This is a genomic window from Bradyrhizobium sp. BWA-3-5 (assembly GCF_032917985.1).
In the GTDB taxonomy this organism is placed as follows: domain Bacteria; phylum Pseudomonadota; class Alphaproteobacteria; order Rhizobiales; family Xanthobacteraceae; genus Bradyrhizobium.
This window is the reverse complement of record NZ_CP136626.1, coordinates 5,480,721-5,538,391: the sequence shown is the minus strand read 5'-3', so window position 1 is coordinate 5,538,391 and position 57,671 is coordinate 5,480,721. Positions and strand designations below refer to the sequence as shown.

At 60.1% G+C, this 57,671-nt stretch carries 45 protein-coding genes, 11 pseudogenes and 3 riboswitches (2 of these 59 cut by a window edge); of the genes and pseudogenes, 40 read left to right on the top strand and 16 right to left on the bottom strand.

The features are described from left to right. Positions 1-606: pseudogene (gene cobS, locus RX331_RS26645) on the bottom strand (adenosylcobinamide-GDP ribazoletransferase); it reaches 182 nt to the left of the window's first position. 64 nt (positions 607-670) lie between these two features. After that, on the bottom strand, positions 671-1,174 hold the full coding sequence (gene cobU, locus RX331_RS26640; RefSeq protein ID WP_317252740.1) for a bifunctional adenosylcobinamide kinase/adenosylcobinamide-phosphate guanylyltransferase: 504 nt from the start codon (positions 1,172-1,174) through the stop codon (positions 671-673). A gap of 125 nt (positions 1,175-1,299) precedes the next feature. On the opposite strand from cobU, the gene cbiB reads away from it, so the two are divergent. Beyond that, positions 1,300-2,241, top strand: coding sequence for an adenosylcobinamide-phosphate synthase CbiB (gene cbiB, locus RX331_RS26635; RefSeq protein ID WP_317252739.1), 942 nt, complete (start codon positions 1,300-1,302; stop codon positions 2,239-2,241). A gap of 11 nt (positions 2,242-2,252) precedes the next feature. Continuing rightward, a complete protein-coding gene (cobD, locus tag RX331_RS26630) occupies positions 2,253-3,218 on the top strand; it encodes a threonine-phosphate decarboxylase CobD (protein WP_317252738.1) in 966 nt (321 codons plus the stop codon). Positions 3,219-3,228: 10 nt separating this feature from the next. Here cobD and RX331_RS26625 read toward each other — a convergent pair. Beyond that, positions 3,229-4,678: pseudogene (locus tag RX331_RS26625) on the bottom strand (cobyric acid synthase). Positions 4,679-4,701: 23 nt separating this feature from the next. Beyond that, positions 4,702-5,367: a cob(I)yrinic acid a,c-diamide adenosyltransferase gene (gene cobO, locus RX331_RS26620; RefSeq protein WP_317252737.1), complete on the bottom strand. Its 666-nt coding sequence runs from the start codon at positions 5,365-5,367 to the stop codon at positions 4,702-4,704. 39 nt (positions 5,368-5,406) lie between these two features. Further along, a riboswitch (cobalamin riboswitch) is annotated at positions 5,407-5,623 on the top strand. Positions 5,624-5,717: 94 nt separating this feature from the next. Here cobO and RX331_RS26615 point away from each other — a divergent pair. The 7 genes from RX331_RS26615 to cobJ are packed head-to-tail and all read left to right on the top strand — an operon-like array spanning position 5,718 to position 13,622. Beyond that, complete coding sequence (locus RX331_RS26615; RefSeq protein WP_317252736.1) at positions 5,718-6,092, top strand: DUF1636 domain-containing protein; 375 nt, start codon at positions 5,718-5,720, stop codon at positions 6,090-6,092. Then, positions 6,089-7,123, top strand: coding sequence for a cobalamin biosynthesis protein CobW (cobW, locus tag RX331_RS26610; protein ID WP_317252735.1), 1,035 nt, complete (start codon positions 6,089-6,091; stop codon positions 7,121-7,123). The genes RX331_RS26615 and cobW overlap by 4 nt, the downstream gene beginning before the upstream one ends. Then, a complete protein-coding gene (gene cobN / locus RX331_RS26605) occupies positions 7,123-10,368 on the top strand; it encodes a cobaltochelatase subunit CobN (protein WP_317252734.1) in 3,246 nt (1,081 codons plus the stop codon). Before cobW ends, cobN begins: the two co-directional genes overlap by 1 nt. Then, positions 10,365-11,528, top strand: a complete 1,164-nt coding sequence (gene cobG, locus RX331_RS26600) for a precorrin-3B synthase (RefSeq protein WP_317252733.1) — start codon at positions 10,365-10,367, stop codon at positions 11,526-11,528. Before cobN ends, cobG begins: the two co-directional genes overlap by 4 nt. Continuing rightward, entirely contained in the window at positions 11,528-12,157 is a 630-nt protein-coding gene (locus RX331_RS26595) for a precorrin-8X methylmutase (RefSeq protein WP_317252732.1), read from the top strand. The genes cobG and RX331_RS26595 overlap by 1 nt, the downstream gene beginning before the upstream one ends. Before the next feature lie 2 nt (positions 12,158-12,159). Next, positions 12,160-12,891 (top strand): precorrin-2 C(20)-methyltransferase, encoded by a 732-nt coding sequence (locus tag RX331_RS26590; RefSeq protein ID WP_317252731.1) that lies wholly within the window; start codon positions 12,160-12,162, stop codon positions 12,889-12,891. Next, positions 12,888-13,622: a precorrin-3B C(17)-methyltransferase gene (cobJ, locus tag RX331_RS26585; protein WP_317252730.1), complete on the top strand. Its 735-nt coding sequence runs from the start codon at positions 12,888-12,890 to the stop codon at positions 13,620-13,622. The genes RX331_RS26590 and cobJ overlap by 4 nt, the downstream gene beginning before the upstream one ends. Here the strand turns inward: cobJ and RX331_RS26580 are convergent. Continuing rightward, entirely contained in the window at positions 13,598-14,347 is a 750-nt protein-coding gene (locus RX331_RS26580) for a cobalt-precorrin-6A reductase (protein ID WP_317252729.1), read from the bottom strand. The two genes, cobJ and RX331_RS26580, sit on opposite strands and share 25 nt — an antisense overlap. Between RX331_RS26580 and cbiE the strand changes: the two genes are divergently transcribed. From cbiE to cobT, 8 genes and pseudogenes are all read left to right on the top strand, one after another. Further along, entirely contained in the window at positions 14,346-15,527 is a 1,182-nt protein-coding gene (gene cbiE / locus RX331_RS26575; RefSeq protein WP_317252728.1) for a precorrin-6y C5,15-methyltransferase (decarboxylating) subunit CbiE, read from the top strand. The genes RX331_RS26580 and cbiE overlap by 2 nt on opposite strands. Next, positions 15,524-15,892: a cobalamin biosynthesis protein gene (locus RX331_RS26570; RefSeq protein WP_317252727.1), complete on the top strand. Its 369-nt coding sequence runs from the start codon at positions 15,524-15,526 to the stop codon at positions 15,890-15,892. The genes cbiE and RX331_RS26570 overlap by 4 nt, the downstream gene beginning before the upstream one ends. Beyond that, positions 15,889-16,671 (top strand): precorrin-4 C(11)-methyltransferase, encoded by a 783-nt coding sequence (gene cobM, locus RX331_RS26565; protein ID WP_317252726.1) that lies wholly within the window; start codon positions 15,889-15,891, stop codon positions 16,669-16,671. Before RX331_RS26570 ends, cobM begins: the two co-directional genes overlap by 4 nt. Further along, on the top strand, positions 16,671-17,981 hold the full coding sequence (locus RX331_RS26560; protein WP_317252725.1) for a cobyrinate a,c-diamide synthase: 1,311 nt from the start codon (positions 16,671-16,673) through the stop codon (positions 17,979-17,981). Before cobM ends, RX331_RS26560 begins: the two co-directional genes overlap by 1 nt. Continuing rightward, positions 17,978-18,538 (top strand): annotated as a pseudogene (locus tag RX331_RS26555) (uroporphyrinogen-III C-methyltransferase); the annotation flags it as partial. The gene RX331_RS26560 and the pseudogene RX331_RS26555, both read left to right, overlap by 4 nt. Positions 18,539-18,753: 215 nt before the next feature. Further along, a riboswitch (cobalamin riboswitch) is annotated at positions 18,754-18,972 on the top strand. Between the two features lie 36 nt (positions 18,973-19,008). Beyond that, on the top strand, positions 19,009-19,686 hold the full coding sequence (locus RX331_RS26550) for an energy-coupling factor ABC transporter permease (protein ID WP_317252724.1): 678 nt from the start codon (positions 19,009-19,011) through the stop codon (positions 19,684-19,686). 47 nt (positions 19,687-19,733) lie between these two features. Beyond that, positions 19,734-20,483: a precorrin-6A synthase (deacetylating) gene (gene cobF / locus RX331_RS26545; RefSeq protein ID WP_317252723.1), complete on the top strand. Its 750-nt coding sequence runs from the start codon at positions 19,734-19,736 to the stop codon at positions 20,481-20,483. Between the two features lie 53 nt (positions 20,484-20,536). Then, positions 20,537-21,592: a nicotinate-nucleotide--dimethylbenzimidazole phosphoribosyltransferase gene (gene cobT / locus RX331_RS26540; RefSeq protein ID WP_317258255.1), complete on the top strand. Its 1,056-nt coding sequence runs from the start codon at positions 20,537-20,539 to the stop codon at positions 21,590-21,592. Here the strand turns inward: cobT and RX331_RS26535 are convergent. Next, the gene (locus RX331_RS26535) at positions 21,587-22,159 is read right to left on the bottom strand and encodes a histidine phosphatase family protein (RefSeq protein WP_317252722.1); all 573 of its coding nucleotides are present in this window, start codon (positions 22,157-22,159) and stop codon (positions 21,587-21,589) included. The two genes, cobT and RX331_RS26535, sit on opposite strands and share 6 nt — an antisense overlap. A 177-nt stretch (positions 22,160-22,336) precedes the next feature. Beyond that, positions 22,337-22,524, top strand: a riboswitch (cobalamin riboswitch). Between the two features lie 93 nt (positions 22,525-22,617). After that, the gene (locus RX331_RS26530; protein ID WP_317252721.1) at positions 22,618-22,902 is read right to left on the bottom strand and encodes a hypothetical protein; all 285 of its coding nucleotides are present in this window, start codon (positions 22,900-22,902) and stop codon (positions 22,618-22,620) included. 780 nt (positions 22,903-23,682) lie between these two features. Between RX331_RS26530 and RX331_RS26525 the strand changes: the two genes are divergently transcribed. The 3 genes from RX331_RS26525 to RX331_RS26515 all read left to right on the top strand — a co-directional run bounded on the left by RX331_RS26525 (position 23,683) and on the right by RX331_RS26515 (position 27,129). After that, positions 23,683-23,898, top strand: coding sequence for a hypothetical protein (locus tag RX331_RS26525; protein WP_317252720.1), 216 nt, complete (start codon positions 23,683-23,685; stop codon positions 23,896-23,898). Positions 23,899-24,530: 632 nt separating this feature from the next. Beyond that, the gene (locus RX331_RS26520; protein ID WP_410708323.1) at positions 24,531-25,934 is read left to right on the top strand and encodes a dicarboxylate/amino acid:cation symporter; all 1,404 of its coding nucleotides are present in this window, start codon (positions 24,531-24,533) and stop codon (positions 25,932-25,934) included. A gap of 895 nt (positions 25,935-26,829) precedes the next feature. Next, on the top strand, positions 26,830-27,129 hold the full coding sequence (locus RX331_RS26515) for a hypothetical protein (protein WP_317252719.1): 300 nt from the start codon (positions 26,830-26,832) through the stop codon (positions 27,127-27,129). 287 nt (positions 27,130-27,416) lie between these two features. Here RX331_RS26515 and RX331_RS26510 read toward each other — a convergent pair whose 3' ends face one another. The 3 genes from RX331_RS26510 to RX331_RS26500 form a co-directional block, all read right to left on the bottom strand. Beyond that, complete coding sequence (locus RX331_RS26510; protein ID WP_317252718.1) at positions 27,417-27,653, bottom strand: DUF2188 domain-containing protein; 237 nt, start codon at positions 27,651-27,653, stop codon at positions 27,417-27,419. 72 nt (positions 27,654-27,725) lie between these two features. Further along, positions 27,726-28,076 (bottom strand): hypothetical protein, encoded by a 351-nt coding sequence (locus RX331_RS26505; protein WP_317252717.1) that lies wholly within the window; start codon positions 28,074-28,076, stop codon positions 27,726-27,728. 514 nt (positions 28,077-28,590) lie between these two features. Next, a complete protein-coding gene (locus RX331_RS26500) occupies positions 28,591-28,743 on the bottom strand; it encodes a hypothetical protein (RefSeq protein ID WP_317252716.1) in 153 nt (50 codons plus the stop codon). Between the two features lie 318 nt (positions 28,744-29,061). Between RX331_RS26500 and RX331_RS26495 the strand changes: the two genes are divergently transcribed. After that, on the top strand, positions 29,062-29,313 hold the full coding sequence (locus tag RX331_RS26495) for a hypothetical protein (protein WP_317252715.1): 252 nt from the start codon (positions 29,062-29,064) through the stop codon (positions 29,311-29,313). A gap of 166 nt (positions 29,314-29,479) precedes the next feature. Further along, a pseudogene (locus tag RX331_RS26490) lies at positions 29,480-29,716 on the top strand (transposase domain-containing protein); the annotation flags it as partial. Between the two features lie 727 nt (positions 29,717-30,443). On the opposite strand, the gene nolL reads toward RX331_RS26490, so the two are convergent. Further along, entirely contained in the window at positions 30,444-31,532 is a 1,089-nt protein-coding gene (gene nolL, locus RX331_RS26485; protein WP_317252714.1) for a nodulation factor fucose acetyltransferase NolL, read from the bottom strand. Between the two features lie 1,093 nt (positions 31,533-32,625). Between nolL and RX331_RS26480 the strand changes: the two genes are divergently transcribed. Both RX331_RS26480 and RX331_RS26475 read left to right on the top strand, forming a co-directional pair. Next, positions 32,626-32,850, top strand: a complete 225-nt coding sequence (locus RX331_RS26480) for a hypothetical protein (protein WP_317252713.1) — start codon at positions 32,626-32,628, stop codon at positions 32,848-32,850. Positions 32,851-33,049: 199 nt separating this feature from the next. Further along, a pseudogene (locus RX331_RS26475) lies at positions 33,050-34,309 on the top strand (LPS-assembly protein LptD); the annotation flags it as partial. A gap of 400 nt (positions 34,310-34,709) precedes the next feature. Here RX331_RS26475 and RX331_RS26470 read toward each other — a convergent pair. Further along, on the bottom strand, positions 34,710-35,735 hold the full coding sequence (locus tag RX331_RS26470; protein WP_317252712.1) for an IS110 family transposase: 1,026 nt from the start codon (positions 35,733-35,735) through the stop codon (positions 34,710-34,712). A gap of 301 nt (positions 35,736-36,036) precedes the next feature. On the opposite strand from RX331_RS26470, the pseudogene RX331_RS26465 reads away from it, so the two are divergent. From RX331_RS26465 to RX331_RS26425, 9 genes and pseudogenes are all read left to right on the top strand, one after another. Continuing rightward, positions 36,037-36,382, top strand: a pseudogene (locus tag RX331_RS26465) (phage integrase N-terminal SAM-like domain-containing protein); the annotation flags it as partial. 1,303 nt (positions 36,383-37,685) lie between these two features. Next, entirely contained in the window at positions 37,686-37,925 is a 240-nt protein-coding gene (locus RX331_RS26460; RefSeq protein WP_317252711.1) for a hypothetical protein, read from the top strand. A gap of 18 nt (positions 37,926-37,943) precedes the next feature. Next, positions 37,944-38,372, top strand: a complete 429-nt coding sequence (locus tag RX331_RS26455; protein WP_317252710.1) for a hypothetical protein — start codon at positions 37,944-37,946, stop codon at positions 38,370-38,372. Between the two features lie 727 nt (positions 38,373-39,099). Continuing rightward, a complete protein-coding gene (locus tag RX331_RS26450) occupies positions 39,100-39,741 on the top strand; it encodes an FkbM family methyltransferase (RefSeq protein ID WP_317252709.1) in 642 nt (213 codons plus the stop codon). A gap of 8 nt (positions 39,742-39,749) precedes the next feature. After that, a complete protein-coding gene (locus RX331_RS26445) occupies positions 39,750-40,172 on the top strand; it encodes a hypothetical protein (RefSeq protein WP_317252708.1) in 423 nt (140 codons plus the stop codon). Between the two features lie 57 nt (positions 40,173-40,229). Beyond that, complete coding sequence (locus RX331_RS26440; protein ID WP_317252707.1) at positions 40,230-41,294, top strand: sulfotransferase; 1,065 nt, start codon at positions 40,230-40,232, stop codon at positions 41,292-41,294. 321 nt (positions 41,295-41,615) lie between these two features. Then, a pseudogene (gene cysD / locus RX331_RS26435) lies at positions 41,616-42,516 on the top strand (sulfate adenylyltransferase subunit CysD). Then, positions 42,517-44,421 carry a sulfate adenylyltransferase subunit CysN gene (cysN, locus tag RX331_RS26430; protein WP_317252706.1) on the top strand — a complete coding sequence of 635 codons (1,905 nt, stop codon included), beginning with the start codon at positions 42,517-42,519 and terminating at the stop codon, positions 44,419-44,421. A gap of 449 nt (positions 44,422-44,870) precedes the next feature. Then, positions 44,871-45,751: pseudogene (locus RX331_RS26425) on the top strand (IS3 family transposase); the annotation flags it as partial. 40 nt (positions 45,752-45,791) lie between these two features. On the opposite strand, the gene RX331_RS26420 reads toward RX331_RS26425, so the two are convergent. Next, a complete protein-coding gene (locus tag RX331_RS26420) occupies positions 45,792-47,165 on the bottom strand; it encodes an IS30 family transposase (protein ID WP_317252705.1) in 1,374 nt (457 codons plus the stop codon). 43 nt (positions 47,166-47,208) lie between these two features. Between RX331_RS26420 and RX331_RS26415 the strand changes: the two are divergent. From RX331_RS26415 to RX331_RS26405, 3 genes and pseudogenes are all read left to right on the top strand, one after another. Continuing rightward, positions 47,209-47,487, top strand: a pseudogene (locus RX331_RS26415) (IS3 family transposase); the annotation flags it as partial. Positions 47,488-47,717: 230 nt separating this feature from the next. After that, a complete protein-coding gene (locus RX331_RS26410) occupies positions 47,718-49,004 on the top strand; it encodes a glycoside hydrolase family 28 protein (RefSeq protein ID WP_317252704.1) in 1,287 nt (428 codons plus the stop codon). 391 nt (positions 49,005-49,395) lie between these two features. Next, positions 49,396-50,001 (top strand): hypothetical protein, encoded by a 606-nt coding sequence (locus tag RX331_RS26405; protein WP_317252703.1) that lies wholly within the window; start codon positions 49,396-49,398, stop codon positions 49,999-50,001. Positions 50,002-51,796: 1,795 nt separating this feature from the next. Here the strand turns inward: RX331_RS26405 and RX331_RS26400 are convergent. Further along, positions 51,797-52,830: pseudogene (locus tag RX331_RS26400) on the bottom strand (IS110 family transposase). A gap of 772 nt (positions 52,831-53,602) precedes the next feature. On the opposite strand from RX331_RS26400, the pseudogene RX331_RS26395 reads away from it, so the two are divergent. Then, a pseudogene (locus tag RX331_RS26395) lies at positions 53,603-54,734 on the top strand (IS481 family transposase). Here the strand turns inward: RX331_RS26395 and RX331_RS26390 are convergent. Then, positions 54,723-55,706, bottom strand: coding sequence for a pectinesterase family protein (locus tag RX331_RS26390; RefSeq protein WP_317252702.1), 984 nt, complete (start codon positions 55,704-55,706; stop codon positions 54,723-54,725). The pseudogene RX331_RS26395 and the gene RX331_RS26390 overlap by 12 nt on opposite strands. Before the next feature lie 466 nt (positions 55,707-56,172). Here RX331_RS26390 and RX331_RS26385 point away from each other — a divergent pair, with 466 nt between their 5' ends. Then, positions 56,173-56,367 (top strand): 4Fe-4S dicluster domain-containing protein, encoded by a 195-nt coding sequence (locus tag RX331_RS26385; RefSeq protein ID WP_317252701.1) that lies wholly within the window; start codon positions 56,173-56,175, stop codon positions 56,365-56,367. 559 nt (positions 56,368-56,926) lie between these two features. Here the strand turns inward: RX331_RS26385 and RX331_RS26380 are convergent. Next, complete coding sequence (locus tag RX331_RS26380) at positions 56,927-57,076, bottom strand: hypothetical protein (RefSeq protein WP_317252700.1); 150 nt, start codon at positions 57,074-57,076, stop codon at positions 56,927-56,929. Between the two features lie 128 nt (positions 57,077-57,204). Between RX331_RS26380 and RX331_RS26375 the strand changes: the two genes are divergently transcribed. Both RX331_RS26375 and nifD read left to right on the top strand, forming a co-directional pair. Next, positions 57,205-57,396, top strand: coding sequence for a hypothetical protein (locus RX331_RS26375; RefSeq protein WP_317252699.1), 192 nt, complete (start codon positions 57,205-57,207; stop codon positions 57,394-57,396). A 39-nt stretch (positions 57,397-57,435) separates the two neighbouring features. After that, a protein-coding gene (nifD, locus tag RX331_RS26370) for a nitrogenase molybdenum-iron protein alpha chain (protein ID WP_317252698.1) crosses the window boundary here: on the top strand, positions 57,436-57,671 show its beginning. 1,258 nt of this gene lie beyond the right edge of the window; only the first 236 of its 1,494 coding nucleotides appear in the window; it begins with the start codon at positions 57,436-57,438; its stop codon lies off the right edge, out of view.

The window sequence follows — 57,671 nt, the reverse complement described above, 5'->3', positions numbered from 1 at the left end:
CGAAACCGAAAAGCAGGCAAAGAGCCCCGAGAGCAAATGCAATGGCCGCGCTTTGTCCCGGCGGTCGTCCGGCTCCGGCCGAAAGCCCGTCCGATCGCGCCGGCGGGATCAGCCACATGAAGGCGGGCAAGCCGGCGCGTGCAGCCGCATGTGCAACGGATAGCGCAGCCGCAATCGACTTTGGCTCTGCGATCGTTTCGAGCGCACTCCATCGCAAGGTAAGCGATGCAATCAGCGCGCACGCGCCATAGGTGCCAATCCGGCTGTCGCGCATGATCTCGAGCTTCCGCTCGCGCGTCCGGCCGCCGCCGAGCCCGTCGGCGGTATCGGCAAGACCGTCCTCGTGCATCGCGCCGGTGACAAGGACCGTGGCCGCCAGCGCCAGCATGGCGGCGGGGCCTGGCATCAAACCGACCTCGCGCGCGATCGAATAGATCGCTGCTCCGGCAAGGCCCACCAGAAGTCCGGCCATCGGCAACGACCAGCCCGCGCGGGCAACATCGGCATCGGTGACCGGCTTCGCCGGCCCGAAAGGCAGAATCGTGGAGACCAAATGGCGTTTCTCAGGTCAGTGACGATGCCCTTGAGAAGTTCGAAACGATACATTTGTCTTCAGCCCTCGAACCGTCAGCTCGCTCACTGGACAACGTTGCAATTCCAAAGCGCGGCGCTACTTCAGCTTCATCGGCAATCCTGCGACGACGAATTCGACCTCGTCCGCGACGGAGGCAATCGTCTGGTTCATGATACCAGCCGCGTCCCGGAATGCGCGCGCCAACGCATTGTCCGGCACGATACCGAGCCCAACTTCGTTCGTGACTATGATGACCGGGCTGCGTTGGCGGGCGAGCACGTCAGCGAGCAGCGAAGCCTCATGCGACCAGTTGCGCTTCACATGGAGCAGGTTCGACAACCAGAGCGTGAGACAATCGACCAGCCTTGCAGCGCCGCCATCGGTTTCGACCAGCGCCTGCACAAGATCGAGCGGAACCTCGCGCTCGAGCCATTCCTTTCCTCGTCGCATTCGATGCTTTGATATTCGCTCGATCATTTCTTCATCGAGCGCCTCTGCCGTGGCAATATAGACGGGTTGCCCCGGAAAGGCGCGGGCGCGGACTTCTGCGCGCCGGCTTTTGCCCGATCGGGCGCCGCCCGTGATGAGTATGATGGCCATGACGTCCTCCGCTTAAGGCCAGTTTTAATCACCAATCTCCGGCAAAGACAAAGGCGAAATCAGGCGAAATAGGCTTGCCTTGATCCAGAATTCTTGTGCATCAGGACTCATGACGGAGACGATGCATGGGCTTTGCGGGAGCGATGGCTGTGGCGATGATGGTGGACGGCGTGTTGGGATGGCCCGATGGACTGTTCGCCCGCGTTGGTCATCCCGTCGCCTGGCTGGGCAGGCTGATCAACATCCTCGATATCAGCTTCAACAGGACGATCGACACGCCTGCAGTCCGGCGGATCGCCGGCGCAGCCGTCGCTGTTTTCGTGATTGGGCTTTCGGCCGGCATTGGATGGGTGGTCCAAGTCGCGCTTGCCTTTGAATGGAGCCGCATCGTGCTCCTGGGAGTTCTCGCATGGCCACTCGTTGCGCTGCGTTCGCTCTATGATCATGTGGCCGCTGTTGCTTACCCGTTGCAATCCGGTGATATCGTAGCCGCACGTGCGGCGGTCGCGCAGATCGTCGGACGCGATCCCGCAACTCTCGATGAAGCCGGCATCGCGCGCGCGGCCATCGAGAGCCTGGCCGAGAACGCTTCCGACGGCATTGTGGCGCCTGTGTTCTGGGGGGCGTTGTTCGGGCTGCCAGGCATCATTGGCTATAAGGCGATCAATACGCTCGATTCAATGATCGGCCATCGCACGATGCGCCATGAAGCTTTCGGTTGGGCCGCCGCGCGCATCGACGATCTCGCAAATTTCGTACCGGCGCGACTCACCGGCTTGTTGTTTATGGTGCTGGCGACGCGGCCCTCGAACTCGTTGTCTTGCATGGCGCGTGATGCCAACCGTCATCGCTCGATCAATGCCGGCTGGCCGGAAGCAGCGATGGCCGGCGGGCTGGGCGTGCGGCTCAGCGGGCCGCGCATCTATCATGGAAGCATCGCCGACGAACCCTGGCTCAACGAGGGCGCACGCGATCCGCGCGCTGCTGACATCCGGCAGGGGTTGACGCTGTACGTCCGCGCTATGGTTCTGTTGGCCGGTGCGCTTGCGATTTTGGCTTTCGCATGACAGAGAGGGCAATGCCCGAGCATGGTGGAAATCTCGATCTTGCCGTGCACCGATTCGGCGGGCGCGCGCAGGACTGGATCGACCTCTCAACCGGGATGAACCGGCAGCCCTATCCGGTGGGTGAGGTCGAGCCCAGGTCCTGGAGTGCACTGCCTTCGCGATCCGATATCGAGTCCCTGCATCGAGCAGCGCGAGAGAACTACGCCACCAAGGCACCAATCGTGGCGCTCGGTGGCGTACAAGCGGCCATCCAGTTGTTGCCGAGTCTTTCATCGCGCGGTCGGGCGCGGATTCTCGCGCCGACCTATAACGAATACGCGGCGGTTTTTTCCGCGGCAGCCTGGGACGTGGCCGAGGTTTTTGATCTCGAAGGGCTGCAGGGAGCGGATATCGCCGTGGTCGTCCATCCCAACAATCCAGACGGCCGATGCTTTGATCCAAGCGAACTGCTGGCGCTTTTGCCGCGCGTCGGTCGACTCGTCGTCGACGAAAGCTTCGCTGATGCCGTTTCGGGCTTGTCGCTGGCACCCGAGGCGGGACGGCCGGGGCTGTTACTCCTGCGATCGTTCGGAAAATTCTACGGGCTTGCGGGACTGCGCCTCGGTTTCGCGCTCGGCAGCGAGGCCGATGTCGCTGCGCTGGCCGCGATGGTCGGCCCGTGGCCGATTTCGGGTGCAGCGATTGTGATCGGACGGCGCGCCTTGCTTGATCGCGATTGGGCAAACGCGACCTCGACGCGTCTGGCACGCGATTGCCTCCGCCTGGATGCTGAAGTGCAATCACAGGGCTGGACATTGGTCGGCGGCACGCCGCTGTTCCGGCTCTATGAAACTGGCGAGGCACGCGCCGCGCAGCAGAAGCTCGCGCGCCACCAGATATGGTCGCGCATATTTGGGAAGCGGCCGGGATGGCTGCGGCTTGGCTTGCCGGGTGACGAGACGGAATGGGCGCGGTTTTCCGCCACAATCTCGCCTTGATCGCCCCTCCTCAGCGGGCAAGCGTAAGCAGGCCTTCGACATCGAGATAGGTATCGATGTAATCGGCAAGCGTATCGAGCGCGCTCTCCACCCTGGCGCGGTATTGCTGGTCCGCGGCCGGAATGTCTAGTTGTGCGAGAAATGTCTTGCGGAAACTGTCGGAAGCGAACAGGCCGTGCAGATAGCTGCCATACACGCGGCCGTCGCTGGATACCGCGCCTTCCGGCGCTCCGCCAAGCAAAGCAAATGGCCGTGCACGATCCGGCCCGTCGGTATGTCCGATGTGAATCTCGTAAGCCTCGATCTGCCGGTTCGTCGCAGCGTGGACCGCCGTGACGCGGCTCAGAGTCTTTTGTGGCGTCATCACCGTCGTTACGTCGATGAGTCCGAGACCGGGAGTTTCGCCCGCCGGTCCCTCAATTCCCTCCGGATCCGCCACACTGCGTCCGAGCATCTGGTAACCGCCGCAGACGCCAAGAACATGACCGCCGCGACGATGATGCGCAAGAAGATCGATGTCCCAACCTTGGGCGCGCAGGAAGGCGAGCTCGCCGCGGGTCGACTTCGAGCCCAGCAGGATCACGAGCTTTGCATCGCCAGGGATTGCTTCTCCAGGCCGGACCATCACAAGGTCGACATCAGGTTCGAGCTTCAGTGGATCGAGGTCGTCAAAATTCGCGATCCGCGACAGCGCGAAAAGACAATCTTGCACTTGCCTGCCTTGCGTGCGCCGGTAAGCCCAAGCGCGTCTTCGGCCGGAAGTTCACGAGCGCAGGCGAAGTAGGGAAGGACCCCAAAGCCCCGCCACGATGTGCGCGCTTCGATCAGCCGGTAGCCGTCATCGAACAGTGATGGATCGCCGCGGAACTTGTTGATGACGAAGCCGCGAATCATGGCCGCATCGTCGGGATCGAGCATGGCCTTGATTCCGACGAGCTGCGCAATGACACCGCCGCGATCAATATCGCCGACCAGCACGACGGGAATGTCGGCCTTGCGGGCAAAGCCCATATTGGCGATATCGGCGCTCCTCAGATTGACCTCGGCGGGGCTGCCGGCGCCCTCGACGAGAACAAGATCGGCGCGATCCTTGATACGGGCGAAACTCTCGAGAACCGGCGCCATCAGCGATGGCTTCATCGCAGCGTATGCACGCGCGCGCGCAGCGTCGCCACGCGGCGTCCGTGCACGATGATCTGGGCGCCGACATCAGTTTCCGGCTTCAGCAAGACCGGATTCATATCGGTATGCGGCTCGACACCTGCGGCCTGCGCCTGCAATGCCTGCGCGCGTCCGATCTCGCCGCCGTCGACCGTCACGGCGGCATTGTTCGACATGTTCTGCGGCTTGAACGGCAGCACCCGATTGCCGCGCCGGGTGGCAGCGCGGGCAAGGCCGGCCACGATGAGCGACTTGCCCACGTCCGAACCCGCTCCCTGGATCATCAATGCGCGCGCCATCGAATCGAATCCCGATTGCTTGGTCAGAACTCAACGCCGGGCTGGGCCTTGATGCCGGATCGGAAGGGATGCTTCACGAGCGTCATCTCCGTGACAAGGTCGGCGGCGTCGATCAATTCCTGCTTGGCATTGCGTCCGGTGAGGACGACATGCATCATTGGCGGCTTTGAATTCTTCAGGAACTCAACGACCTCTCCGATCTCCAGATAGTCGTAGCGAAGCGCAATATTGATCTCGTCGAGAACCATCATGCGCAAGGCTTCATCAGCGATCAGCTGCTTGGCCTTTTCCCATGCGGTGCGGGCAGCGGCGATGTCGCGGACGCGGTCCTGCGTTTCCCAGGTAAAGCCTTCCTCCATCGCATGGAATTGGCACAGTTCGCCAAAATGTCCGGTGAGCAGGCGGCGCTCGCCAGTGTCCCATGCACCCTTGATGAACTGCACGACGGCGCAGGAAAAGCCATGCGCGAGGCACCGCATGATCATGCCGAAGGCCAAGGAAGATTTTCCCTTGCCTGCCCCGGTGTGGACAATGATGAGCCCCCTCTCTCCACTCTTGGTGGACATCATCCGGTCGCGCGCGGCCTTCTTCTTTGCCATTTTCTTTGCCATTTTTGCCGAATGGCGGGCATCCAATGCGAATTCGGAGATCGCGGTTTCTTCCTCAGCAGCATCAGATCCGGAAGTCATCTGCACGTCCCTTTGGCTTGACAAGTTGCACGCTTGGGCAAATGGTGCGGTGGCGTTGGTTCCTGTCCTACGACAGGCGAAGAGGGAATGCGATAGGGCTCTAGCCTCAAAGCTCGAGCCTGAAGCGCAGCCGCCCCCGCGACCGTGACCGGAGAGATCTCCAAGAGCCACTGACCTTTAAGGGTTGGGAAGGTGGAGATCGAGGGAAGAACCTGCTCCGCAAGCCGGGAGACCTGCCAGCGCACCGATTGACCACCGGCGGACGGGGTGTTCCGCGACGGGGAGCGAACCCGTGTGTCATTGGTTCGCGTACCTCATCGCCTCCGCCAAATTTTTGTTGAGAAGGGGCGATGACCGTCACGCTTCACGTCTGCATCACCTGTCGTGCCGACCAGGCAGTAAGGGATGGCGAAACCACACCGGGCGCGCGTCTGCACAGCGCTCTCCTCGAGGCTGGCGTGCCGGAGGGCGTCAGCGTCGTTCCGGTCGAATGCCTGTCGGCCTGCAGCCAAGGCTGCTCGATTGCGCTCTCGGGGCTTGGGCGCTGGTCCTATGTGTACGGTCGCTTGTCCGATGCAAACGCACCGGATGTAGTCGCCGGGGCTGCGGCCTACGCGGCCGCGCCAGATGGCATTGTGCCATGGCGCAGCCGGCCGGCGATCTTCCGCAAGCAGTCGCTTGCCCGTATTCCACCGATCGCCGTCCTGCCAGAGGCCGCAGAATGAATACCCTCACCAAGGTTCCGGTGACCGTCGTCACTGGTTTTCTCGGATCGGGCAAGACGACGCTGATCCAGCACTTGATCACCAATGCGAACGGCAAGAAGCTTGCGGTGCTTGTCAACGAGTTTGGTAGCGAGGGCGTCGACGGCGAGATCCTGAAATCCTGCGCCGACGCCAGCTGTCCTGCCGAGAATATCGTCGAGCTCGCCAATGGCTGCATCTGCTGCACGGTCGCCGATGACTTCATCCCCGCCATGGAGCAACTACTCTCGCGCCCCGTGAGGCCTGATCATATCGTGATCGAGACATCCGGCCTGGCTTTGCCAAAGCCGCTGCTCAAGGCCTTCGACTGGCCAGAGATCCGCTCACGAATCACGGTCGACGGCGTGATTGCGCTTGCGGATGCCGAGGCCGTGGCCGCCGGCCGCTTTGCGCCCGACCCTGCCGCAGTGGAAGCGCAGCGTTCGGCCGATCAGAACCTCGATCACGAGACGCCGCTGTCGGAAGTGTTCGAGGATCAGATCGCGTGCGCGGATATCGTGCTGCTCACCAAGGCGGACCTTGCCGGCGCGGCAGGACTTGAAGCGGCCAAGGCGGCGATCACCGCCGAAATGCCGCGTCGCGTGCCAATGCTGCCTGTCGTCAATGGTGCAGTCGATGCGCGTGTGATCCTTGGTCTCGAAGCGGCTGCTGAAGACGATCTCGCTTCGCGACCTTCTCATCGCGACGGCGAAGAAGAGCACGAACACAACGATTTTGCTTCGATAGTCGTCGAGCTCCCGGAAGTGGCTGACGTGGATGCGCTGGTCGAATCGATCAAGCGGCTTGCGCGTGAGCAGAACGTATTGCGCGCGAAGGGATATATCGCGGTCGCGGGCAAGCCGATGCGATTGCTGCTGCAATCGGTCGGCGAGCGGGTGGGGCATCAGTTCGATAGGCCATGGGGCACGCGGCCAAGGCGCTCGAAGCTGGTGGTGATCGGTGAACACGACGATATCGATGAGGCGGCCATCAGGACTGGACTCGAGATCTGATGCACGTCATCTTTCGCGAGAGCCGCGGTCTTGAGGAGACTGCGATCCCTAAGGATCTCGGTCAAGATCCGGCAGACCTTGTCGTGCTCTCGTTCTCGGACAGCGATCTTGCCGCGTTCGCCTCTGGCTGGCGTCGCGGCCGTGCCGGACTGCCATCGCTGAGGCTCGCGAATCTTGCGGAGCTGCGTCATCCCCTGTCGGTCGACACCTATATCGAGCGGACGCTGTCGCATGCGCGCGGCATTTTGGTGCGCCTGATCGGCGGCGAATCCTACTGGTCATATGGGCTGGCTGCCCTGCATCAACTTGCGAAGGACCGCGATATCGCGCTTGCGGTGCTCCCCGCGGACGGTCGCGACGATCCGCGCCTGGATGCGCTCTCGACATTACCCGTGTCGGCGCTCGGACGGCTGAAGGCGTTGTGCGACAAGGGCGGAACGGTTGCGGCGCAGGCTGCAATCGCACAACTCGCACTAGCTTCGGGTCTCTATGCGGGACCTGTCGTCGGCGAAGTCGAAATTCCCGAGATCGGTTTCTACGATCCGCGTCGTGGTGCAGTCGCGGCGCTGCCAAATCCCGATCGAGGGCCGCATGCGCTCGTCACCTTCTATCGCTCCTATCTCACCTCAGCCGATACCGCCCCGGTCGACGCGCTGATCACAGCCCTGCGGAAGAAGGGTTTTGATGGCTATGGCGTGTTCGTCGCCTCGCTAAAGGTGGCCGGTGTGACGGATTGGCTTAAGCGGCAGTTCGAGGAATGCACGCCTGCGGTGATCGTCAATGCAACCGCTTTCTCTGCTGTCACCGGCGAAGGGACGACGCCTTTCGATGCTGCATCCTGTCCGGTGTTCCAGGTCGCGTTGTCGACGGCCCGGCGCGAGGAGTGGGCGGAATCGCTTCGCGGTCTCTCGCCGGGCGATCTGGCGATGCATGTGGTGTTGCCCGAGGTTGACGGCCGGCTGCTAGCGGGCGTGGTCAGTTTCAAGTCGCCGAGCGCGCGCGATTCCGAACTGCAATTCTCGCACCTGGCGCACATGCCCGACGACGAACGTGTCGATGCTGTCGTGGATCGGGTGGCCGCCTGGCACAGGCTCGCGAACAAGCCGGCGGGGGGGAAGCGGCTGGCGATTGTGCTCTCGAATTATCCGGGTCGTCCGCACCAGATTGCGCATGCGGTCGGGCTCGACGCGCTTGCTTCGGTCGAAACGCTATTGTCCGATCTCGGCGCTGCCGGTTTCGACGTGAAGCCAACAGAAGCGCTTGGTGCAGCTCTCCTGCAGGAGAAATTGACCTTTAGCGTTGCTGATTACGGCGCTGAGCTGGCGAGACTTCCGTGCCAGCTGCAGGATGACCTCGCGCGCGCCTGGGGGGCGACGCAGAACGATCCCGCCTGCCGTGACGGCGAATTTCATTTTGCAGCAATCCAGCGTGGCAAGGCGATCATCGCCGTTCAGCCCGAGCGCGGTGATGTCACCAATCATGACGTCGAGTATCACGATATCTCGCGCACGCCTCGCCACGCCTATGTCGCGTTCTATCTCTGGCTCCGGCGGCAAGAGGTTGATGCGGTCGTCCACATGGGCACGCATGGAACGCTGGAGTGGCTGCCCGGCAAGTCCGTCGCCCTATCGGCCTCCTGCTGGCCGGAAGCGCTGATTGGCGACATGCCGGTGGTCTATCCCTTCATCGTCAACGATCCCGGTGAGGCAGCGCAGGCCAAGCGGCGCATTAGCGCGGTCACGATCGGCCATTTGCCGCCGCCGCTGGCGCAGGCCGCATTGCCTGAAGGCTTGCGTCCGCTCGAGCAACTGCTTGATGAGTATTCGACGTCTGATGGTCTCGATCCCGCGCGCCGCCAGCGTCTGATTGTGGCGATCCGCGATGAAGCGCGGGCCGCGGGCCTGGAAGACGATCTCGGCCTTGGCGCCTCGGCTGCGCCGGCGGAGGTCATTCCTCGGATCGATCGCTTCGTCTGCGATCTCAAGGAGAGCCAGTTCGGCGATGGGCTGCATGTGTTCGGCCGTGGGGGTTGCGGCGAGGCGGAGAAGAGCGCGCTGCTTGACGCGCTCTCTGGTGGGCGCGTTGCTCCGGGCCCGGCAGGCTCGCCGCATCGCGGGCGGCGCGATGTACTGCCCACTGGACGCAATCTGTTCACCGTCGACCCCCGCGCGGTTCCTACGCGCTCGGCGCATGCGCAAGGGATCAAGCTCGCCGAGGAATTGCTGCGCCGTCACCTGCAGGATCACGGCGACTGGCCGAAAGGACTACTGGTTGATCTCTGGGGATCATCGACCATGCGCACCGCAGGCGAGGATTATGCGATGGCCCTGCACCTTGCAGGCATCGCACCGCGCTGGGATCATGGGTCAGGTCGGGTCTCCGGTTACGAAATCATCGCGCCAGCCGCTCTTGGCCGGCCGCGTATCGATGTGACGCTGCGCGTGTCGGGGCTGTTCCGCGACGTCTTTTCAACTCTTGCGCAACTATTCGTGGCTGCGGCCGAAGCGCTTTCTGAACGCGAAGGCGACGAGAATCCCTATCGGCATCGTGCGGCGCGCGTGTTCGGGCCGCGCCCGGGGCAGTATGGCGTCGGTATGGCATCGATGCCGGATGTATTCACGCAAGCATCGCAACATGCGGCCGGCGAAGCCTGGCTTTCCGCTTCATCGTGGGCATTCGCACCCGACGGCACGATGAGGCCTGATCGCGCAGGTATTCAGGCAAGGCTCCTCGCCGCCGATGCGTTCGTCCATGCGCAAGACCTGCCGGAAACCGATCTGCTGTTAGCCGCAGACTATGCCGCACACGAGGCGGGCGCTGCGGCCGCGGCGGCGCGCCTTGGCATGGCCGCCCCATCACTCTATCACTTCGATGGCACGCGCCCGGATCAGCCGCATGCACGCTCGTTGACCGAGGAGATATCGCGGATCGTACGTTCGCGCGCCGCCAATCCGAAATGGATCGCCGGCATGATGCGCCACGGCTTTCGAGGGGCGGCCGAGATAGTGGCGACACTTGAACACATGGCCGCTTTCGCCCATCTCGCGCAGGCTGTGCCTGCGCATCTGTTCGATCTCTATTACGACGCGACGCTTGGCAACGATGACGTTCGCACTTTCATAGCAAGAGAGAATCCGGCGGCGCTTGTGGCGATCGAATATTGCTTCACTCGATTGCATGAAGCTGCGATCTGGAGGACCCGGCGCAACTCGATTGCGGCCGCGCTGCGGGAGGCCGCCTCATGAGCGCGTTTGCGATCAAGGGCTGGTGTCCCGGCGCCTTACGGCCGATGCGGTCAGGGGATGGGCTTGTGGTTCGCATCCGGCCACATCGTGGCCGGCTTGATGGGAAGCAAGCGGCAGGAATTGGGGCGCTGGCCAAGCGCTACGGCAACGGCCTGATCGATCTGACTAGCCGGGGCAACCTGCAGATCAGGGGTGTCAGCGATGAAGGCCACCGGCCCCTGATCGAGGAACTCTCTCAGCTGCGCTTGATCGACCCGGATCCGGAGTGGGAGGCGCGGCGCAACATCCTGGTCACGCCGTTCTGGACTGCGGGCGATGATACCTGTTCGCTCGCCACAGAGCTTGAGCAGGGGCTTGCGAAGGGACCGCCCGGCCTGCCAACCAAATTCGGCTTCGCTGTCGATTGCGGTATGGAGCGCGTGCTTGCCACCGCCTCCGCCGACATCCGCGTCGAGCGAAGCCTCGCGGGAGAGCTGATCGTGCGTGCCGACGGCGCCGAACATGGTCATCCCGTCACGCGGAGAGACGCCATAAAGGTCTCGCTCGCGCTTGCCGAGTGGTTCGTCACCTCCGGCGGCGCCAGAGGCTGGCGAGGGCGGATGGCAGCGTACATCCGGGCTGGCGCAAAATTGCCAGACACGCTTCGTGGCCACGTTGGGCCGGCTCGAATGATCGCCGAGCCGTGTCCGCGACTTTATCCGCAAGGCGCGATGGTCGGCGCCGCATTTGGGCAGGTGACACATGCGGCACTCTCCGATCTGGCTGGATGCTCGTCAGGATTACGAATGACGCCGTGGCGCATGATCCTGGCGGAAGACTTGCGTGAAATGCCCGGCTGCGAGGGCCTCATCACGCAAGTCGACCATCCGATGCTGCGCGTTGTCGCCTGCAGCGGTGCGCCTGCCTGCCGCGAGGCGCATGCAGATATTCGCACATTCGCGGCGGCGCTTGCGCCGCACATTGCCCCCGATTCCCGGCTCCACGTCTCCGGTTGCGCCAAAGGCTGTGCCCATTCCGGCCCAGCTTCGATCACTCTTGTCGCCACCAGAGACGGCTTCGATCTCGTCCGCGGCGGCTCGACACGGGAGGCTCCGACCTTACGTGGACTGAGCGCCGCCCGCATGATCGCAGACCCTTCCGTTCTTACGGGAGAGCGCTGATGCCGCACGTCTATGAGACCAATGGTGCAGTGATCTACCGTCAGTCCTTCGCCACCATCCGTGCGGAGGCGGACCTTGAGCGCTTTTCAGCCGACGAGGAGCCGGTGGTCGTGCGCATGATCCATGCGGCGGGCCTGGTGGGTGTCGAATCCTATATCCGCTTCACGCCCGGCATGGCGCGCATTGCTCGGGCCGCGCTGCAGAACGGCGCGGCTATCCTCTGCGACACGCGCATGGTGTCGGAGGGAATTACGCGCGCGCGCCTGCCGGCCCGCAACGCCATCATCTGCACACTCGACGATCCCGCGGTTCCCTTGCTCGCTGAATCCATGCGCAACACCCGCTCGGCTGCAGCGCTGGAGCTGTGGCGAGCACATCTGGATGGCGCGATAGTAGCCATCGGCAATGCACCGACTGCGTTGTTTCACCTCCTCAACATGCTGGAGGATCGCAACTGCTCAAGGCCAGCGGCGATCATCGGTTGTCCGGTTGGCTTTATCGGCGCGGCTGAAGCGAAGGCCGCGCTGATGGCCGATCGGCCCGCACCAGCGCTGACCATCGAGGGACGTCTTGGCGGCTCGGCTATCACGGTTGCCGCCGTGAATGCGCTGGCAAGCCGGAGCGAATAGCCATGGGGCGCATCATTTGTTGTGGCCTCGGGCCAGGCAATCCGGACTTGATGAGCGTGCGTGCCGATCGCGAGGTCCGCGCGGCCAAGCACATTGCTTATTTCCGAAAGAAGGGACGGCCCGGCCAGGCTCGACGCATTGTCGATGGGTTGCTGGCAAATGACGTCTGCGAATACCCGATGGAATATCCAGTCACCACGGAGATTGCCTTCGATAGTCCGGAATATGTACGTCTGCTTGCTGCCTTCTACGACGAATGGGCGGAGCGTCTTGCGCGGCTCGCCTGCGCTATCGACATCGTCGTGCTCTGCGAGGGCGATCCCTACTTCTACGGTTCCTTCATGCACCTCCACGCCCGTCTTCAGGGACGAGTCGAGATCGAGGTGATCGCGGGCATTCCCGGTATGGCCGGCTGCTGGAATTCGGTCGGCCGGCCAATCGCGCTTGGTGACGATGTGATGACGGTGCTGATGGGCACGCTTTCGGAGGACAAGCTCGAACGGCGCGTGCGCAATTCCGATGCGCTCGTCATTATGAAGACCGGGCGCAATCTGCAGAAGGTGCGCCGCGCCCTCCAAGCCGCTGGCCGCCTTGGCGAGGCATGGTTGATCGAACGCGGCACCATGCCGGGCGAGCGCGTCGTGCGGCTGAAGGATATGGACGAGGCCGAGTGTCCCTATTTCGCGATCGTGCTAGTGCATGGGCAGGGGCGGCAAATGGAGGCCGCCGAATGACCGGCACACTGACCATCGCGGGACTTGGGCCCGGCGACGAAGCGCTGGTCACGCCGGAAGTTTCCGGGGCGCTCGCCGCTGCAACGGACGTACTGGGCTATGCATCCTATGTCGCGCGCGTGAAGCCGCGTGAAGGACTCATGCTGCGTCCATCAGACAATCGCATGGAGTTGCAGCGAGCAAACGACGCCTTACATCTGGCATCGGAAGGACGCCGCGTCGTCATGGTTTCCTCCGGCGATCCGGGAGTATTCGCGATGGCTTCGGCCGTGTTCGAAGCGCTCGAAGCCGCACCGCAATGGAAAGGACTTGCAATCCGCGTAATACCCGGCGTGACCGCGATGCTGGCTGCGGCTGCGCGTGCCGGCGCGCCGCTGGGCCACGATTTTTGCGCGATCAATCTCTCAGACAACCTGAAGCCGTGGTCGATGATCGAGAAACGCCTGCGGCTTGCCGCCGAGGCCGACTTCGCGATCGCGATTTACAATCCGCGCTCAGTGAGCCGGCCCGAGGGCTTTGGACGCGCGCTCTCAGTTCTGAAGGAGGCGAGCTGCGGCGAACGCCTCGTGATCTTCGCGCACTGTGTCACTACGCCTGAGGAGCGAATTGAAACGGTGATGCTGCATGCGGCGCAGCCCGAGATGGCTGACATGAGAACACTTGTCATCGTGGGCAATTCGGCGACACGTCGCGTCGGTTCCTGGGTCTATGCGCCGAGGCATGTCCGATGACCGAGCCATTGCATGACCTCGGCCACGCGTTCGGTTCGCAGCCTGCCGGGCAATTCGGGCCGCGAAAGCATGACAACGGGAAGGCCAAACGCGCGCGCGGCGTCGATCTTGGCACGTGCGCCCGTTCCCCCGGAATTGCGGGCAACGATCCATTCGATGCCGCGCGAACGCATCATCTCCATTTCGCCGGCAAGGTTGAAAGGTCCGCGCGACACGATGAGATCGACGTCCGGAAACGGCAGCGATCCATCGGGAGGATCGACAAACCTCAAAGTGTAGACGTGCTGCGGCTTGGTGCTGAAGACTTCGATATGCTGCCGGCCGATCGCAAGGAACACCCGCGCGGGATTCTCCGGCAACACCGCGACAGCGCAGGTGATATCCGCGACCTCGATCCAATTGTCACCGGGCGTTTTTGCCCAGGGCTCGCGCTCGAGCGCGATCAGTGGTATCCTGGTCGCCTCGCACGCTGCAACCGCGTTGCGGCTCATCTCGGCCGCGAAGGGATGCGTCGCGTCGACGAGATGCGTAATTCCTTCCCGTCGAATGTATTCGGCAAGGCCGCTCGCGCCGCCAAACCCGCCGATGCGCGTTGGCAGCGATTGGCCGATCGGAGCTCGCGTCCGTCCGGCATACGAATAGATCGCGTCGAGCCCGGCGCGCGCGGCGGCATCCGCAAGCAGATTAGCATCGCTCGTTCCGCCCAGAATGAGGGCGCGCATCATGGATAATCCCTGGTTGACCATTATCGGCATTGGCGAAGATGGCCTTGTCGGCCTCTCGGAAGCAAGCCGAAAGGCGCTTGGGGAAGCCCAGACCGTGTTCGGCGGCGAGCGGCATCTCGTGCTGGCAGGCATTACCGACCGCGGTCGTCGCTGGCCTGCGCCCTTCGATGCGAACTGCGTGCTGGCGTGCCGTGGCCGTCCGACGGCGGTGCTCGCCTCGGGCGATCCGTTCTGGCACGGTGTCGGCAGCAACCTCGTGGAGCGGCTGCGCAAAAGCGAATGGATCGCGCATCCCGCTCCCTCGACATTCTCTCTTGCCGCGGCGCGGCTCGGATGGCGGCTCGAATCTGTCGTTTGTCTCGGACTTCACGCATCTCCGTTCGAGCGCCTGGTGCCGCACTTAGCACGCGAAGCTCGCATCATCTGTCTCGTGCGCGACGGCAGGGCGGCCGGCGATCTTGCCAACTGGCTGACGGCGCGGGGCTGGGGCGCGTCACCGCTATGGACTCTCGCCGCGCTCGGTGGCCCGCGCGAATCCGTGACGCAGCATCGTGCCGACAGCTACGCGACCGATGCGGGCGTGGGTCCGGTGGCCGTTGCGCTCGAAGCCAATGGACCGGACGGAGTTCCGCGCAGCTCCGGCCTTTCAGACGCGCTCTTCGTGCATGACGGTCAGATCACCAAGCGGCCGATGCGCGCGCTCGCGCTTTCGGCGTTGGCGCCGAGGCCCGGTGAAAGATTGTGGGACATCGGCGCGGGCTCCGGTTCGATATCTATAGAATGGGCTCTCTGCGGTGGCACGGCGATCGCAATTGAAGCGCGGGCCGATCGTGCAGCAAACATCCGCAGCAACGCCGCGAAGTTCGGCCTGACGCATCGGATCACGGCGATTGAGGGACCGGCACCTCAGATCCTTTCAGGCCTTGAGACCCCGCAAGCGGTCTTCATCGGCGGAGGGTTCGACGCCACGATGTTCGATGCCGCCTGGTCGCGCATTGAGGCCGGAACGCGGATGGTTGCGCACGCAGTTACGCTTGAGACAGAGGCGCTGCTTTCGAGCCTGCATCAACGCCACGGCGGCGAGCTGATGCGGGTCGAGATCGCGCATGCCGATAACCTCGGCCGTTATCGTTCCTGGGAGGCGGGGCGGCCGGTCGTGCAATGGAGTGCGATGAAGTGAAGGTCGCAGGTTTGGGATTCAAGCAGGACGTCACGCTTGCTTCGCTGCGTGAAGCGCTCGACGCCGCGGGAGGTTCTGACGGTCTCGCTGCAGTCGCCACCGTTAGCGACAAGGCCGAAGCCGCTGCGCTCAAAGCGCTTGCGTGTGAGCTCAATGTGTCGGTTAGGTCCGTTCCGGCCGATGTCTTGGCCGGCATCGTCACGTCCACACAGTCCGAATTCATCAAGGCGAAGTTCGGCACGGGCTCCGTCGCCGAAGCTGCGGCGCTGGCCGTGGCCGGCCGTGGCGCGCGCCTTGTTTCGGCGCGGACCGTTTCGCAAGATCGAATGGCGACCGCAGCGATCGCGGAAGGGGACGGCGAATGACCGTGCACTTCATCGGCGCCGGGCCGGGCGCAGCCGATCTGCTCACCTTGCGGGGACGCGATCTTATCACCGCCTGTCCAGTCTGCCTCTATGCCGGCTCGCTCGTGCCCGAGGGAGTTCTCGCGTATTGCCCAAAGGACGCGCGCATCGTCAACACTGCACCACTATCGCTCGACGACATCATATCGGAGCTCGTCACCGCGCATCGTGAGGGAAAGGACGTCGCACGGCTGCATTCTGGAGATCTCTCGATCTGGTCGGCGATGGGCGAGCAATTGCGCCGGCTGAGTGCGCTGCAAATTCCCTATTCAATCACGCCAGGCGTGCCGGCCTTTTCCGCCGCCGCGGCAGTGCTCGCGGCCGAGCTCACGCTGCCGGGTCGCACGCAATCCGTCGTGCTGACCCGAATGCCGGGCAGGGCGAGCGCGATGCCGGAGGGCGAAAAACTCGCCGCGTTCGCTGCCACCGGTGCGGTGCTGGCAATCCATCTCTCGATCCATCTGCTTTCCAAGGTGATTGATGAGCTGACCACGTACTATGGAGCAGACTGCCCGGTCGCGATCGTGTGGCGCGCGAGCTGGCCGGATCAGCGCATCATTCGCGCCACGCTCGGTACGCTGGATTCTGCCGCAAGCACCGAGCTCGAGCGCACGGCCGTCATTCTGGTCGGCCGCACACTGGGTTCGGAAGATTTCGGAGAAAGCCGCTTGTATGCTGCCGACTATGACCGCCGCTATCGGCCGCTCGGGCCGACGCCGCGCTTTCCGGAAGGCTCGTGATGGCGGCGAGCCTCGTCATCTCGGCGCCTGCATCCGGTGTCGGCAAGACGACGCTGACGCTGGCATTGGCACGCGCCTATCGCGATCGCGGGCTGAAGGTGCAGTGCTTCAAGAGCGGGCCCGATTATATCGACCCGGCCTTTCATGCGGCCGCCACGGGACGCACTTCGGTGAATATTGATAGCTGGGCCATGCGTCGTGAGGCGATCGAATCGGTCGCATCGCACGGACGCGATGCGGACCTCATTCTGGCTGAAGGTTCGATGGGCCTGTTCGACGGCGTTGCCGCGCCAGGCGTTTCGGGGACCGGCGCGACCGCCGATATCGCCGAGATGATGGGTTGGCCGGTCCTGCTCGTGATCGATCCTTCCGGACAGGCGCAAACTGCCGCGGCGGTGGCTGCGGGACTGCGCGATTTCCGCGCGGGCGTGCGTCTTGCCGGCGTCGTTCTCAACCGCGTCGCCAGCGCGCGGCACGAAGACCTGGTGCGGCGCGCCCTGGCAGGGGCAGGCATTTCGGTGTTCGGGGCGTTGCCCCGCCACGCCGCGATCACTATGCCGAAGCGGCACCTGGGCCTCGTGCAAGCCGAGGAGCAGGCTGAGGTTAACGAGCTTATTGCAGAGGCCGCACGCATCGCCGCCGAGCACGTCGATCTCGATGCGGTGCTGCAATCGGCATGCACCTGGATGGCGTCACGCGACACACACGGCCTAAGCGTCACGCCACCCGGACAACGCATCGCGCTCGCACGCGACGCTGCATTCTCGTTCGTCTATACGCACATGCTGGAGGCTTGGCGCGCAGCCGGAGCCGAGATCGTGACTTTCTCGCCGCTCGCCGATGAAGGCCCTGATGATAGTGCCGACGTCTGCTGGCTGCCGGGCGGCTATCCGGAATTGCACGCTGGCCAACTCGCGACAAATCGCCGATTTCGCCGCACGCTAACATCCTTTGCGGAGACACGGCCGGTGCATGGCGAATGCGGCGGCTATATGGTGCTGGGCTCCGCCTTGACCGACGCCAATGACGTACATCATGAGATGACGGGATTGCTCGGCCTGGAAACGAGTTTTGCCCAACGTAGCATGCATCTGGGCTACCGGCTTGCGGAGCTTGCGGTGCCAATGCCCGGGCATAAGGCCGGCGCGCGTCTGCGCGGCCACGAATTCCATTACTCCACCATTGTCTCTCAGCCCGATACGCGCCTGGCTATCGTGCGTGACGCGACCGGCGCGGTCGTTGCGGAGACCGGCTCGCGGCGCGGATACGCCAGTGGAACGTTCTTCCACCTCATTGCGGAGGACCGGTGAGCGGCTTTGCTTCCTTTGTCTCGGCTGGTCCAGGCGATCCTGAGCTCCTGACGCTCAAGACGGCCGCGCGTCTGCGCGCCGCCTATGTCGTGCTCTATGACGACCTTTCCTCGGGCGCGATCCTCGATCACGCCCGCCCCGGGGCCAATCTGGTGGCGGTCGGCAAGCGTGCAGGCCGGCCCTCGGTCAAACAGGAGCATGTCAACCGGCTGCTCATCGACTACGCCGCCGCAGGTGGGGGCGTCGTTCGCTTGAGATCGGAAGACGCCGGCATCTTCCGCCGGCTTGAACAGGAGATCGAAGCGCTGCGCGCGGCGGGCATCAGCTACGAGATCATTCCGCGCGTTACCTCGGCCTGCGTTGCGGCAGCGCGGTCCAACATTCCACTGACCCGCCGGCATACCTCGCGCCGCCTCCAGCTCGTGACCGGCGCTGATATCACTGGGCAATTGCCCGAAAATCTCAATTGGGCGGCGCTCGCCCATAAGGAATCGACGACTTTGGTCTATATGGGCAAGCGGACATTTCCGGCGCTCGTGGCAAGACTGATCGAGCACGGCATGGCTCCCGATACGTCGTCGCTGTTTGCCGAGTCTATCGGCGGCGCCGAACAGGCGGCTTGTCCGTACGACGATTGCGAAGCTCGCAGACCCAGCTCGCGCAAACCGACGCCGCAACGACGGTCATTCGTTTCGGCGCGCTGGCGGGCGAGGCTACGTGATGATGCCGTCGCCCGATCTCGCGAGCCCCTTGACGCGTCCTCTTCGGAAGGAGCACACAGTGCAGCCAAGGTGCTCGAAGCGGCGCAAAGCGCCGGAGCATAATCGGGAACGGGGAAGGGCGGACCCAATTGCGGTACCCGAAGCCCCGGCCGCCCCCGCGACTGTAAGCGGTGAGGGGCTCCGATCCGCCGCTGGGCCGTCAGCTCGGGAAGGCCGGAGACCCGTTTCGACCGCGAGCCAGGAGATCGGCCCTGCAGCTTTCAACACCAAAGCCGTCGGGTGGGACGGCAGAAGGGACGTAGATCATGCATATCGAACCAGGTATCGTTACGGGCGCCAAGCTCGTGCTGAGTTACGCGACAGGTGCCGCCGCCGCGGGCTGCGCATTGAAGCTTGCGGCAGAGACCGTGCGCGAGCAGGGAATCGTTTCCTTGGCGGTGCGCACCGTCGCAACAACAGTCCTGGTCTTCTCGTTCTTCGAACTCCTGCCGCATTTCCGGGTCGGCGTCTCGGAGGTGCATTTCATTCTCGGCTCGACACTGTTCCTCTTGTTCGGCGCAGCGCCAGCCGCGTTCGGGTTGGCGCTTGGTCTTCTGCTTCAGGGGCTGCTCTTCGTACCTGCCGACCTGCCGCAATACGGCATGAACGTGACCACGCTGCTGGTGCCGCTGTTTGCGATCCAGGTGCTGGCCGGGCGGATCATTCCCCGCAACACCGCCTTTGTTGACCTGCAATATCGCCAGGCGCTTGCGCTTTCGACCGCCTATCAATCCGGCATCGTGTTGTGGGTCGCTTTCTGGGCGCTGTATGGTGCGGGCTTTGCGGCCGAGAACCTCACTTCCATTGCGTCTTTCGCCGCTTCTTACGCGATCGTCGTGGTCATCGAGCCGCTAGCTGATCTAGCCGTGCTGGCATTGGCGAAATCGATGCGTGGCGTGACGGCGAACGGCCTCGTCACCTACCGCCTGCACAACGCCGCATAAGATTAAGTGAGGGCGGTCGCAGGCAGCGGCCGCCCTTCGCATAAGCTATGCTGACGCTCTCCCTGATAGGCATCGGTTGCGGCGATCCCGAGCAGCTTACGCTTGCTGCCGTGCGCGCGATCAACGCCGCCGATCTCGTTCTCATCCCGCGCAAGGGGGACGTGAAATCCGATCTCGCCGAATTGCGGCGGACGATCTGCGCGCAGGTGCTTGACAACGACCGGACGCGGATCGCCGAGTTCGTCATACCGGTGCGTGACGCCGGCCAAGAGGATTACCGCAAGGGCGTGGATGAATGGCACGATGCCTTGGCCTCGACCTGGTCGCACGAAATTGCGCAGCATCTCGGGAGTGAGGGGCGCGTTGCCCTGCTGATCTGGGGAGATCCTTCGCTATACGATTCGAGCCTGCGGATCGCGCGAAGGCTTGATCCGTTGCCAGCCATCGAGGTCGTCCCCGGTATCACGTCAATCCAGGCGCTTTGCGCGGCACATTCGCTGCCGTTGAACGAAATAGGCGAGCCTTTCCTGGTGACAACGGGACGACGGCTGCGCGAAGGCGGTTGGCCGCACGGCACGAACACCGTGGTCGTGATGCTCGATGGCGGTGCGGCGTTTCAGTCGCTCGATCCGGCAGGGCTGCACATCTGGTGGGGCGCCTATCTCGGCATGGGTGAGGAGATCACGATGTCGGGTGCGCTGGCCGAAGTGGGTCCAAGCATCGTCGCCGCTCGACAGCAAGCGCGCGAAAGGCAGGGCTGGATCATGGACAGCTACATTCTCAAGCGCGGATCGTAGCGCTCCCCGCGCGCGGGCTCGCTCGTAACGACAACATGCAACGGCAGGACATCATGCTACCGGAGTGGGTCTATCAGGAGTGCCCCGACGTTTCAGTCATCCATCGCGATGCAGCGCTGGCCCGTCAGGCTGAACTTACCAAACCAGACGGCGCACTCGGCCGGCTCGAGCATCTCGCGATCGAACTCGCCGGTCTGCAACAAACGGAGCAGCCGCGGGCCCAAAGCGCGCCGATCATCGTCTTCGCTGGCGATCATGGGATCGTCGCCCAAGGCGTATCGGCCTATCCGCAGGAAGTCACGATCGCGATGATGTCCAACTTCGCCTCGGGCGGCGCCGCAATTTCGATTCTGGCGCGCGAGCTGGGCTTGAGTCTTGAGATCGTCGATGCGGGCACGCTCGCGGAAGTTCCGATCGAGGGTGTCGTGACTGACAAGCCGCGGCGGAGTAGCCGCGACTTTAGCCAGGAAGCGGCACTTGAGCCTGCGGAGTTGGCCTTAGCCCTTGACTGCGGCAAGCGCGCGGTTCTGCGGGCTGCCACGAAAGAACCCGATCTTCTGATCCTTGGCGACATGGGTATCGGCAATACCACGACTTCGGCGGCAATCGCCGCCGCCCTGCTCGGCGTGAGCGCCGAGCAGGTGGCCGGCAGCGGAACGGGCCTAGATGCAGCAAAGCGCGCACGTAAGGCGCACCTGATAGACGGCGCGTTGGCTCGTCATGGGCTCACAATAGCAGGTACTGCTCCCGACCGGATCCTGTGCGCCGTCGGCGGTCTGGAAATTGCGGCGATCACTGGCGCGATCATCGCCGCCGCACAGCGTCGCGTTCCGCTTCTGATCGACGGCTTCATCGTTTCCGTCGAGGCATTGGCAGCGGTGCGTCTCAATCCTTCCTGTCGGCGATTTCTTTTATTCTCCCATCAATCGGCAGAGCAGGGGCACTGCCTGGTTCTTCAGGCCTTGAGCGCCAAGCCACTATTCAATCTGGATCTTCGGCTCGGCGAGGGAACGGGCGCCGCGCTAGCATTGCCGATTCTGCGGCTTGCATGCGCCCTGCATAACGGCATGGCGACCTTCGCGCAAGCCAAGGTTCCGAATCGATCATAGAGTGACGTTCTGATTTACCGACACAACCCGCCAATCGTTCCGCAGCCGATCAATTCGCGTTATGGACAGTGGATGAATAACGAAGCGCAAGGCTGCTCGCGGTTCGACATCGAGGGCGACGCAGAGCGCAGCGCGAATAGTGCCAGAGTGAACCACGAGCGTTGCAAGACCGGGAGCTATCTTGTGAAGCCCGAGCCGAACCCTGGCAATTTGATCTTCGAAGCTTTCGCCGCCGGGTGGCCTTGAGCGAGCGGCATCCTTCCAGAACTGCGCATAGCTTTCTCCTCCGAAAGCGAGATCGTCGTGACGTCGGCCGGTCCAATCTCCTAAATTCTGCTCCATGAACTCACGCACCGGGATTGGATCAAGGCGGAGGGCACGCGCTGTATCGAGAGTTCGTTGAGACGGACTTGCATAACTGACGGCGTTCTGCGGCAAGGACCTCCGCACGGCGTCCAAATGCGTCCGATCACCAAGGTCGGCCGGAGCATCGGCAGGGTGAATTGTACCTCCAGGGCAGTCGACAACCGCATGCCGGACCAGCCAAAGGAAGGTCTCTCCTTCCATGCAATATCTCCGAAAGTGTGACGGCCATGCTGTGTTGTTCCAAGTCAGGATAGGGCACTCCATCTCCGCCATTGTCAATGCGAGAAGGAGTCGGCCCGACACCGCCGTGCGGATACGTATCTTAGTCATCAATTTCCGTCTTCGACCCAGGCCAGCATTGACTGCCGGCCGGGCTTAGTTCTAGATGTTCGTGACGGTTCGCTGTTCTGGGGATGAAAAGGGAATGCGGTGTGAGAGATTCCTCAACGCCGCAACTGTACGCGGAGAATCTTTCGTCAGATGCCACTGGGCGACACGGTCCCGGGAAGGCGACGCAAGGTAACGACCCGCGAGCCAGGAGACCTGCCGTCAGCCGTGGTCACACGCGAAGATGTCGGTCCGGGAGTACAGACATTGGCCTCACCTGAGGTTTTGGCCCGAAGGTGAGACTTGGTTCGCTGTGACGTGCCACAGACGTCTTACCGAGATTCGAAACTTGTCTTCCTCCTCCGCCGGCAATTTGCGCGCAACTTCTTGCTCACATCCACCTTTCTCGCTTCGGCACTCGCCATTGATGACGTGCGTTGCGGAATGACGAACAACTCGATTTCCTGTTCGGTAAGTCCCGCCTTTGCCAACCCATGCAGCGCGGTCAGGGGAAGCTGCTTTCGCACCGCCAGGGCGAGGTCCGCCTGAGAGCGTATGACCTCTCCAAGGACCGAGCGTCCGCCGCGCGTCGTTGCTACGATTTCGACAATGGACACAGGGCCTCCCTCGAGCGGCAACATGCCGTATAAATAGCGGCATATTGCCCGATGCAAGAGCCCCGAGCGTCCCATTCTTCAGGTCGTACTCCGTGTAAAATTTCGTCTGCTCTTTCAGGCGCAGGTTCATGAAGGGAAACCATCACTTCTGGATCCATGGGACCCTTCACACGTTGGATTTCCCTATCCTCATGAGCTCTCGGCGGATCCACAGCGCCCTGATCGTCCGCCTCTGCGCCTGCCAATTATTGTTCTAAATAACGGCATAGTTGCTGGCGCCGCTTGCCATTCGGCGCTTGGGATATAGTTCGCCAGGCAAAGATCGCATCAGTAAGTCAATCCTGACCTTACCGGTTTGGCCAAGCAGCCGAGCCCCAACTATCCGCGAGGCAGGCCGAGGCTGTCGGCCAAGGACTGGATCGAATCCAGGCGCCATCACCAGCGCTGATAAAGCCTTGCTGCAGATCCTGAGCTGCCAATGCGCTTCGCTCACCGTGCGGCCTCCGTGCCGTGTATCGATGATGACTTCTGCTTCTGCGAAAGTTTTGTGACCGACGTCTGGTTCTCGCGCGCATCCGACGTCTAGTGATGATGTTGTGGCTGCGCACCAACAGTCTGGATCTGCTTTGGTTTTGGCCCTGGCGTGTAGAGCGCAACGGCCAACAGCAGACAGCCGTCAGTACCACGACGGACCAACGGCACCATCTATGTTGACCAAGATCAATGGCGCTGCAGGTATTTCTGGGTATAATGGGTGATCTGGTGATTTGGAGCTACGGGATGTCAGCAACCGAAATCGCAGCACGTCATTTCTCTGCCGCCATTGCGGAAGCGGCAGGCGCGGGCCACGCGACTGACAGCGTTTGCCGAGCGCTGCTCGGTCTCCTGGTCACGAAATATCTCGAGAGCCGGCCCGTCGCCGACGTTCAGTCGGAGCTGCACTTTGTCGCCGACAATTGCGATCCGTCCACGGATTTCATGTTCATGCGGCCGTAGTGAGCTATCGCCTATAATGCGTCGCGCTGACCTTGTCATTGCGACCCGTTGGCTCGCAATGACGATGGGGGTTGGCGGACGAGTCCACTAACACCCCGCCGGCTCGCCCACCATGTTCGGCTGCCGCGCCAGCGAGACCGCGGGCGATGACCGCCTGCGCGGCGAAGATCGCGGCACCAGATAAAGCCATATAACCCGCCGACGATGGCCATCAATGTCGCGCCCAATTTGCGTCAAGAAATTGGGTCGCGGCATCTTCATGCCGACCCTAACCTAAGCTCCAATTGTGGCGCGATTGGCAATAACTGCGCAGAGCCGAGCATGGGCACAATAGAATCTCGTTCAGCTTGAGGCTGAAATGCCTTGAACCTCACGTGGCGTCAGGTTGTAGCATGCAACATGACCAAACCTATTCCGCGACGCGTCGATGGCGAATCGGCTCGGGTGGCGGTTTGGTTGCCGTGCGCATGAAAGGCAATATGGAACCGAAGGGTGTTTGAAGCGACCCCATCGCTGATGAAGGCGCAAGAACGCGATCTTTGGAAAATCCATATCACCGATGCGCGGCGCAAGGCCTAAGCGGCAATGCAAGAAAGAAAAAGAAGAGGGGAGTAAACGTGGCAACGATTGTGATGACGACGGCGCCGACTGCACCCACCGCATCGAAACAGTGGTATCGGATCCTCTACGTTCAAGTGCTGATCGCGATCGTGCTCGGCGCACTCGTTGGCTGGCTCTGGCCAAATCTGGCTACCAATGACTGGATCAAGGCGCTCGGCGACGGCTTCATCAAGCTGATCAAGATGGTGATCGCGCCGATCATCTTCTGCACGGTGGTTTCGGGCATCGCCCATATCCAGGACGCCAAAAAGGTTGGACGCATCGGCATCAAGGCGCTGGTCTATTTCGAGATTGTCTCCACTTTCGCTCTGGTGATCGGCGTCATCGTCGGCAATCTGTTGCGGCCCGGCGCAGGATTTGGTAGCGCCGCGGCGAACGCACAAGCTGTGGCCAACTACGCGAAGCAGGCGGATGCGCAGAAGACCGTGGACTTCATCCTGCACATAATTCCAGACACCGTGGTCGGCGCGTTTGCGCAGGGCGAGATCCTGCAGGTGCTGTTGTTCTCGATCCTGTTCGGCTTCGCGCTCATGGGTCTTGGCGAACGCGGTCAAGCCATCCGCTCCTTCATCGATGACGGCGCTCATGGCGTGTTCGGCGTGATCTCGATCGTGATGCGGGCGGCGCCGGTCGGCGCTTTCGGCGCCATGGCCTACACCATCGGCAAGTTCGGCTCCGGTGCGATCCTCAACCTGATCGGGCTGATCGCGACGTTCTATGTCACGGCGGCGCTGTTCGTGTTCGTTGTGCTCGGCATTATCGCGCGGATAGCAGGCTTCTCGATCTTCAAGTTCCTGGCCTATATCAAGGACGAACTGCTAATCGTGCTCGGCACCTCCTCGTCGGAAAGTGCGCTGCCATCGTTGATGGAAAAGCTCGAGCGTCTTGGCTGCTCGAAATCGGTGGTCGGGCTCGTCGTGCCGACGGGATACTCGTTCAATCTCGACGGCACCAACATCTACATGACTCTGGCGACGCTGTTCATTGCGCAGGCGCTCGGCATCAATCTTTCCTTCGGCCAGCAGCTGACCATTCTGGTCGTGGCCATGCTGACGTCGAAGGGCGCCTCCGGCATAACTGGTGCCGGCTTCATCACACTTGCTGCAACGCTCGCCGTGGTCGATCCGCGGCTAGTGCCGGGCATGGCGATCGTGCTCGGCATCGACAAGTTCATGAGCGAATGCCGGGCGCTCACCAATCTCTGCGGCAATGGCGTTGCCTGCGTGATCGTCGCCTGGTGGGAAGGTGAACTCGATCGCGAGAAGCTCACGGATAGTCTCAGCAAGCAGATCGATCCGGCCGATCTCGAGAACCGGGCTGACGACGGACTGAGCCGGTTTACCCTGCAATCAAATGATCAGGGTAAACTCACGAGAATCGATAAAAGTCAGGGGAAAGCTCAACCGCTCCTCTGACGTTCACCCCAAGTCGTTTCTGATTTTACTCAAGGGGTAGTTCCCAACCGGAGGTGAGCAAAGCACTCGGGTAAAGGTCATCACCCTCCGTCGTTGGCGAAAACTCTACTGCGTAAGGCTGATGCCGCCCACCCCTCGTAGTGCACTCGCGGAGAGGATGTTATCCGGCTGGGAGAATGCACAGCGAAAGATCATCGCGGATCTAGTGCTGGACAGGATTCCCATGGAAGAAGCGTCCGTTGGAGCTCGCGTTGCCTGGTACGCAATTGCGAGCGCTTGAAATCCTGAATTCCTGTAGGGGCATGAAAAGTCGCGACCGATAGCCCCTTTGTAAGCAGCGGTCGCGACGGAAGTGTTCCGCATCCAAGGGGCGAGCGCAAGAGCTACCCACCCCCAACCAAGAGCTACCCACCCCCAACAATGAGCGGGGCTTGTCTCTCTTGAGACAATGACGTGCGGCGACTCAGCGCAAACAAAAAGGCCGCCTTTGGTGTGGCGGTCTTTCAGCATGACAGCGGAAGATTAAGACAGGCGAGGCACGAACCCCTTTCGTATCCCGCGATGGGACCACCTGCCGGGCTACATTCCGTCGTGGTGCATCACGCCTCATGGGAAGCCCTGGGATATTGTGCCTGAACAGGTGCGGCATTTTTGCGACCGCTTTGAGCCAAATTTTCCTGCGAAGCTCTTAATCACCCGAGTTTGCTCGTCGCTTCCGTCGCATCAAAAACGGTACGCATGAGTAGTTCTGCAATGTAACGCGCCGTCGGAGCCGTAGTGACGTTAGCTGTGCCAGCTTTTCGGGGTAGCGAAACCAAAAATCTCTATGAAAGAGGCTGAGGTTCTCAATGAACTCGGGAACATGCTCTGGCAGTTTTAATCCCAGATCCCTCGTATGGCTAAGCAGCGCCGAAAGATCATGCGAGCGTTGCCACCGACCTGGCGGGTGCGCTTGTATTCGATGAAAGCCCTGGTGCCGGCCACGCTGGACCCTACGATGAAAAGCCCCCTATTCTTGAAATCCGTCGACATCCGACTCAAGTCTCGCTTATTCTCACCAAATTTTCTGATAGAAATTTCGCAATTCGCTGCGCCTCTCATACGGGATGCCGTCGCGCAGATCGAAGCCAATCGTCTTTTCGAACAACGAAAGACTCTCTGGCCGTCGAAACACTCCATCACGATCCAACGCTGACAGCTCGCAAACTCTACCACTCCAAACGGGGCCGCGCACTCTTCGTCATTTCTATGCCTCAATTCGCGAATCGCGCTGAAAGCATGACACGCTTAACGTGCCTTTGCCTGAGGCTGCCAGGGCAATGCGCGCCAAATCATCGATAGGCCGGCCGGTGCAATCCAAAGCGAACCCGCCGCCCGCAAGGGCGATACATGCCAAATCGTCAGTAGAGCGTCGTTCGAACATGACAGTTTTCTCCGAAAGGGAAATTGCGCCGGCAAAATGAGAATTGCCGGCGCAGAGGATCAGCCCTTGATGGTGCGGGGATCGTTGCCGTAAGTTCGCTCTTCGCGGATCGTACCATCGCTCTTGTGCAGAACGGCTTGGCCAAGACCGCCGCTATCTTGCGCGCGATGACCGGCTTTCACGGCCGCGGCCTCGGAGGCCTTTTGCGTGCGGTGATTGGATACAACTTCGCCGCCCTTTTTGACGACCCAGCCATCACCTTTCGGGACAGAATGGAAAACTTGTCGTTTCGTCATCTAGCTTTCCTTCAAATTTAACAGTGTTTGATGATGGAGCCGCGGATTTTCGCCGCAGCTCGATCGAGGATGCTATGCAGTGGCAGTGGTGTTGATCTGGTCAGAATTGGTCGGTCGCGCCGTCGCGGAAGCCGTGTCGAATAACTGGTTACAATGCATGATCATCGACTCAATGAAACGGCCTTGGATCACACCAAGGTCTGCCCATCTCGTCTTGAAAGCCGTGCTGGGGATGAAGTTAAGCGTAAGCCGGCCAGTGTACGCCGTCGGCCTCAGCCAGCCGCGCCGGGTCCACTGATCGGGCGTATGATAGAAATCGCCGTCCTTGTCGACGGCCCAAGTCACGACATTGCCGTCGCGGATAGCCTTCTTGAAGGCCTCCAGAAGCCGGCTCGGGTCAGTAGTCTCGAAGTTGATAGCCATTGTCGTCATCTCTTGTTGAGACGACAGAAGACGAGAAGGGCACTTGACAATTATCGTTTACAATAACTACTCGCCATGTGATCACACCTTCCCTGCCGCCAGGTTGGGACAGAGGCCGAGCGGTGTTTCCACCACCTCTCGGGCCGCGCTATGTCCGCCGACGCGCAAGTTTCGGATTGCGGACGGCGTCATCAGTGGAAATTGGGAACGATCGTTCCAACTTTCAAGCAACTGTGAGCCGAATTTTTACCGTGGATTGTGCGTGAACGCTGATTGACTCCATGAGTCGCGGCTTCACTGATTCGCGATATAGCGTAGGCTTGCGGCATCGCATCGGGACGCGCGGCCGGTAGCCGGCGGCCTCTTTCACTCGAGTACTTCATAACCAAAAGCCACGCCTTCGGGATCGTTTCCCTCGAACCACTTTTCCGCGGCGTCTTGATTGGCGAAGACCTTGATGTGCTCAACCTGCTTGCTGGTGTTGACGTAGACAAAAACGGTCCTCGGTCTCTCTTCAGCTTGCGCATGCCCCAATGATGACTTTTGCGATCGGGATGACGCCGATCCGGGCCAACATCGTCGGGCCGCCGCTCTCTGCAACAAGGATGAGCGCCTCCGTGGCAGCCTGCCATTCCGGCGCGGAGTGTTCGGCCTTCGGCAGCTCCATGATACAGCTGGCGGCATCCCTCAAGGTGAGGAGCCGGCGGCCATTCGGAAGCGAAATTGGATCCTCAAACGAGGTAGACCAGGGCTAGGGAAAATAGCCTTTCTAAAATAAGGGGTGAGGCCGCCACGAGGGCACGCAGGGGCCCTGATCGCGCAGTATACAAGGCGGGGCTGGTAGCCATTTGCGCGACCTGCAGTCACGCTAGACCCGTTCAGACGGGCCGCAACTTTCGCCGGCACCGGGCATGACCGCGGTTACATAGGAACAGTCGCGCTGCAACGACGTTGTCAGCGGAATCCCCCAATGCGGAGCTTTCCCATGCGACAACAGCGCACGCAACGATCGACTGTGGCGGCGCCAGCGACAACGATCAGGGCGCCGACCGAACTTCCGACAACTGGTTACGCCCTCATTGTCGATGGCCATGCGAAACGAGAGTTCAAAACCCAGGATTCTGCTATCGAAGCAGCCAAAGACTTGAAGACGCGCTTTCCCAACCTTCAGATCAAGGTTTACGATGCGGAAGCAAAGCGGGCTGAGCAGATCGAGATCGAACCCGCTCCGGCCTAAAAAAGCAAATCGGCAACTGTTTCCCCATTGGCAGCACGGGGCAATACTCGCGCCATTGATTCCATGACAAGGTTGGCGATCGAGGCGAGCGGCGTCATTGCGCTGCGTATGACAAAACTCATGCTGGGCGGAAAACGGGCGGCGCGGCGAGAGGCCAAACAGCGAGCTACGGGCCGTCGCTGTGGGAAGGAGAAACTGGACCTTCGCCGGCTCCGATGAGGGCGGCCGGCGGGCTGCTGCGATCTACACCCTCATCGCCAGCGCCAAGCTCAACGACATCGATCCATAGGCTTGGCTCGCGGACGTGCTCGCACGCATCAACGATCATGCTATCCAGAGGCTGGCTGAACTACTGCCGTGGAACTGGCGAGAGCCTGTGCCGAGCGATGTCGAAGCGGCGTGAGCCAAGAGGACACATGCGAGCGAGCGGTCTATCCGCGGCAGATAAATCGGCGGTGACGCCCGCCTGCCAACAGCTCATTGACGGCTTCCTGAAGCCGCGCTTCATGCTCACTATCCGGCCGACGCAGTTCAACTACCCCGTCGACATCCTAGGAAAGTGGCACGGCACCAAGTATCGCTTCATTCAACGCTATCGCGGAGCGACTTGCCAATCTAATGGCGGTCTTCTGCATTCTCAGCTGGCGCGTACTCTGGCTCACCATGCTCAATCGCATCGCCCCGGACGCGTCACCGAAGCTCGCATTGACGGACACCGAGATCGCATTGCTCGATCGGCTCGCCAGCCACCGACGATGTCGCCCTGGAACCCTTGCATTTTAACTTACCAAACTAGCACGATTGGGTGGCTATCTGGCCAGGGCGGGCGATCCGCCGCCTGGAAATGTTGTCATCTGGCGCGGCCTCTCGAGACTCACAGATATCGAACTCGGCGCCGAAATCGCAGCGGCTGGAAATGTGGGTAATTGAAAGCCTCACCGGACGGATACGAATTGTCAGCATCAGCGATCTCCGCTCGAGCGGCATGACGACACAGTCAATAAGGACTACGTCACTACAACCGATGCTCGAGGAGACGAACCAGAAGCCGGGCTCTCCAATGATCTATGAGTATCCGGACCAGTCACGAATTCAGATCTCGGCTGCAGCTAACTGTCCGCCGGCTGACCTTAAAAGCCGCTGCGTGGTGGCGCTCCCAGAACGAGCTGAGATAGATAGGGAATGTCGCGCACGATCCAGCGTACCATTAGTGCGACGGCAACAATCGCTCCGCCAAAGATTCCAGCGACTGTCAACCTGGTCGTCAGATCCCAAAGTTCTCCGTACGGCATCCAATCCATGAAACGAAAGACGGTACCTTGGATCAAGTATAGCAGCAGCGTGCTCTGACCCAGTTCCACGGTGATAAAGCGGGTCACTCGATTTGAGCGGCCAACTTTCCAGCATTGAAAGATGAGCTCGATCACGATTGCTGAGGCCGCTGCGGAGCCAAGAAGCATCAGAAGTACGTTTTTTGCCGAGTCCATATCGTGCATTAGGGCGAGATTGTTGTAGATGTAAGTGTCTTTGCGCCAGCCTAGAAAGCACACCAAAGCCGCTATGGAGAAAAACCCGATTAAGAGCGGCTTGTGAGATCGCGTTATGCTCGTCCACCGTTCTCTCGATTGAGCAAACCAGAATCCCAGGCAGAAAAACGGGTAAGTATACTTTATGAGGGGCGATATGGAAAACGTCAGAGGTGCAAGTTCGACTAGTATGACTGATACGAGTAAGATCCAGGGCGACCAATGATTGAAATTCGAAAGAATTTTGACGAGAAGGAAAGAAACAAAGGCAGCCCAGATGAACCAGTATGTGCCGGCGGAATCGTTTAGAAACTCCAAAACGCTGCCTGGCGCGCTTACAGACGGGCTAAATATGGCCAACTTGGCTGTCGCCAGCATAGCGTACCAAAACAGCGCGGGCACCAAGAGCTGCATCGCACGATCACTAATGGCTCGAGTGAACGACTTTCGCAAGAGCGCTCGCCAAGAAAGATATCCGCTTATTGCCATAAAGAGTGGCATGTGGAACATGTAGATCAATTTAAAAAATGGCGACTCCCAGAAGCCTTCATCTCGGTAGACGACATATTGGATCAGGTGACCGACGATCACCAAAATGATGAGCACTCCTTTCGCGAAATCTAAACCCAGATCTCGATCGTTTGCCTCTGGCGTGCGTGCCCCGGGCACAGTCGATCCAGTTACATTTTGCAATGTATCAAACCTCTCGATATCCTCGATGAGCTGAACAGCCGTTTGACTGGCGAATACCCGCTGCTACTAGGTACTGGCCGTACGCTGGATCAGCAAAAAGGCGGCTCACCATAGTCGTTAATTCAGAGGTCCCGGCCAGCATCAACGGCATTCCTGCCGGATGTCGCGGGTCTACTCTCCCAAACGCTGCAAGTGCCACGACAGCCAGCGGTTCAGACCGGCTTGCAATATCGGGGTGTTGCTGAAGGAAACGTGCGAGCGTCGTTCCCGACCTGGGGAGACCGGGAAGCAAACACACCTCTGACGATTTGTTTAGGGCCGAGTTTCATGATGTGCCGGTAGACTGGAGTAAGGTAAAGGCGCTGATTGTGTCAAGAGAGGTAAGCCGAGCTGCCGAACCCCGGTATACAGCTGCCCACCTATTATGAAAAGCACTTCGCTGACGTGCAATCGATCATTCGGCGATTGCGGAGGCATTTGCCATCCACACTCTACGGCTTAGCTGACGGAGGTCGATGACATGTTCTATTGTACGGAGGGTATAGAAAAGAGGGGACCAGCTATACGAAGGTTTACCCGTGTAAGTTCTACCCTCGCTTGTATCGGGTTTCCGAAACGAGCAGGCGCGTTGCAGCGTGTGCCGACCGGGGGAGGGTGCAACGAACTGCAGGATGCGCCAAATCGCGTCTTGCGGCTGGTGGTACGACGGAAGCCGCTGCTGCGAGATGGCGGAGCCTTGGCGCCGCCTAACAACAATCCAAACGCCGCCTTTCGCGATGCCGTATTCGCCCGGATAGTGCTCCTGGTTATTAGCCGTATAATACCGGTCATTCATCAAAATTTATGTTTGCGTTCGCCCGGCTGTCTCAAACTGGCAGTCGGGCTTTCGCACCGCATCATCCGGTGACGTGTTTCTCTGCGCTCGTCATTGGAAGCGTCGTTTTCCTGATCGAAATAATATTTTATCCTGCGGGGTTTGGATTTGAACTTCGATCAGCCTAGTCGGCTTCGCACGGACGCGGAATTAACGAAATCTTAGCGCTAACCATGCCGATCATCTGTTCTTGTGAACACCGTGGGAGGGGGCTTCCCCTTGCTTAAAGACGGCACTTATGCGGCGTGGTTTACGATGCCGTTCGGCCAAGACACCGGCATCGCCCACGTCGCAGACGGCAAAATCTGGGGCCGTGATAGCGTCATGACCTACAGCGGCTCTTGCGAAGTCGATGGAGCTCATTTTACCGCGAGTGTCACAACAAAACGGCATACTGACGGGCAGCCAACGGTCTTCGGCAACGATCAAGAACTAGAGAGCTAAAGCTTGTGGGAACATGCGCCGGGAAGATTGCCACTTGCGTTGGCGCGGCGGAGCAGGTTCCAGGAGTGCTCCTTAAGGGAACGCTCATTTTCAGCGAACAACAGCCGCCTGCGCCGCCCGTGGCTCGCGCTGCGATAGTTGATCAGCGGTAGCGCTCCGGCAATTCGGGAGTTTATCAGGATCAAACTTTAGCATCGGCTACCTGTCGTTCTCCGGCAACCAGGACAAGGTGCCGGTGATCCATCCGGTCATCGACTACAACAATGTCTTCAATCACCGGATCCTCGGCGGCGAGGTCAGCTACAAGACGAACTTCACCAGCCTGTCGCGCACGACGGCGGCCTTCGACCCGATCACGACGCTGGCCAATACCAACGGCCTCTGCCTGACCGCGTCGGCCGATCCGCTGGCCCGCATCCCCTCGCAGTGCCTGCTGCGCGGCATGCCCGGCACCTATACGCGGCTCACCGCCGAAGCGCAGTGGCGGCGCTCGTACACCGATCCGATCGGCCAAATCTGGACGTCGTTTGCGATTCTGCGCGCCGATGCGATCGACGCCTCGATCTCGGACCAGCCCGGCGTTTCGAACTTCCTGCCCGTCGGCGACACCCAGGCGCTCCGCCTGATGCCGACGGTCGGGCTCGGATATCGCTACCCCTTCATCAACGTTCAGCCGTGGGGCACCACGACAATCGAGCCGATCGCGCAGATCATCCTGCGCCCCAACGAGACCTTCGCCGGCCGCCTGCCGAACGAAGACGCGCAGAGCATGGTGTTCGACGCCAGCAACCTATTCGCAGTCGACAAGTTCTCCGGCTACGACCGTGTCGAAGGCGGCGGCCGCGCCAATGTCGGCGTGCAGGCGACCACCCAGTTCGATCGCGGCGGCAGCGTCAACGTGCTGTTCGGCCAGTCCTACCAGCTGTTCGGCCTGAACTCGTTCGCGGTGGCGGACGCGACCAATACCGCGCTGAATTCCGGCCTGCAGAACACCCGCTCCGACTATGTCGCGCGCGTCAATTACTCGCCGAACCGCACCTATACGTTCAGCGTGCGCTCGCGCGTCGATGAGGCGACGTTGAACGTCAATCGCTTCGAAGCCGAGGGACGCGCTTCGTTCGACCGCTGGTCGGTCAGCATGATGTACGGCAATTACGCCGCCCAGCCGGAACTCGGCTATTTGACCCGGCGCGAAGGCCTGCTCGGCACCGCATCGATCAAGCTGGCGTCGAACTGGGTGGTGTCGGGCGAAGCGCGCTGGGATCTTGAAGCCAACAAGCTGAACCAGTACATCATCGGCGCTGGGTATGTAGACGATTGCTTCGTGCTGGCAGCCAACTACGTCACGTCCTACACATATTCGGCCGGGACGACGCCGCCGGTGCTCAATCACGCCTTCATGCTGCAGATCGGCCTGCGGACGATTGGCAGCTATTCGAGCGCTATTCCGTTGAAATAGACTTTCTCTCTCTCTCTGCAGATGCGTCGCTGTTCGGAATGGAATGTGATCCCGCGAGAAAGTCTGCGGACTCCTAGTTCCTGAGCATGAATGGTTTTATATTTTGGATCTCAGCACCTTTTTTCGGCAGACCGGAGGCGAGCTAGTCGGCCGTTCTTTAATCGCGGGCACGGTGTCAACCCCGATAGACAAAAATGATCCGCTGCCGGGTTCATGGTTCTTTCCGCGGTCGTCTCTATGCAGGAGCGCCGCATGGTGGCGTTCAAGAGGCGCGGCATCTCGATGTGAAGAGCGCGGTGCGCGTAACGCCCGCGGGGACGACTTCGAGATTGCCAACGCCTTCGTCCCGGCAGGGACGCATGTTCCGCCGAGGGCGGATCTGGAGTTGTTTAAGACTGGTTCATGCGGTGCGCATCTCTGCCTGGAACTCGGTGCCATCGGTCCAGATGGCATGGAGCATGACAGCCATTTTGCGTGCGACGGCAACCTTCGCCTTTTTGGCGCCGATGCGTTTGGCCAGCTTGCTGCCCCAGCGCTTGAGCGCAGAACCTCGTCTGACAACGGTCAGCAGGACGTTCGCGGCTTCGAACAAATAAGTTCGAACCTGATGGTCGCCGCGTTTGGAGATGCGGCCCGTGCGATCGATCTCACCGGATTGATGACGTCTTGGTGTTAGGCCGAGATAGGCGCCAACGTCGGCGGAATGTCTAAAGCGAGTGGGATCATCGATGGTAACGACGAAGGAGAGGGCAGTCAGGGGACCGATACCAGGAACGGTCATCATTCGCCGAACAGTCTGGTCGCCCTTTGCCACTGCCAGGAGTTGTCGATCATATTTTTCGATTTGCTCGGTCAAACAGGACTGGGCAAGGAGCAGCGGCGCGAAAATATCTTGCAAATCCGGTGCTTCAGCGAGCACGGCGTCGACTTTGCGAGCCAGGTTGGTCGAACCGGCCTTGCCGAGCACTATTCCGAGCCCCTTACACAGACCGCGCATCTGGTTGTCGAGATCTCGCCGCAAATTCACCAACTTGGTTCGAGCCGCCAACATCGAACGGGTTTTCCAGCTCTCCGCCCCCTTCACGGCAGCTTCCCGGTACCATCCCATGCGCGCCATTTCGGCCAATCCCTTGGCATCGTTCTGGTCCGATTTGTTGATGCGCATCGATAACGCTGCGTTGGCATGACGCGCATCAAGGCAGATGACGGGAAAGCCTAGCGCCCTGAGCTGGTGCCAAAGCCAATTGGATAGCGAGCCCGTTTCAAAAACGATCCGCTCAGCATTGCCGGCATGCCGCCGCAAGAGCTTAGCGATGGCCTCCGGATCGGTAGGGGCGTTACCTTCGAATGTCACGCCGCCGTTCTCGTCCAAGACGCAACTGCTGGTCTCTTCCATAGAGATGTCCAAACCAACGTACTGCTTCATAGAGCTGCTCCCTTTCGCTATTCCGCGGAGGCAGATCCTATCCAACATCGTGTCTTCGAGAAGCCGTCAGCCGCGATTACGCCATGTGAAGAACTTCCCAAGTCATTGAGTGGGAGTCGATTTTTTGAGCAGAGCGAGGTTTGAGATTGCAGCCTTCTGGGTCTGAAGGCCCGAAAGCTAGCAGTTTCATTTTCAGGATTGAACGAAGCCGCTGGCGCGGCATGTAAGGAGGCCATAGCCGGGATTGCCTCCTATCTGAGAGGATTGCGGGTTTTCGAAGATTTAGACAGGAGGTTTTCCGATGGCTGAGATCAGCCCACTTCGCCGCCGTATGATCAAGGCATGACGGCCCGCAATCTGTCACAGTCGACGCAGCAATCCTACCTCAACGCCGTAGTGAAGTTGAGACAATATTTCGGTCGTTCCCCTGACCGCTTCGAGGTGGAGGATATCCGTGCCTTCCAGGTTCATCTGGTGCGACGGGGATGCCCTGGCCGGCGCTGAACCAGATCGTCTGTGCCCTGCGGTTCTTCTACGGTGTGACGCTTGGTCCTGACACCGTTCCGGAGCGCATCGCCTATGCGCGTAAACCGCGCAAACTGCCGGTGCTGAGTGCCGACGACGTCGTGCGCTTCCTAGAAGCAGTCAGGCTGCGGGCGAGTTAACATTGGCGGCGGCCTCGGGGTGACGTGTGGCCAACCATCGAGCACGTGTCAGAGTTTCTCCGAATAGTCCACCATCTTCGCAGCGGGCGCGCCGACTTGACGCGGAAATCGACCTGGCGATCTCGATTTTGACAAGTGCGACCGCACGATTGCGTGATGGTCTCTAACATCGAACCGCACGAGATGCGAAAGGTTGAAAATAGACGGATTCGGCTGTCTGTTCGATGACACGTTTGTTCGATGCCCGACAGGTCTGGCTAGTGGCCGACAATCACTTGTTAATGTAGTAATGCGCGAAGTATGCGGCAACATCGCTCTGCGACCGACCAGCTGAAAGCAGAGTTCAACAGCTTTCAAGCGGCACATCATTTGCAGGACTATCTTGGGCATGGACACCCCGATGCCCCAACCAGCCCTGGTTGTAGCCCGACGCATTTCTGATCCCCCAGAACGTGCGTCGGGCTTTGTCCTGCTGTTTTGCCAGCTAACAGATTCATGGATCGAATCGCACTAGACGTTCAAGTCAGTGTGTCGCGCGCCAAGGAAAACTGCTCTCGCGGCGCCATGAGGAATTGTCCCCTCCTTGGATAGCCGAGGAGAGAGCGAATGAACCAGGACGAATCACGGAAAGCTCGTCGTGGAGCGATCCACGGGGGCAGGTGATGAAGACGCCGGATGACGGGGCGGACATGTTGCGCCTGAGGGCGTGCGGGTGGGGTCTGAAGCGGATGGCGCGCCAGCTCGGCTGCAGTCATCACACGGTAAAGGACTACGTGGCGGCGGGCGGGGTGAAGCCGTTCAAGTCGCCTGAGCGGGCGAAGCGGCTCGACGGCCTTGAAGGCTGGCTGCGCGAGAAGTTCATTCGGCATCGCGGCAATACGGATGTGGTGCGCCCAGGTCCTGCTGGCCGAGCAAGGAGTGGCAATCAGCCGGCGAACGCTGCAACGCGCCGTGCAGCCCTATCGCCGAGCGCTGAAGGCCGAGCGGGCGAGCGCCCCTTCGGCGCTCACGCGCCCGAAACGTGCAGCGAGGCGCTGGCGACGACGCGGTTCGAGACGCCCCCCGGGGGCGGCAGCTGCAGATCGACGCCGGGGAGCGTCTGGTCGAGATTGGCGGGGTGATGGTCAAAGCATTCCCGTTAGTGGCGACGCTCGGGCATTCGCGACGGCTGCATGTGCGTGTGTTTTCCGGCCGAAAAGCAAGAGCGTGGTTCGCTGGGCTCGAGAGCGCATTCACGACCTTCGGCGGCGTCCGGAGGAAGTGCTGATGGACAATCCACGCACTCGTGGTGCGTCGCGACGCGGTGAGCCGGTCGGTGCAGTTTAACGACAAGCTGATCGCGTTCGCGAAGCATTGGGGCCTCCGTCCTCGCGCCTGCGCGCCGTATCGGGCACGCACGAAGGGCAAGACGGAGAATGGCGTCGGCTATGTGAAGAAGAACGCGATCGCGGGACATTCCTTCGCGAACTGGCAGGCATTCGACGCGCATCTCGCCGAGTGGGCGCGTGAGGAAAACGTGTTTTAGGATGAAGAGGAATGCGTGATGCAGCTGCATCCGCCTTATTCGCAATACGTGAATAACAGCCGGTATTGCCTCCATCTCTGGAAACCGACTAATCAACACCTTCCGACGCCGCCGGCAAGCTTCGTAGGCGTCGTTGGGCTTGGACCATCCGAAGCGGCGATGTTGTTTGCACGGATCAAAGCGCTATCACGACGGACCGGATCAGATAACCGCGTGGTCGCACAACTCCGAGCGGCCGCGGAAACGATCTGTTCCACTTCGCTGAGCACCTCTTTAGCTAAAGCTTGTGACTTACTCATTGCTGTTCAAGCACAAGGTGAGTTGCGCCGTCGGCTTGACGACATGAAAACGAAGATCGGCGTCGTGCGGATAGGGATTCGCACCTATATTGCCGCGCGGCCGGCTTTCTGTTCGAATTTACCGCCAGCAACAGCCTGTGCTTCCTAGCGTCGGAAGATCTGATGGAGGCTTCCTCGAATGTTTGTCCATGACGTCCTCGAAATCAGGCCATGATATAGTTTCGATCTGCATTCCGAACCAGCCAACAAACCGCTTTATAAAGCGGAGCGCCTGAGTCGGAGGAAATAGAAGTACGGTCGTGAGATGAACAGTGTGCATGCCGGATGACCATGCGCGCCGACGAGATCTTCGGGTGTGGGTGGCTCGTCAGGAGAGTCGAGACGCGTCGCAAGTGTCTACGCTACATCGGCGCGCAAATTGCGAAAGCGGATGGGGGCGTACATGCTCTCACGGCCGGTGCGTCGCTCCGCTTTGCCTTGAGTTATCCAGCCATGCTCTTTCCTTAACAGCTGGGCAGTCTGAAATCGCGCAAGTCATGGCCAAGCCGGTCGACACGCATAGAAAAGACTAGCCGGTCCTGCAGCCGCTGTGCTTTGCTGTTTCTACCATCGGGGCGTCTGGACGCGGCGCGTAGCGGGCGGGCAATCACCGAAAGGCGGCGCTCGCCCGGCTTCGATCCATCGAATGGATGCGTTCTATCAAAACAATCGATTTCACCAATTAATGAGAATGGTGATAACCAAGCCTCAGTCGGGAGAAATTGAATCCAGGGACGAAGGCCGATGGAAATACTGCGGTCACATAAGGAAAACCGGCCAAAATCTATTCGGTGGCTGGTGCGAGAGCGTTTTGAACGCACGCGGGAGTCTGCCTCTTGTTAAACATACATGAGCACATCATTTCGCTTATTCAAAAGCCAGATCCTGTTATCTTGGACATCGGCTGCAATGACGGAGCCGACAGCCAACGTTTTCTGTTCCTGTGTCCAAAGGCGCAGCTCTATTGCTTTGAACCGGACCCTCGAGCGGCTGCGCGCTTCAAGAAGAACATGAATGTTGGCCCCGAAAAGGTCAAGCTATTCGAGTTCGCGGTTAGTGACCGAAACGGCAGGATCGAATTCCACCCAAGCAATGGAGATGGAGAGGCGAAAGCATGGGACCTCTCTGGCTCGATACGCCGACCCAAAAACCATCTCACCGAATATGACTGGGTTCGGTTCGACCGCCCCATTTCAGTTGAAACTCGAAGGCTGGATGATTGGTGCAGCGAAGCGAAGCTGAACCAGATCGATTTGATCTGGATGGATGTGCAGGGAGCCGAGGCAGATGTCATCGCTGGTGGCAGACAGACCTTGAGCAATACGCGCTTCATCTACACGGAATACAGCGACAAAGAGCTCTACGAGGGTCAGCTCTCCCTAGAAGCTATTCTTGATCTTTTACCTTCATTCGAATTGGTGAACATATATCCCCGCGAAGTGGAGGGTGACGTATTGCTTAGGAACACGACCCTTTAGAACAAGCCATGCCGGCTGCCGCAGGTTTCCCCATCCGCTATTGGAGAATCCATAACCGCCTGATTGAGGACGATCGCGTAGAGCAGGCATTGAAGAAGCCGAGAGAGGCTCGCAAAGCTCTGGTTGTCCTTGCAATCCCGCAGGAAAGCGTCCTGCGAGGTCGAGCAGAGGAATTGGTCGCACGTAAAGGACTGATTCAACTAGGTGAGCTTAAGCGGCCGCCGCATCGCTCGCGTTCAAAAGCGATCAGCAGATCGCGGTTTGATCTCGCAGCGCATGATCGGCCGAGAGGTGACGGAGATGAAGTGATGACGCTCGCCACTCCTGGTTCGCTGGATCGCCGCGCGACGATAAAGGCGCTGCTCGCCGACCGCGGTGATTTGCTTGTTGTGAGCGGTCTCGGCTCTCACGGCTGCCGTTATTTCTTTTAACCGGATGAGCACTGTGGGGCGGCCGCTCGCATTATCCAACCATAAGGGCGTGGAGCCATGAGCCAGGATATCAAACAATTGCCTACGGTCTGTTTTCTCCTCGGCCTTCCTCGGTCGGGGACGACGCTGCTGGCGCATTTGCTCCAGCAGCATCCAGATATTGCGGCGCCGCCTGAGCCCTGGCTGATGCTGGCACTTGAGGCATTTGGCAGAGTGGACCACCGTCATCCAGCGGGGGCGCCACTGATTCATCTTGCAACCTCCGAATTCTTGGGCCGAATAGATCGTAATATCGCAAGCCGCGCTTTTGCCGATGCGGCTTACGGCCAGTATTTGGCGGCTGCGGGCAAGCGTACCTTCGTAGACAAGACCCCACGCAATTGGTTGGTACTCGAGTTTTTGGATTCCCTGTATCCAGAAGCGCCACGAATCCTTCTAATGCGTAATCCTTACGCTATTGCTGCATCGTTGAAATCGACGTGGGGTATTTCGCTTCTGTCGGCAGGCCGCCCGTCCGACATAGCTGCTTGTCTCGCCGGCCTTGTGCTGGACCAGCCTGTGCCCGGCATCGCATCTTCTCTCGCCGATATCGTTCTGGGCCTGCCTACGCTTGCCGCGCATCGCGGTCGTCGTCAGACGCAAGTCGTGCAATACGAAGTCCTGGTGGCGCGCCCCGACGAGGAAATTCGGCGCGTGATCGCTGGCCTCGGCTATGGGTCCACGGCCATCGCATCGGCAACGGTGGAGCAAGCGGACTATCTCCGCTCCAGTACTTTTGGGGATCGAAAGATCCTAGAGAAAAAGACAATCGATGAGCGCTCAGTCCAAGCGTGGCAATCCGAACTCAGCATCGAAGAGATGCAAGTAGTGACCGATCTAGTCGGGGCCGACCTGTTGAAGGAGCTGGGGTATGAGCAGGACCTTCGGTACGCACAGCAAGCCGGTGTCGTGGATAAGGGCCGGGAGGTGACTGAAGGGTATCGGCAGTTATTTAGCACCTGCAAGGATTTGCTGGGCGGCAGGGGAGGAGCATTGTTCGGCATCTCCGCTCAACCGAGCGAGCTGAACAGCATTGTTCGGCAGCTGGAGAGCAGTCCCCGTTGGCTGCCGACCCCTCCATAATTCAGGAGGCGCAACATCTAGCCGAGCCCAAGAGGGAAGAGAATTTGCGGCTGGCGAATTCGACTATGGCGCAGTTGCAGCAGGCGTTCACGGCGCGGTCATAGCAAGACGTGCGAGACCGATGTCTACCCGCGGCTCGCGCCAACGAGAGATTAGGTTACGGCGCCGGCGACGCGGTGCTTCTAGCCGCCGGCGCACCGCTACCTACCTTGAGGGCTGCCTCATGCGCTGTGCAGGCGAGATTATCGAAGCGGCGACTTTGTCCTGTCGGGAACGACCCAGATGCTCAAGATGAACGCACAAGGCGCCACTAAACCAAACATGCTTCCGCGGCATCTACGGCGGCTGGAGGCTGAGTCCATCGAGATCATGCGCGACGTCGTTGCCGAATTTAGCAAGCCAGTAATGCTCTATTCGGTCGGCAAGGATTCGAGCGTCATGCTGCACCTTGCGCTGAAGGCCTTCTATCCGGCAAAGGTCCCGTTCCCACTGTTGCATGTCGATACCACCTGGAAGTTTCGCGAGATGATCAGCTTCCGCGACGAGACGGCCAAGCGGCTCGGCATCAACCTGATCGTGCATATAAATCAGGATGGGATCGAGCGCGGCATTAACCCGATCGATTCCGGATCGACGCTGCACACGCAGGTGATGAAGACCGATGCGCTCAAGCAGGCCCTCGACCGCTACGGCTTTGATGCGGCGTTCGGGGGCGCTCGGCCTGATGAGGAAAAGAGCCGGGGGCCAAGGAGCGCATCTTCTCCTTCCGTTCGCCCGGACATGTCTGGGACCCGCGCAGCAGAGGCCGGAGCTGTGGAATCTCTTCAACACCTGGATCCGGAACGGCGAGACGATGCGCGTGTTTGCCATGTCGAATTGGACGGAACTCGACGTCTGGGAATACATCATGCTGGAGAAAATTCCGGTCGTTCCGCTTTATTTCGCGAAAAAGCGGCCGGTCGTCCAGCGCAACGGCACGCTGATTATGGTCGATGACGAGCGCCTCCGCTTGGCTCCGAACGAGACCCCCGAGCTCAAGATGATACGTTTCCGCACGCTTGGTTGCTATCCGCTGAGCGGTGCCATCGAATCTGACGCTGCCACCATCGAAGACATCGTCGCGGAAATGCAGATTGCGAAGATGTCCGAGCGGGAAGGGCGGTTGATCGATACCGATGAAGCGGCGTCGATGGAGAAAAAGAAGCGTGAAGGCTATTTTTGAATGGATACTGATGCATTTGGACGTTCTACCTCCACCGACAGCAAGGATCAGCTGCGCTTCATCACCTGCGGCTCCGTCGACGATGGAAAGTCGACGCTGATCGGCCGCCTTCTGCTCGACAGCAAGAAGATTTATGAGGATCAGCTGCAGGCGCTTGCGCGCGACAGCGTCAAGCACGGCACAACCGGAGATGTTATCGACTTTGCCCTGCTGGTCGACGGACTTGAGGCCGAACGCGAACAGGGAATCACCATCGATGTCGCCTATCGCTTCTTCACCACGCCGCGGCGATCGTTCATGGTGGCCGATACGCCCGGCCACGAACAATATACGCGCAACATGGCGACCGGCGCGTCCAGTGCCCAGCTGGCGGTCATCCTGATCGATGCGCGCAAGGTCGTTCTGGTGCAGACCAAGCGCCACTCCTTCATTTGCTCGCTCTTGGGCATCCGACACGTGGTCGTAGCCGTGAACAAGATCGATCTGGTCGATTACCGCAAGGAGGTGTTTGATCGCATCGTGGGCGACTATGTCGCATTCGCTTCCAAGCTCGGGTTCACGTCGATCGCGGCTATCCCCATCTCGGCACGATACGGCGAAAACATCATCAACCGGTCCGGCAATACTGATTGGTATCGCGGCTCTTGCCTCTTGGAGTATCTCGAAGGCATCGAAATGCAGTCCGAGACGGCTGGCCGGCCCTTCCGTTTCCCGGTGCAATGGGTGAACCGGCCGAACTTGGATTTCCGCGGCTACGCTGGAACCGTCATCTCCGGCAGCATTGCGGTTGGCGATGAAGTCATCGTTGCGGCATCGTGTCGCAATTCGCGCGTCAAGCAGATCGTGACGTATGATGGCGAACTTGCGCGTGCCGAAGCCGGCGATGCGGTAACCATTACGCTGGCTGACGAGATCGACGTCGGCCGCGGCGATATCCTCGTCAAGCCCACGGAACGACCCGAGGTCGCTGATCAGTTTGCCGCCCACGTGATCTGGATGGATCAGGAGGCCGTGGTTCCGGGCCGGTCCTATGCCTTTCGGATCGGCGCGCAATCGATCGCTTCCGGCAGCATCACTGCGATCAAATACAAGATCGATGTCAACACCGGCGAGCACCTAGCAGCCCGAACTTTGAGCCTCAATGAAATCGGCTTCTGCAATATTGCAATCGCGCTGCCGGCAGCCTTTGATGCCTATGAGGCGAACCGGCGCACCGGTTCCTTCATCGTGATCGATCGCTACGCCAACCGGACCGTCGGCGCTGGAATGATTGTCTTCGCCTTAGGGCGCGCCACCAACGTAGGCTCGCAACCGCTCTCGCTCGGCAAGAAGGAGCGCGCCGCTCTCAAGCACCAAAGACCCTGCATCATCTGGTTCACCGGACTTTCCGGCGCAGGCAAGTCGACCATCGCCAACCTCGTCGACCAGAGGCTGTTTGCGATGTCGCATCACACCATGCTCCTGGACGGCGACAATCTCAGGCACGGTCTCAATCGAGACCTTGGCTTTACCGAAGCCGATCGGGTGGAGAACATCCGCCGCGCGGGCGAGGTCGCCAAACTGATGGTCGACAGCGGCCTGATCGTGATCTGCTCCTTCATTTCTCCCTACAAGGCCGAGCGGGACATGGTACGCGATTTCGTTAGCGACGGCGAATTCATCGAGGTCTTTGTCGATACGCCGATCGACGAATGCGTGCGGCGCGATCCGAAGGGCCTCTACTACAAGGCGAAATCAGGCAAGATCAAGAATTTCACTGGCATCGATGCGCCATACGAACCACCGAGCTCGCCGGAGGTCCATCTGAAGACGCCGGACCAGCAGCCGGAGCAGTTGGCTGATACGGTGCTAAATTGCTTGATCACACGAGGGATCATCGCGCCGACTAATCGGGCAGAGAATTAGCTGGTTCAGCTGCCGGAGTCGTTTGCTGTTTGATCGACCTTCTCAGCCACAGTCAAACCATCGGCACCACCACCGTGTTGCGGAAAAATGTTTGCTACACTCTTCCTCCGCGAGGGCACAGAATTTGAGCGACGGGCTGAAGGGCCGGAGATTGTTGATCCGTGGCCTTCAACCTTCCTTGATCGGGCCGTCGGCTTGAGAACCGCCCAGGACTGCTCGCCACCCTTTGGGCGGAGCCGCGCGCTCTTCTTTGGCGGCGCATTTTGAAGGAGAGGGTGTCCGCGCTCGCGTTGGCATCGAGCTTGGTGCCACCCATATAGACGAAACCCGTGGTCATGAGATGAGGAGGCCAGCACCGAGCCCACTCCATGAATTTGAACTCGTCGTTTGAGCTGCTGCCGGTTTGATGGACACCGAGATTAGGTGTTTCATGAAGCCGGAGGTGGGCGATGAAGAGACGGAAGTTCAGTCGCGAGTTCAAGATCGAGGCGGTCAAGCTGGTTAGGGAGCGTGGGGTGTCGGTGGCGCAGGCCGGGCGCGACCTGGATGTTCATGAGAACGTTCTGCGCAAATGGGTGAAAGAGTTCGGCTCCGATCCGGTGCAGGCCTTTCCCGGCCACGGGCAGATGAAGCCGGAGCAGCAGGAGATCGAGCGGTTGCGCCGTGAGGTCGCCAGGTTGAAGGCCGAGCGGGATATCCTAAAAAAGGCCGCAGCCTTCTTCGCGAAGGAAGCGACATGAAGTTCGTCTTCATCGCGAAGCACCGGGCGATCTGGCCGGTGGCATGGCTATGCGATGCGCTGGGGGTGTCGCGGTCGGGCTTCCATGCCTGGCTGAATCGCTCGCCCAGCGCCAGATCCCGCAGCGACGAAGAGCTCGGCGGCAAGGTGAAGGCCAGCTTCATGGCGAGCGACCGCACCTATGGTGCGCGCCGGGTGTGGCGTGATCTGCTCGCCGATGGGGCGGACTGTGGCCTGCACCAAATCGAACGGCTGATGCGCCTGCAAGGCTTGCGGGCGCGGCCGCGACGCCGGCGCTTGCCGAAGGACAGCGGCGATCGACAGCTCGAGACCGTGCCGGCGAACCTCCTTGACCGGCAGTTCGCCGCCGAGCGGCCGAACCAGAAGTGGATCGCCGACTTTACGTATCTCTGGACGGCCGAGGGCTGGCTCTACGTCGCAGCGGTGATCGACCTGTTCTCACGCCGGGTGGTGGGTTGGTCGATGAGCGCCGCCATGACAGCTCAGTTGGTAACCGATGCCCTGCTGATGGCCGTCTGGCGACGCGGCAAGCCGGACACCCTGTTGCACCACTCCGACCAGGGCAGTCAGGGCGGATTCAAACGGTCGTCGCAACACCAGTTGTTTCCACTCATGACAGCAACTCGTCAAGCGCCTCCGCCGGCGTTTTCCAGCCCAGTGCCTTTCTCGGTCGGGCATTGAGGGCCGCTGCCACGGCGTATATCTCGTCGGCGCTGTGGATGGTCAGGTCTGTGCCTTTCGGGAAGTACTGCCGCAGCAACCCGTTGGTGTTCTCGTTAGTGCCGCGCTGCCAAGGGCTTTGCGGGTCGCAGAAGTAGACCTGGATACCCGCATCGATCTTGAGACGATCGTGCTGAGCCATTTCGGCTCCCTGATCCCAGGTCAGCGAACGACGCAATTCTTCGGGCAAGGTGATGATGGTGCGCGTGATCGCGTCGCGCACGGCTTCGGCCCCGTGTCCCGCGAGCGCAGGCCCGTTCTTCGCGCGCGGAGCTTCGCCATGCCCCGCCAACCGGGGAAGGTGCAACAGCATCGTGAAGCGCGTCGTGCGCTCGACCAGCGTGCCGATTGCGGAACTGCCAAGACCGAGGATAAGGTCTCCCTCCCAATGTCCCGGCACCGCTCGATCGGCCGCTTCAGCAGGGCGCTCACTAATCATGATCTCCGGCGAGACAAAGCCCTTGCCTCGCCTGCGTACGCGCGCCCTGGGCATCCGTAACACACGCCCTGTTCGCAAGTAGGCGGTCAGTTCGCGGCGCAACGCCCCACGGCCTTGGACGAAGAGTGCTTGATAGATGGCTTCGTGGCTGATGCGCATCGTCTTGTCGTCCGGGAAGTCGATCGGCAAGCGTCGGGCAATCTGCTCAGGGCTCCAGGCCTTGGCCCATCGCCGATCCTTGCGCGGGCCATGCCGGCGGCCCTTCCACGGAACGGCGGGACCAGGAACGGGAGCGCCGCTCGGGGCCACGACGACACCGGCAAGTCGCTCTTCCACATAAGTGCGCAAGGTGACGTTGAGCGCAAGCTTGGTCGGTTTGGGGCGACGGGCCGATCGATCTGCATGCCACTGGGCAGTCGTCGCCCGATACTCCAACCCGCCGCTGCGGGTGGCCGCATTGCGCCGCAGTTCGCGGGAGATTGTCGAGGCAGCCCGCCCGAGGCAGCGCCCAATCTCCTGTATGGAATGGCCCTGCACCTTGAGAAGTGCGATCTCCTCGCGCTCTACCAATGACAGGTACCGGCCAGAGAGCGGCTTTGCCGAAAATCTGAACATCGCTGGTGGCATGCCGCCCGCCTTTCGGAACAATCTGGTTCCGACAGGTTGTGACATTCCAGCTTCGAGCGCAGCATCCTCGCTGCTTAGCCCCGTGGCGATCGCTCGCCAGAATCTATTTTGTTCATCGCGCCCTGCAACAGGCGGCCGTCCTGGCGATGGCAATGGCGCTCGTCCTGACCGTGCTGATCGCCGCTTTCGAATGTTCATCGCAACCTCCAACTTCAGAGTGTTGCGACGACCGTTTGAATCCGCCCAGTACACCAGTGAGCAGTTCCAGCGCTTGATGGCCGATCACGGCATTCTCTGCAGCATGAGCCGTTCCGGCAACGTCTGGGACAACGCAGCGATGGAGAGCTTCTTCTCGTCGCTCAAGACCGAACGGACCGCCAACAAGATCTACCGAACCAGAGACGAGGCACGCGCCGATGTGTTCGACTATATCGAAAGATTTTACAACACGATCCGCAGGCACTCGACCATCGGGTATCTCAGCCCGGTTGAGTTCGAGCGCAAGGTGGGATTAGCTTAACCCGGTGTCCATCAAACCGGCAGCAGCTCAGTTTTCTTGGGAGCTCTTGAAGAGGCCGGCTTGGCCGACGAAGGGCTCGCGCGCAGCTATAGCGGCGCCGGACTGGGGTTCGCATAAGCCCAGGTCGCCAGCCGAGACAGATCCACTCCATGCGCCGCCAGCAACTCGTGCGGAGTTGCTCCATAAACCGGAAAGTCCTTATATCGAAGTCGCTACAAACGAAGGTGTTCATGACAAATGTTTTCCGCTACTGGATCGTGCTTCCCATGGTTGTCGTCATGGCTCTTCGTGCCGGCGAGGCCTATGCGAGAGACCGCCGCACGGTCGCCGAACCTGTTGCGCCGGGCTCTGTCTGCGCCCGCCTGGCGCCCTCTCGCAAGGATGATACGGCTAGGCTGCAAGACGCCATTGCACATTGCCCTGCTGGCGCAGCGGTCTATTTGGCGGGTGGGGCATTCCTGTCAGGTCCCCTCGAGATGAGATCCGGCGTAACGCTCTGGATCGAGCGCGGTGCAACGCTTTTTGCCCTCGCCGACCCGGCTGCCTATGACAAGGGCGTGGGACGCTGTGGTCGTATCGATGGGAAGGGCGACGGATGCCGCCCCTTCATCAGCTTTTCCAAAACGCGCGGCGGCGGTATCTATGGTGGCGGCATTATCGATGGCCAGGGCGGCACGCCCATGGTCGGCAGCGTCGAAACTTGGTGGCAGTTGGCCCGGCGCGCGCAGACCGAGGGAGGCAACCAGAACGTCCCCCGCCTGGTCCAGATCGATCATGCCGAGGACATTACCTTTCACGGCATCACGTTGCGCAATGCGCCCAATTTCCACGTGGCGATGAATCGGGTCGAAGGTGCCACCTTTTGGGCCATCACCATCGATGCACCAGCCGACGCGCGCAACACCGACGGCATCGACCCAGGCGCCAGTCAGGATGTGACCATCACCCGCAGCTTTATCCGCACCGGAGACGATAATGTGGCAATCAAGGCCGGCAACAATGGTCCCACTCGCCACATCTCCATCATCGATAACTATTTCGGCTGGGGCCATGGCATGTCGATCGGCAGCGAGGTGAACTCGGGTGTCAGCGACATACTGGTGCGCGGGCTGACCCTGGACGGCACGACGTCGGGCTTGCGCATCAAGAGCGATGTCAGCCGGGGCGGTGTCGTGGAGCGGGTGACCTATGAGAATGTGTACCTGCGGGGCAATCGATGGCCGATCAATTTCGATGCTCGCTACGATCCCCACGCGCACGGCAGCAGCATTCCAGTCTATCGCGAGATCGTTCTGCGGCATGTGCGTGGAGGGGAGGGGGCGCTGGTAATGCGTGGGCTGGATCGGGACCATGTCCTAGGGATTACACTGGATGACGTGCGATTTGCCGATAGCGCGACCTGGCAGGTAGAAAATGCAGATACGACAGCTTCCGGAGTTTGGCCGCCTTTTCCGGGTCGCGCTGAGGTACCGGCGTGTCGTCCATGGGAGGGGTGTGCAAGCAGCCCTAGCCGGTAAGCAGAACCACAACGATTGGGAGCCGAATCCCGCATGAAGGCCGTCGTGACAACTTCAGAACCATGCCCGGCGAGCCCGGAAGATTTGCTCGCCGGCTGAAACGGGCCAGCCCCGGATGGCTCTGCTTCGAGAGCGCACTTTCCGTGTTTCGAGGCGACCAAGACGGAATGAGCTACGAACAAAAAGCTTGAACCGTACGTAGCGTCAGGTTGTAGAACAGAAATTCGATGGGGCTACCTAGCAACGGTCAACTAGCTATGAGGGCGCGTACGCGATCAAACCGGCATTAGGAGCAGGTAACCGGAAGTTGACCGCGACCGCCCTGCAGAGCTGAAACATGCGATAAAATACGTTCAAACCCACGTTAGTGCAGCTGGCGTAGTATCACAGAATGGGTAAGTACACGCACTTTAGGAGCTTCATCGCCGTAGGCCGTTGCTCTCAAAAGATCGGACGGGACTATTACTGCTCAGGAGTTTTCCAGTCGCGCGACAGCGGCGCGATGGAGCGCCACAGCTTCCGTTGCATGCTGATCGCTCTGGGCGGTGAGAGCGAGAGTATCGTTGTGGTTCGTGAGAGCCATTGTGTTCGTGGCTGGATCGATCGGATTGCAATTCATAAGGGCAACCACGAAGCTTTGAGGAAGGCGGATAGCATCGCCGCACTGCGGCAGGACTATCGCATTATTAATTTGAGCGACCGGTCTGAGAAGGTGGGCCATGAAGCGAATAAAGCGTGGAGGCCTAACTTTTTACCTGGTCGCATCAAGTACATCCGCAACCAACGATTTCGGTTTCCCAACTACAGTGAACCCATCACCGCTGTGCGTAGCCGAACCTTCTGCAGTTGCCCGGCAAGGCGAATTCGCCGGGGGCATGGATCCATCAATTGGACCAATGTCGCGACATGGCTCGGCGTCATCGTTTTTAGTCTCGCCGCATGGTCGGCCATCATCTTTCTCACCCTTTCATCAGCAAGTCTGCTGTTCCAACGATGAACCGAATGGGCCAGCTGACGCATCGGATCGTCCCAATTCGCTCGTCAGTTTTCAAATCGCGTTGGTTGCAAGATACAATAGGTTTTGCTCGCCGCACCTCAATGAGACTTCGAGATGGATGCGCAGTCGATTGCAGAGCAATGCCTTGGTATTTTGAGCCAAGAACGGATCGGCATTGATTTTGCGACCAAGTTGCCCTTCTCCGTATGATGGGCGCGGGCTAAACGCACATGCACCCCCCGTGTCGGTAGGCAATACAGCTTGGCAAGTCTAGAGCAGGGGTCGAGCGAAGAGCTGCGCCCCGGAGCTGCGTGTTTAGGGCGATTGTGAGCACGGATTGCCGTTGTGATGACATGACATCGCGCACTGTCGACGCTTGCTAGGAACCAAGCTAACAGATATTGAGCGCCGATTTGTCGAAAGACGTCTCTCCGAGGAGCAATCGAACTTTGAGCGAACAGTTCAGCCTCGCTGACATGTATGCCGGAGGATGGTGCAACGTGAGGTTGATGATTCGGTCGGACTCCGCGGCTGACGCTCGGCACTGTGTTTTGCACTGCTATGCGAAGACCTCCTTCCCAATGGTGGGTTAAGATACGTCCATGCTCGGCCAGCCTTTCGATCCCAGATCGCGTAGCTAACGCACGCCTAGAAGGATTTAGCTGCGCCCTCGCTCGACCCCGGTCGAAGAGTCCCGGTCAAACGAGCTCACACTGCGGCTATTTGATTTCCCTGGCTGGCTCCTTCGGCCGATTTTGCTGCGAACCGATGATCATTGGGACAAGCATGGCCCAGAACCGAGAGGACAGCGTGATCCTATTCATGGTCAGCGTCCTTCCGCGACTTCCTACGTACTCATAACCTACGTTCGCGATGAGCCCGAGAGGTCGAAAAACCGCTGTTTAAGTTGGTACGGTCAGCGCGGAATTCGCAGTGCAGTGCCACGTAGTAGAAATGCGCAGTAGACAGCCGCTGTCTGAGCCTGGCGAGATCACGGTGGCTGCCGGACCCGGCACGAGTAGCCATCTCGCGTTCGAGGAATCGAATAGCCGCATCGAACCGTGAGACCGCGAGCCTTGGCGCATTCTCGCGCCCCTCCTTCCGCGTGCGGCGCCCAGCAGCACAGCAGCAATCCGCTGGCAATGTTTTGCCCGGCGCGCGCACTTAGCCCAGCCGCATCATCGCATTCGTCGGCGCATGGGTGTTGAAGCGTCATCAGCATAAGGTCATCGGCAAGCAAATCGATCGTGGGCTGCCGTCTCGCGGACAGACTAGGCAACTCCATGATTAGACGGATGCGAGCGAGGAGTGCATCGAAAGGCCGCCCCATCTGACCTGGGGAAGTCCTAACTGCTCGTCAGAGACTGACGCGTAGGTGTCGTCTATACGAGCTCCCAACTTTGGTTCGATGTTGCGCTCGCCGTTCATGTAGCGGCGAAATGTGCGCTCGTCGTTGTCACAGCAAAAGATGGCGCGGTCTTAAGCGCCCATTTCTCGCATGGACTTGAGTTTGTCTTGTCGGGTAGGCAATTTGAATAACTCGAACACGTGCAACCTCTTGTCTGATTGCGGTTGCCGGCACAAGCCTTCAGCTTCCTACTGACAGCCTGCGAGGCTCGCTCTTGTCTACGAGGTCGACGTTCATAGCCGCCTCAGGATGGTAGTCCGAAGATCGGGAGCTGCTATCTATTAGGCGCGTATTGCAGGCTACAGAGGTTGCAGCGCAGTCACCCCGACCTCGTCCTCGCAGGACGTCGTTCCGCCTTTTCGGCGGATCCGCTGAATTGCTAATTGATCATGCGATCGCCTCCTCCCGGGTCCATCGGAACTCGCTTCCATCTGCCCAGATCCGATGCATCACGATCGCTAATTTTCGTGCGACCGCTACGACTGCGCGGCGAAGACCGCGTCGCTTGGCCACGTTTACACCCCAGGCTTTCAACGCAGACCAACGCTGGGTACGGGTTAGAAGTGCAAGCGCTGCCTGATAAAGTGTGGTCCTGAGCATCACATCTCCGCATCTCGAAATCGCACCATTCCGATCGGTTTCCCCAGATGCATATTTGCGTGGCGTGAGGGCGAGATGCGCGCCAACGTCGCGGGAACGTTGAAAGCGATCTGGGTCATCAATGGTTGTTAGAAAAGTGATTGCCGTCAGTGCACCCACGCCTGGTATCGTCATGAGACGCTGACACGTCGGTTCGCGGCGCACTATTTCAAGTACCATCTTGTGTAGGACGCCGTACTGTTCACGCAGCGCGGCTCGAGCCACAAGCATTGGACGTAGCATCACCGCGAGCCGTGGATGGCCATCAGTGAGTTCATTGGTTTGCTGCTCAAACGTCGCTTGAGATATGCGGCCAGACAGCTTTAAGCCGAAGATACGTAAGACGCCCCGAATTTCGTTCTCGATATCGATCTGCTTGATCAAAAGCGTCTTGCGATTATTCAGGAGCATTCGTAGCTCCTGGCTCACATCACCCTTGATATGAACAACGGTGTACCAGCCAACCCGCATTACCTGTGCAATGGCGCGAGCGTCGTTCCGATCGGTCTTAACGGGCATTGTCTTGGTCACCCCACGCAGCCTTCGGGGATCGATGCAGACTGCGTGTAGACCGGCAGCACGTAATTCGCTGTACAGCCAACGAGCGAGACCACCAATCTCAATCCCGATCTTAGTGATGTGCAATCCGCTTTCGTTGAGCCAGGCGACAATAGCCTCCGGCTCAGAAAGTGCTTTGCCTTCGCGAATGACGACGCCATTCTCGTCTACAACACAGATAGCCGTCTCCTTAGGGAAACATCCGGACCAACATAGTGCTTCATATTCGCGCTCCTGCTGCCGCCGGCTCACCGGCTTCCCTTCCAGGCTGAGCCCTTCGAGCAGCAACCGCAGTCACCCCATCTATCCTGCATCAGGTGCTCCATTCCGCCACCGGATATATGGCTCCGATCGAGGTGGAGCTAAAGCCGCTTAAATCCCGTCCGCTTTTTCCTGGGAGATCACTCCCGCGGGCCAGAGAGCCACATGTGTTGAACCGACCTTCGTCGCCGATATCGAGCATGCGATGTCACCTCAGAAGCTCTCTTAAGGGCGAGTTCGTTCAAAGGAAAGTAGTGACACAAAGGCTCTTGCTGAGGCGCGAATCAGCTTGTTGCTGCGTTTGACCAGCAGATCGCGAAAACACGGATTTCGTGAAGGCAAGCAGTTCTGGGTCGATGGCTCTGAAAATCCACCGAATGGAAGGGTAGATTGCATCGCGCTTATTCCGCATTATTTATGTCCCCTTTGCTACGTTCTCTCCGCCAAGTTTGATAATGCTGCAGTTTTAGCAAACTGGCAGCGGCCACGGTTGCGGACTCGCCAGGAACCTCCTAGCCTCAAACGAGGCCGCTCGCGAGGCCGTCGATCGATTCGCAGATCGCGTTGAAGCCTTGGCTTCGTCTCGCATTAACACTGCTTCCATGTAGAAGGTTCGACTTAATCTTACAGCATGGCTGAACTGGCGGGGATTGGAGCTGCGGGCGAGCAGGAGCGCTCACCCCGAAAGGGCGCTCCCGCGCAGCCCGCAGCGTCTTGCACAGGAGAGACGCCACCATGCCGCAAGAGCAGAAGGTTATTCGCGCAAAGGTCGGAATGCTGGAACTGGCCAAGCAGCTCGGCAATATCAGCCAGGCCGCCGGATGATGGGCTATAGCCGCGACAGCTTCTACCGATTCAAGGAGCTGTACGACAAAGGTGGCGAGCTGGCGCTGATCGAGATCAGCCGCAAGAAGCCGATCCTGAAGAACCGCGTCGCGCCCGAGATCGAGCCGGCGGTCGTCGAGCTGGCGATCGAGCAGCCGGCCTGGGGTCAGGTGCGGGTCAGCAATGAACTCCGGAGCCGGGGCCTGTCGATCTCACCGTTCGGCGCGCGGGCGGTGTGGCTGCGTCACGACCTCGCCAACGTCAAGAAACGGCTGAAGGCGCTGGAGGCCAAGATGGCCCAGGACGGCCTGGTACTGACCGAGGCGCAGCTCTCGCGTTGGAAAAGGCCAGGTCCGAGAAGGAGGCGAATGGCGAGTTCGAGAGCGCGTGCCCCGGCTACTGAGGCGCCCAGGACACCTTCTATGTCGGCAATATGAAGGGGGTCGGGCGCATATATCAGCAGATCTTCATCGACACCTACAGCAAGGTGGCATTCGCCAAGCTGTATGACCGCAAAACGCCGATCACGACGGCGGAGCTGTTGAACGACCACGTCGTGCCGTTCTTCGACAGGCATGGCATCCCGCTGAGCCAGATCCTGACTGACCGCGGCACCGAGTATTGCGGCAACCCGGAGCATCACGAGTACGAGCTGTACCTTGCCGTCGAGGACATCGATCACACCCGCACGAAAACCAAGAGCCCGCAGGCCAACCGGATTTGCGAGCGCTTCCATCGCACCGTGCTCGAGGAGTTCTACCGCGTCGCGTTCCGCAAGATGCTCTATCCGAGCATCGTCTCGCTGTAGGGTGATCTCGATGAATGGGTCACCGCCTATAATGAAACGCGCCCACATCAGGGCCGCTGGTGCTACGGCAAGACGCCGATGCAGACGTTGCTTGACGCGCGCCCCTTGGGGAGGGTGTGGGGAAGAGCCGCCCACCGGAAATCCAGCCGAGTGCGAGTCCCCGTCAGCGTGCAAGAAAGTGCGGCTCCGAGAGGTGCAAAACCAGAAAGTTGCGCTGATTTCCTATCGGGATGATTGGTTTGGCAGCCAATCCGTATCACTCGCGAAGAACTCCTTGCGCGACCATTGCGTGGCTTCGCTCTTGGTGAGCTGATGGGAGTAGGGCTCTCGGACTTTAGGATTGGCGCCGATGCCGGTGGATTTGTATTCCGCATAATAGGCCGTCTTCAGTGTGTCGGTTTTGCCGGGAGTCCATTCGCGCCAACCTTCCGCGATAACCGGCGCATTCATCTTCGTGAACAAGAAAACTACCGTAGCGTAAGGGCGCCAAGCCCGGCCAAGGGCAATGTCCCGCGCGGGATCGGCGGTGAGGGTGCAATGATCGAATACATAGGCACTGTCTTCGTCGGGCGATCCTTTGCTCTGTGCGGTATACACAACCGCCTGATTGGCGATGCCGTGTAACTCACAGTGCTGGAAGTAGGCCTTGGCGTTGCCGAATATGAAATCGACATGTCCCTCGATGTAGCAGTCGGAGAAGTATTGCCGCGACATTCGGCCGTTCGGCCCCTTATTTGCAAATAGTGTGTCCTGTGCCCCGAGCAGTCGGACGCGGGTGATAACGTCCTTATCGCCAGTGATGGAAAGCGCCACCGCCTGCGAAGGCAAATTCTCCGGATGCTGGGAGTAGTCGTTTTGAACGGTCAAATTGTCGAGCCGGAAGTCGTCGCCTGATGCGTCCAGCGTCGCCGAATGAGAGGTTCCACCCACATTGATCGCCCCGTCGCCGTAGACAACAATCGTGTCAGCCGGCTTCTTGCCCATGCCCCTAATATGAACACCAGGTTTGATGACTTTGACCTTCTCGCGATAGGTGCCCGGCGCGATCAGAATATCGCCGCCTTGCGTCGGTAATGCGTCTATGGCCTCCTGCACCGACTGATAAGCCTTCTTATCGGAGTGCGAGACCAAAAGTGGCTCAGCGTATGCTCCAGACAGACGGAAGCATCCGGCCAGCACGGCAGCGGAAATCGTGAAAATTCGCATAATGGCCTCACTCTGAGTAGAGCTAGCTGCGGATTTTATGCGATACGTGCCCAGAATGGTACTCTGAGCGTGGTGCTCGTCTGAACCCACCGGTCAAAGCGGCGTCCGCTATCAAATTCGAATTTTTTTCTATAGAGGCACGTTCACGCCTAACCCGCACATGGAAGCTCGTCCTACAACGCCTTCATGCGCTTCGTCTCCTAGATCTCTATCCTCCAGAGTTAGCCTTAAGTATGGCCGCCCTGCCGCGGTTGCTTCCGGAGCGATCGGCAACCGCAACGCCCAGCTCTGCTCCTTCAAGCTCCCCATGATCTGCTCTTCCGAAGGGCGGATGCACGCTGACTGTCGAAGTCGCGACATGCCGCCGCGAAACGGAAAATCTTCAAGATAGATCAGCATCCAGCGGCTTGGCACGCCTCTTGAAAGGGAAGAAGCCGTTCGGTTCGCCTGTACAAGGAATGCAGTGATGGCTTACAAGATTATCGCCTCCCAGTGCACCGTCTGTGGCGCATGTGAGTTCGAATGTCCCAATGCCGCAATCACGCTCAAGAACGACACGTACATGATCGATGCGAAGAAGTGCACCGAATGTGATGAGCATTTCGACACGCCGCAATGCGCTGCCGTCTGTCCGATATCCGATACCTGCGTGCCGGCATAGAGGGGGATTCCGATGAGCTCGTGCCACGATTGACACTTCAGCCTTCCTGATCGGGTGCCTGATTGGCCTAGTGGCCGGCCCCGAGCGGCGGGTAGAGTAAGTGGAGGGGCTGTGGCAAAGCTGGCACGCAGTAGCCGTATTGGAAATCCTGACTGTATTCCTTCGGGCGGAGGATTGAACGCAGGCTTTACGCGAGACGGTGGGCCAGCGTTCGTCCGATCTACGTCGACGAACATCGATATGGATTCGAGACGCTTATCGAGTCCGACAAGCCGTCAAGGGGCCATCGGAAACACCGTCCGCTTCATCTGGCAAAAGAAGGACGAGCCCTCCTGGATTCTCGAGTGCTGTCTGGAGGCCTTTGCAGGCTAGCCATGACCCGAGCCGCGTCAACTACCAGAGATCGGCTGACAGGACCTCTATTCGTACTCGGCGCGGAAGCCGAAGAGGTCCCTATCTTCGGACTCCATGAGATCGATCGGGAAGTTCTCACGACATACGAGAAAGTCCCTTGGGTGAGGGGGCGATACTGAAAGGGGGACGAGCCGGCGGAGAGCCATCAGAGCAGCAAGATCATCGTCGCCGCCGTGTTCGATTCGGTCTCCGTTGCCACCACCTCACAGAACGAATTGATCAGGATGGCAACGAGGGTACGCACAATGTGCGCATCGCCGTCGCCGATAAAGGTGAGCACCAATCGCGCCTTCATGCCACGAATTGTGGTGGTGAGCCGGACCCGGCTCACGCAGTCCTGGCACTGGTCGACCGGTCGAGTGCTACTTCGGGCAGACCCGTCGCGTACCGCACTGTTCCGCGGCAGTGCGTAGGAAAAGGCGCGTGCAAAGCCACATGTGGACCGCGCCGCTGTTTTGTTTTGAACAAAAACAAACGAGAAAGTCTTTAGACATCTCAGATGTCGGGTTTGGGACAACGGTCCATCTGGCCGCGCGCAAGCGCTATCTACTTACAAATGTGCTGATTCTTGCGCTCAGGCCAGGTGGCACGCTCGTTGCAAAACCCTTGGCCTAGAGCCCTCATCACAACAGGAAACCTTCGAAGGATATCAGCATGAGTCTCGCCAGGACGGAGAGTGTCAAGGCCCGCAATAAGAAACTTATCGAGGAAGTGCTGAAGGTCTATCCCGAGAAGACCGCGAAGAGGCGCGCCAAGCACCTCAATGTGCATGAGGAAGGCAGGTCCGATTGTGGCGTCAAGTCCAACCTAAAATCCATCCCTGGCGTGATGACGATCCGTGGCTGCGCTTATGCGGGCTCGAAGGGCGTGGTCTGGGGACCGATCAAAGA

What these genes read in the sequence shown, in the direction of transcription:
- RX331_RS26470 (WP_317252712.1), bottom strand. Translation starts at nt 35,735, where the DNA reads ATGAAGCAGTACGTTGGTTTGGACATCTCTATGGAAGAGACCAGCAGT.
- RX331_RS26440 (WP_317252707.1), top strand. Translation starts at nt 40,230, where the DNA reads ATGAGCCAGGATATCAAACAATTGCCTACGGTCTGTTTTCTCCTCGGC.
- cbiB (WP_317252739.1), top strand. Translation starts at nt 1,300, where the DNA reads ATGGGCTTTGCGGGAGCGATGGCTGTGGCGATGATGGTGGACGGCGTG.
- cobM (WP_317252726.1), top strand. Translation starts at nt 15,889, where the DNA reads ATGACCGTGCACTTCATCGGCGCCGGGCCGGGCGCAGCCGATCTGCTC.
- RX331_RS26505 (WP_317252717.1), bottom strand. Translation starts at nt 28,076, where the DNA reads ATGGCTATCAACTTCGAGACTACTGACCCGAGCCGGCTTCTGGAGGCC.
- RX331_RS26455 (WP_317252710.1), top strand. Translation starts at nt 37,944, where the DNA reads ATGCAGCTGCATCCGCCTTATTCGCAATACGTGAATAACAGCCGGTAT.
- RX331_RS26385 (WP_317252701.1), top strand. Translation starts at nt 56,173, where the DNA reads ATGGCTTACAAGATTATCGCCTCCCAGTGCACCGTCTGTGGCGCATGT.
- cobD (WP_317252738.1), top strand. Translation starts at nt 2,253, where the DNA reads ATGCCCGAGCATGGTGGAAATCTCGATCTTGCCGTGCACCGATTCGGC.
- RX331_RS26595 (WP_317252732.1), top strand. Translation starts at nt 11,528, where the DNA reads ATGCCGCACGTCTATGAGACCAATGGTGCAGTGATCTACCGTCAGTCC.
- cobF (WP_317252723.1), top strand. Translation starts at nt 19,734, where the DNA reads ATGCTGACGCTCTCCCTGATAGGCATCGGTTGCGGCGATCCCGAGCAG.
- RX331_RS26615 (WP_317252736.1), top strand. Translation starts at nt 5,718, where the DNA reads ATGACCGTCACGCTTCACGTCTGCATCACCTGTCGTGCCGACCAGGCA.
- cobO (WP_317252737.1), bottom strand. Translation starts at nt 5,367, where the DNA reads ATGACTTCCGGATCTGATGCTGCTGAGGAAGAAACCGCGATCTCCGAA.
- RX331_RS26520 (WP_410708323.1), top strand. Translation starts at nt 24,531, where the DNA reads ATGACGACGGCGCCGACTGCACCCACCGCATCGAAACAGTGGTATCGG.
- RX331_RS26445 (WP_317252708.1), top strand. Translation starts at nt 39,750, where the DNA reads ATGCCGGCTGCCGCAGGTTTCCCCATCCGCTATTGGAGAATCCATAAC.
- RX331_RS26580 (WP_317252729.1), bottom strand. Translation starts at nt 14,347, where the DNA reads ATGATGCGCGCCCTCATTCTGGGCGGAACGAGCGATGCTAATCTGCTT.
- RX331_RS26405 (WP_317252703.1), top strand. Translation starts at nt 49,396, where the DNA reads ATGGGTAAGTACACGCACTTTAGGAGCTTCATCGCCGTAGGCCGTTGC.
- RX331_RS26500 (WP_317252716.1), bottom strand. Translation starts at nt 28,743, where the DNA reads ATGGAGCTGCCGAAGGCCGAACACTCCGCGCCGGAATGGCAGGCTGCC.
- RX331_RS26380 (WP_317252700.1), bottom strand. Translation starts at nt 57,076, where the DNA reads ATGAAGGCGCGATTGGTGCTCACCTTTATCGGCGACGGCGATGCGCAC.
- cobW (WP_317252735.1), top strand. Translation starts at nt 6,089, where the DNA reads ATGAATACCCTCACCAAGGTTCCGGTGACCGTCGTCACTGGTTTTCTC.
- RX331_RS26590 (WP_317252731.1), top strand. Translation starts at nt 12,160, where the DNA reads ATGGGGCGCATCATTTGTTGTGGCCTCGGGCCAGGCAATCCGGACTTG.
- RX331_RS26560 (WP_317252725.1), top strand. Translation starts at nt 16,671, where the DNA reads ATGGCGGCGAGCCTCGTCATCTCGGCGCCTGCATCCGGTGTCGGCAAG.
- cobN (WP_317252734.1), top strand. Translation starts at nt 7,123, where the DNA reads ATGCACGTCATCTTTCGCGAGAGCCGCGGTCTTGAGGAGACTGCGATC.
- cobU (WP_317252740.1), bottom strand. Translation starts at nt 1,174, where the DNA reads ATGGCCATCATACTCATCACGGGCGGCGCCCGATCGGGCAAAAGCCGG.
- RX331_RS26515 (WP_317252719.1), top strand. Translation starts at nt 26,830, where the DNA reads ATGGCTAAGCAGCGCCGAAAGATCATGCGAGCGTTGCCACCGACCTGG.
- RX331_RS26495 (WP_317252715.1), top strand. Translation starts at nt 29,062, where the DNA reads ATGCGACAACAGCGCACGCAACGATCGACTGTGGCGGCGCCAGCGACA.
- RX331_RS26550 (WP_317252724.1), top strand. Translation starts at nt 19,009, where the DNA reads ATGCATATCGAACCAGGTATCGTTACGGGCGCCAAGCTCGTGCTGAGT.
- cbiE (WP_317252728.1), top strand. Translation starts at nt 14,346, where the DNA reads ATGGATAATCCCTGGTTGACCATTATCGGCATTGGCGAAGATGGCCTT.
- cysN (WP_317252706.1), top strand. Translation starts at nt 42,517, where the DNA reads ATGGATACTGATGCATTTGGACGTTCTACCTCCACCGACAGCAAGGAT.
- RX331_RS26510 (WP_317252718.1), bottom strand. Translation starts at nt 27,653, where the DNA reads ATGACGAAACGACAAGTTTTCCATTCTGTCCCGAAAGGTGATGGCTGG.
- RX331_RS26410 (WP_317252704.1), top strand. Translation starts at nt 47,718, where the DNA reads ATGACAAATGTTTTCCGCTACTGGATCGTGCTTCCCATGGTTGTCGTC.
- RX331_RS26525 (WP_317252720.1), top strand. Translation starts at nt 23,683, where the DNA reads ATGTCAGCAACCGAAATCGCAGCACGTCATTTCTCTGCCGCCATTGCG.
- cobJ (WP_317252730.1), top strand. Translation starts at nt 12,888, where the DNA reads ATGACCGGCACACTGACCATCGCGGGACTTGGGCCCGGCGACGAAGCG.
- RX331_RS26535 (WP_317252722.1), bottom strand. Translation starts at nt 22,159, where the DNA reads ATGGAAGGAGAGACCTTCCTTTGGCTGGTCCGGCATGCGGTTGTCGAC.
- RX331_RS26420 (WP_317252705.1), bottom strand. Translation starts at nt 47,165, where the DNA reads ATGAACATTCGAAAGCGGCGATCAGCACGGTCAGGACGAGCGCCATTG.
- RX331_RS26390 (WP_317252702.1), bottom strand. Translation starts at nt 55,706, where the DNA reads ATGCGAATTTTCACGATTTCCGCTGCCGTGCTGGCCGGATGCTTCCGT.
- cobT (WP_317258255.1), top strand. Translation starts at nt 20,537, where the DNA reads ATGCTACCGGAGTGGGTCTATCAGGAGTGCCCCGACGTTTCAGTCATC.
- cobG (WP_317252733.1), top strand. Translation starts at nt 10,365, where the DNA reads ATGAGCGCGTTTGCGATCAAGGGCTGGTGTCCCGGCGCCTTACGGCCG.